The 57671-nt window shown below is 41.9% G+C and carries 55 protein-coding genes and 3 pseudogenes (1 of these 58 running past the window's edge); 22 read left to right on the top strand and 36 right to left on the bottom strand.

Annotation, left to right across the window (positions count from 1 at the left end; genetic code table 11):
* Window positions 1–914: the 3' portion of an RNA-guided endonuclease InsQ/TnpB family protein gene (locus tag V7K36_RS22470; protein WP_335119432.1), read on the top strand. Its footprint begins 211 nt before the window's first position; only the last 914 of its 1125 coding nucleotides appear in the window; the start codon falls outside the window, past its left edge; its stop codon occupies window positions 912–914.
* Window positions 915–969: 55 nt separating this feature from the next.
* On the opposite strand, the gene V7K36_RS22465 is transcribed toward V7K36_RS22470, so the two are convergent.
* On the bottom strand, window positions 970–1734 hold the full coding sequence (locus V7K36_RS22465; RefSeq protein ID WP_335119429.1) for a methyltransferase domain-containing protein: 765 nt from the start codon (window positions 1732–1734) through the stop codon (window positions 970–972).
* Between the two features lie 142 nt (window positions 1735–1876).
* Here V7K36_RS22465 and hisC point away from each other — a divergent pair, with 142 nt between their 5' ends.
* Window positions 1877–2959, top strand: a complete 1083-nt coding sequence (hisC, locus tag V7K36_RS22460) for a histidinol-phosphate transaminase (protein ID WP_335119427.1) — start codon at window positions 1877–1879, stop codon at window positions 2957–2959.
* Between the two features lie 15 nt (window positions 2960–2974).
* Here hisC and V7K36_RS22455 read toward each other — a convergent pair whose 3' ends face one another.
* The 14 genes and pseudogenes from V7K36_RS22455 to V7K36_RS22390 form a co-directional block, all read right to left on the bottom strand.
* Window positions 2975–3526, bottom strand: a complete 552-nt coding sequence (locus V7K36_RS22455) for a GNAT family N-acetyltransferase (protein WP_335119425.1) — start codon at window positions 3524–3526, stop codon at window positions 2975–2977.
* Between the two features lie 245 nt (window positions 3527–3771).
* Window positions 3772–4200, bottom strand: coding sequence for an O-methyltransferase (locus tag V7K36_RS22450; RefSeq protein ID WP_335119423.1), 429 nt, complete (start codon window positions 4198–4200; stop codon window positions 3772–3774).
* A gap of 11 nt (window positions 4201–4211) precedes the next feature.
* Window positions 4212–4598, bottom strand: a complete 387-nt coding sequence (gene hpxZ, locus V7K36_RS22445) for an oxalurate catabolism protein HpxZ (RefSeq protein ID WP_335119421.1) — start codon at window positions 4596–4598, stop codon at window positions 4212–4214.
* Window positions 4599–4666: 68 nt separating this feature from the next.
* Window positions 4667–5920, bottom strand: coding sequence for an MFS transporter (locus V7K36_RS22440; RefSeq protein WP_335119419.1), 1254 nt, complete (start codon window positions 5918–5920; stop codon window positions 4667–4669).
* A gap of 266 nt (window positions 5921–6186) precedes the next feature.
* Window positions 6187–6963 (bottom strand): sulfite exporter TauE/SafE family protein, encoded by a 777-nt coding sequence (locus tag V7K36_RS22435; RefSeq protein ID WP_335119417.1) that lies wholly within the window; start codon window positions 6961–6963, stop codon window positions 6187–6189.
* Window positions 6964–7128: 165 nt separating this feature from the next.
* Window positions 7129–7671 (bottom strand): annotated as a pseudogene (locus V7K36_RS22430) (HAD hydrolase-like protein).
* Window positions 7672–7920: 249 nt separating this feature from the next.
* Window positions 7921–8844, bottom strand: coding sequence for a DMT family transporter (locus V7K36_RS22425; RefSeq protein ID WP_335119415.1), 924 nt, complete (start codon window positions 8842–8844; stop codon window positions 7921–7923).
* 286 nt (window positions 8845–9130) lie between these two features.
* Window positions 9131–10513: an LLM class flavin-dependent oxidoreductase gene (locus V7K36_RS22420; RefSeq protein WP_335119413.1), complete on the bottom strand. Its 1383-nt coding sequence runs from the start codon at window positions 10511–10513 to the stop codon at window positions 9131–9133.
* 68 nt (window positions 10514–10581) lie between these two features.
* Window positions 10582–11175, bottom strand: a complete 594-nt coding sequence (locus V7K36_RS22415; RefSeq protein ID WP_335119411.1) for a glutathione S-transferase family protein — start codon at window positions 11173–11175, stop codon at window positions 10582–10584.
* Between the two features lie 429 nt (window positions 11176–11604).
* Window positions 11605–12519, bottom strand: a complete 915-nt coding sequence (locus tag V7K36_RS22410) for a TauD/TfdA dioxygenase family protein (RefSeq protein WP_335119409.1) — start codon at window positions 12517–12519, stop codon at window positions 11605–11607.
* Between the two features lie 60 nt (window positions 12520–12579).
* Window positions 12580–12708: an SDR family oxidoreductase gene (locus V7K36_RS22405; protein ID WP_335119448.1), complete on the bottom strand. Its 129-nt coding sequence runs from the start codon at window positions 12706–12708 to the stop codon at window positions 12580–12582.
* Between the two features lie 65 nt (window positions 12709–12773).
* The gene (locus tag V7K36_RS22400; protein WP_335119408.1) at window positions 12774–13358 is read right to left on the bottom strand and encodes an SDR family NAD(P)-dependent oxidoreductase; all 585 of its coding nucleotides are present in this window, start codon (window positions 13356–13358) and stop codon (window positions 12774–12776) included.
* 25 nt (window positions 13359–13383) lie between these two features.
* A complete protein-coding gene (locus V7K36_RS22395; RefSeq protein ID WP_335119406.1) occupies window positions 13384–13731 on the bottom strand; it encodes a hypothetical protein in 348 nt (115 codons plus the stop codon).
* 15 nt (window positions 13732–13746) lie between these two features.
* The gene (locus V7K36_RS22390) at window positions 13747–14694 is read right to left on the bottom strand and encodes a zinc-binding dehydrogenase (protein WP_335119404.1); all 948 of its coding nucleotides are present in this window, start codon (window positions 14692–14694) and stop codon (window positions 13747–13749) included.
* 369 nt (window positions 14695–15063) lie between these two features.
* On the opposite strand from V7K36_RS22390, the gene budA reads away from it, so the two are divergent.
* Genes budA through V7K36_RS22375 form a run of 3 tightly spaced genes read left to right on the top strand, consistent with a single transcriptional unit; the run spans window position 15064 to window position 16830 of the window.
* The gene (budA, locus tag V7K36_RS22385) at window positions 15064–15861 is read left to right on the top strand and encodes an acetolactate decarboxylase (RefSeq protein ID WP_335119402.1); all 798 of its coding nucleotides are present in this window, start codon (window positions 15064–15066) and stop codon (window positions 15859–15861) included.
* A 23-nt stretch (window positions 15862–15884) separates the two neighbouring features.
* On the top strand, window positions 15885–16283 hold the full coding sequence (locus V7K36_RS22380; protein WP_335119400.1) for a VOC family protein: 399 nt from the start codon (window positions 15885–15887) through the stop codon (window positions 16281–16283).
* A 28-nt stretch (window positions 16284–16311) separates the two neighbouring features.
* Window positions 16312–16830: a GNAT family N-acetyltransferase gene (locus V7K36_RS22375; RefSeq protein WP_335119398.1), complete on the top strand. Its 519-nt coding sequence runs from the start codon at window positions 16312–16314 to the stop codon at window positions 16828–16830.
* A 476-nt stretch (window positions 16831–17306) separates the two neighbouring features.
* Here V7K36_RS22375 and V7K36_RS22370 read toward each other — a convergent pair whose 3' ends face one another.
* From V7K36_RS22370 to V7K36_RS22355, 4 genes and pseudogenes are all read right to left on the bottom strand, one after another.
* The gene (locus tag V7K36_RS22370) at window positions 17307–18596 is read right to left on the bottom strand and encodes a dihydroorotase (RefSeq protein ID WP_335119396.1); all 1290 of its coding nucleotides are present in this window, start codon (window positions 18594–18596) and stop codon (window positions 17307–17309) included.
* Window positions 18597–18926: 330 nt separating this feature from the next.
* Window positions 18927–20279 carry a histidine phosphatase family protein gene (locus V7K36_RS22365; RefSeq protein WP_335119394.1) on the bottom strand — a complete coding sequence of 451 codons (1353 nt, stop codon included), beginning with the start codon at window positions 20277–20279 and terminating at the stop codon, window positions 18927–18929.
* A 474-nt stretch (window positions 20280–20753) separates the two neighbouring features.
* Entirely contained in the window at window positions 20754–21104 is a 351-nt protein-coding gene (locus V7K36_RS22360; protein ID WP_335119393.1) for a hypothetical protein, read from the bottom strand.
* A gap of 353 nt (window positions 21105–21457) precedes the next feature.
* A pseudogene (locus V7K36_RS22355) lies at window positions 21458–21751 on the bottom strand (IS4 family transposase); the annotation flags it as partial.
* Window positions 21752–21939: 188 nt separating this feature from the next.
* On the opposite strand from V7K36_RS22355, the gene fni reads away from it, so the two are divergent.
* Together fni and sppA are read left to right on the top strand one after the other, a co-directional pair.
* Window positions 21940–22989, top strand: coding sequence for a type 2 isopentenyl-diphosphate Delta-isomerase (gene fni / locus V7K36_RS22350; RefSeq protein ID WP_335119392.1), 1050 nt, complete (start codon window positions 21940–21942; stop codon window positions 22987–22989).
* Window positions 22990–23127: 138 nt separating this feature from the next.
* Complete coding sequence (gene sppA / locus V7K36_RS22345; RefSeq protein ID WP_335119390.1) at window positions 23128–24963, top strand: signal peptide peptidase SppA; 1836 nt, start codon at window positions 23128–23130, stop codon at window positions 24961–24963.
* Window positions 24964–25302: 339 nt separating this feature from the next.
* Here sppA and V7K36_RS22340 read toward each other — a convergent pair whose 3' ends face one another.
* Window positions 25303–25401 (bottom strand): hypothetical protein, encoded by a 99-nt coding sequence (locus V7K36_RS22340; protein WP_335119388.1) that lies wholly within the window; start codon window positions 25399–25401, stop codon window positions 25303–25305.
* 139 nt (window positions 25402–25540) lie between these two features.
* Here V7K36_RS22340 and V7K36_RS22335 point away from each other — a divergent pair, with 139 nt between their 5' ends.
* On the top strand, window positions 25541–25945 hold the full coding sequence (locus V7K36_RS22335; protein ID WP_335119446.1) for a response regulator: 405 nt from the start codon (window positions 25541–25543) through the stop codon (window positions 25943–25945).
* Window positions 25946–25977: 32 nt separating this feature from the next.
* Here V7K36_RS22335 and V7K36_RS22330 read toward each other — a convergent pair whose 3' ends face one another.
* The 5 genes from V7K36_RS22330 to V7K36_RS22310 all read right to left on the bottom strand — a co-directional run bounded on the left by V7K36_RS22330 (window position 25978) and on the right by V7K36_RS22310 (window position 32996).
* Window positions 25978–27309: an ATP-grasp domain-containing protein gene (locus V7K36_RS22330; RefSeq protein ID WP_335119386.1), complete on the bottom strand. Its 1332-nt coding sequence runs from the start codon at window positions 27307–27309 to the stop codon at window positions 25978–25980.
* Window positions 27310–27559: 250 nt separating this feature from the next.
* A complete protein-coding gene (locus V7K36_RS22325; protein ID WP_335119385.1) occupies window positions 27560–28939 on the bottom strand; it encodes an ATP-grasp domain-containing protein in 1380 nt (459 codons plus the stop codon).
* 443 nt (window positions 28940–29382) lie between these two features.
* Complete coding sequence (locus V7K36_RS22320) at window positions 29383–30411, bottom strand: D-alanine--D-alanine ligase family protein (RefSeq protein ID WP_335119383.1); 1029 nt, start codon at window positions 30409–30411, stop codon at window positions 29383–29385.
* Between the two features lie 517 nt (window positions 30412–30928).
* Entirely contained in the window at window positions 30929–31762 is an 834-nt protein-coding gene (locus V7K36_RS22315; protein ID WP_335119381.1) for an O-methyltransferase, read from the bottom strand.
* Window positions 31763–31766: 4 nt separating this feature from the next.
* The gene (locus V7K36_RS22310; protein ID WP_334823306.1) at window positions 31767–32996 is read right to left on the bottom strand and encodes a sedoheptulose 7-phosphate cyclase; all 1230 of its coding nucleotides are present in this window, start codon (window positions 32994–32996) and stop codon (window positions 31767–31769) included.
* Window positions 32997–34587: 1591 nt separating this feature from the next.
* On the opposite strand from V7K36_RS22310, the gene V7K36_RS22305 reads away from it, so the two are divergent.
* On the top strand, window positions 34588–37068 hold the full coding sequence (locus tag V7K36_RS22305; RefSeq protein ID WP_335119379.1) for a dynamin-like GTPase family protein: 2481 nt from the start codon (window positions 34588–34590) through the stop codon (window positions 37066–37068).
* A gap of 401 nt (window positions 37069–37469) precedes the next feature.
* Window positions 37470–38495, top strand: coding sequence for a S66 peptidase family protein (locus V7K36_RS22300; RefSeq protein ID WP_335119378.1), 1026 nt, complete (start codon window positions 37470–37472; stop codon window positions 38493–38495).
* 134 nt (window positions 38496–38629) lie between these two features.
* Here V7K36_RS22300 and V7K36_RS22295 read toward each other — a convergent pair whose 3' ends face one another.
* From V7K36_RS22295 to V7K36_RS22285, 3 genes are all read right to left on the bottom strand, one after another.
* Window positions 38630–39151: a hypothetical protein gene (locus V7K36_RS22295; protein ID WP_335119376.1), complete on the bottom strand. Its 522-nt coding sequence runs from the start codon at window positions 39149–39151 to the stop codon at window positions 38630–38632.
* Window positions 39152–39218: 67 nt separating this feature from the next.
* Entirely contained in the window at window positions 39219–39656 is a 438-nt protein-coding gene (locus tag V7K36_RS22290; RefSeq protein WP_335119374.1) for a hypothetical protein, read from the bottom strand.
* A 128-nt stretch (window positions 39657–39784) separates the two neighbouring features.
* On the bottom strand, window positions 39785–40648 hold the full coding sequence (locus V7K36_RS22285; RefSeq protein ID WP_335119372.1) for a DUF2382 domain-containing protein: 864 nt from the start codon (window positions 40646–40648) through the stop codon (window positions 39785–39787).
* 680 nt (window positions 40649–41328) lie between these two features.
* Between V7K36_RS22285 and V7K36_RS22280 the strand changes: the two genes are divergently transcribed.
* The 4 genes from V7K36_RS22280 to V7K36_RS22265 all read left to right on the top strand — a co-directional run bounded on the left by V7K36_RS22280 (window position 41329) and on the right by V7K36_RS22265 (window position 45994).
* Window positions 41329–41784 carry a CAAD domain-containing protein gene (locus tag V7K36_RS22280; protein ID WP_335119370.1) on the top strand — a complete coding sequence of 152 codons (456 nt, stop codon included), beginning with the start codon at window positions 41329–41331 and terminating at the stop codon, window positions 41782–41784.
* Window positions 41785–41913: 129 nt separating this feature from the next.
* Complete coding sequence (locus V7K36_RS22275; protein ID WP_334823319.1) at window positions 41914–42396, top strand: hypothetical protein; 483 nt, start codon at window positions 41914–41916, stop codon at window positions 42394–42396.
* A 268-nt stretch (window positions 42397–42664) separates the two neighbouring features.
* Window positions 42665–44155, top strand: a complete 1491-nt coding sequence (locus V7K36_RS22270) for a helix-turn-helix domain-containing protein (protein WP_335119368.1) — start codon at window positions 42665–42667, stop codon at window positions 44153–44155.
* A 213-nt stretch (window positions 44156–44368) separates the two neighbouring features.
* The gene (locus V7K36_RS22265) at window positions 44369–45994 is read left to right on the top strand and encodes an NAD(P)/FAD-dependent oxidoreductase (RefSeq protein ID WP_335119366.1); all 1626 of its coding nucleotides are present in this window, start codon (window positions 44369–44371) and stop codon (window positions 45992–45994) included.
* Window positions 45995–46398: 404 nt separating this feature from the next.
* Here V7K36_RS22265 and V7K36_RS22260 read toward each other — a convergent pair whose 3' ends face one another.
* Window positions 46399–46665 (bottom strand): hypothetical protein, encoded by a 267-nt coding sequence (locus V7K36_RS22260; protein ID WP_335119364.1) that lies wholly within the window; start codon window positions 46663–46665, stop codon window positions 46399–46401.
* Between the two features lie 402 nt (window positions 46666–47067).
* Here V7K36_RS22260 and V7K36_RS22255 point away from each other — a divergent pair.
* The 4 genes and pseudogenes from V7K36_RS22255 to V7K36_RS22240 all read left to right on the top strand — a co-directional run.
* A pseudogene (locus V7K36_RS22255) lies at window positions 47068–47208 on the top strand (IS701 family transposase); the annotation flags it as partial.
* A gap of 342 nt (window positions 47209–47550) precedes the next feature.
* On the top strand, window positions 47551–48177 hold the full coding sequence (locus tag V7K36_RS22250; protein WP_335119362.1) for a Uma2 family endonuclease: 627 nt from the start codon (window positions 47551–47553) through the stop codon (window positions 48175–48177).
* A 212-nt stretch (window positions 48178–48389) separates the two neighbouring features.
* Entirely contained in the window at window positions 48390–48689 is a 300-nt protein-coding gene (locus V7K36_RS22245) for a hypothetical protein (protein ID WP_335119360.1), read from the top strand.
* A complete protein-coding gene (locus V7K36_RS22240) occupies window positions 48676–49185 on the top strand; it encodes a hypothetical protein (RefSeq protein WP_335119358.1) in 510 nt (169 codons plus the stop codon). Before V7K36_RS22245 ends, V7K36_RS22240 begins: the two co-directional genes overlap by 14 nt.
* Window positions 49186–49430: 245 nt before the next feature.
* On the opposite strand, the gene V7K36_RS22235 is transcribed toward V7K36_RS22240, so the two are convergent.
* The 3 genes from V7K36_RS22235 to hemW form a co-directional block, all read right to left on the bottom strand.
* The gene (locus V7K36_RS22235) at window positions 49431–50555 is read right to left on the bottom strand and encodes a THUMP domain-containing class I SAM-dependent RNA methyltransferase (protein ID WP_335119356.1); all 1125 of its coding nucleotides are present in this window, start codon (window positions 50553–50555) and stop codon (window positions 49431–49433) included.
* A 402-nt stretch (window positions 50556–50957) separates the two neighbouring features.
* A complete protein-coding gene (locus tag V7K36_RS22230) occupies window positions 50958–51845 on the bottom strand; it encodes a UTP--glucose-1-phosphate uridylyltransferase (protein WP_335119354.1) in 888 nt (295 codons plus the stop codon).
* Window positions 51846–51855: 10 nt separating this feature from the next.
* Entirely contained in the window at window positions 51856–53037 is a 1182-nt protein-coding gene (hemW, locus tag V7K36_RS22225) for a radical SAM family heme chaperone HemW (protein ID WP_335119352.1), read from the bottom strand.
* Between the two features lie 252 nt (window positions 53038–53289).
* Between hemW and V7K36_RS22220 the strand changes: the two genes are divergently transcribed.
* On the top strand, window positions 53290–54366 hold the full coding sequence (locus tag V7K36_RS22220) for a PIN/TRAM domain-containing protein (RefSeq protein WP_334823464.1): 1077 nt from the start codon (window positions 53290–53292) through the stop codon (window positions 54364–54366).
* A gap of 64 nt (window positions 54367–54430) precedes the next feature.
* On the opposite strand, the gene V7K36_RS22215 is transcribed toward V7K36_RS22220, so the two are convergent.
* The 3 genes from V7K36_RS22215 to gloA2 are packed head-to-tail and all read right to left on the bottom strand — an operon-like array spanning window position 54431 to window position 56065.
* Window positions 54431–55213 carry an Rpn family recombination-promoting nuclease/putative transposase gene (locus V7K36_RS22215; RefSeq protein ID WP_335119350.1) on the bottom strand — a complete coding sequence of 261 codons (783 nt, stop codon included), beginning with the start codon at window positions 55211–55213 and terminating at the stop codon, window positions 54431–54433.
* The gene (locus tag V7K36_RS22210; protein WP_335119348.1) at window positions 55210–55623 is read right to left on the bottom strand and encodes a GNAT family N-acetyltransferase; all 414 of its coding nucleotides are present in this window, start codon (window positions 55621–55623) and stop codon (window positions 55210–55212) included. The genes V7K36_RS22215 and V7K36_RS22210 overlap by 4 nt, the downstream gene beginning before the upstream one ends.
* Before the next feature lie 55 nt (window positions 55624–55678).
* Window positions 55679–56065 (bottom strand): SMU1112c/YaeR family gloxylase I-like metalloprotein, encoded by a 387-nt coding sequence (gloA2, locus tag V7K36_RS22205; RefSeq protein ID WP_335119346.1) that lies wholly within the window; start codon window positions 56063–56065, stop codon window positions 55679–55681.
* Between the two features lie 434 nt (window positions 56066–56499).
* On the opposite strand from gloA2, the gene V7K36_RS22200 reads away from it, so the two are divergent.
* Window positions 56500–56616, top strand: coding sequence for a DUF433 domain-containing protein (locus V7K36_RS22200; RefSeq protein ID WP_442948503.1), 117 nt, complete (start codon window positions 56500–56502; stop codon window positions 56614–56616).
* A gap of 186 nt (window positions 56617–56802) precedes the next feature.
* Here the strand turns inward: V7K36_RS22200 and V7K36_RS22195 are convergent, their stop codons facing one another.
* Window positions 56803–56931 (bottom strand): hypothetical protein, encoded by a 129-nt coding sequence (locus tag V7K36_RS22195; protein WP_335119344.1) that lies wholly within the window; start codon window positions 56929–56931, stop codon window positions 56803–56805.
* Between the two features lie 28 nt (window positions 56932–56959).
* On the opposite strand from V7K36_RS22195, the gene V7K36_RS22190 reads away from it, so the two are divergent.
* Both V7K36_RS22190 and V7K36_RS34250 read left to right on the top strand, forming a co-directional pair.
* Window positions 56960–57388, top strand: a complete 429-nt coding sequence (locus tag V7K36_RS22190) for an MAPEG family protein (protein WP_335119342.1) — start codon at window positions 56960–56962, stop codon at window positions 57386–57388.
* Entirely contained in the window at window positions 57381–57551 is a 171-nt protein-coding gene (locus V7K36_RS34250; RefSeq protein ID WP_442948502.1) for a pentapeptide repeat-containing protein, read from the top strand. Before V7K36_RS22190 ends, V7K36_RS34250 begins: the two co-directional genes overlap by 8 nt.
* Window positions 57552–57671 lie beyond the last annotated feature (120 nt).

The following is a 57671-nucleotide window of genomic DNA, read 5'->3' as shown; positions in this document are numbered from 1 at the left end:
AGGCAGTACAGGATATCTGTCAACGCATTGAGAAAGCCTATCAGCTGTTTTTCAAGCACCACAAGAAAAGAGTCAGACCGCCTAATTTTAAGAAGGTTAGACGGTACAAGTCTTTCACGCTAAAGCTTGCTGGCTACAAATTTTTAAGTGATAATCGGATTAAGATTGGGAGCAAGGTCTATCAGTATTGGAAATCACGAGAGATTGAAGGAACAGTCAAAACCTTAACCATTAAACGAACTCCACTCGGAGAACTGTTTATGGTCGTGGTAGTTGACGGTGTGATTGAGCCACAAACCAGAGTCGAGACGGGTAAAATCGCTGGCTTTGATTTTGGCTTAAAGACATTTCTCACTGTCTCTGATGGTTCTCAGATTGAATCACCTCAATTCCTCAACCAGTCTCTCACTACCATAAAGGTTGCGAATCGCCAGCATTCTAAAAAGGTGAAAGGTTCAGCGAACCGAGAACGAGCTAGAAAACACCTCGTTCGCAAGCATGAAGACGTTTCAAGTCGTCGCTCTGATTGGTTCTGGAAACTGGCGCATGACCTGACCGATAAATTCGATGTTTTGTGTTTTGAGACGTTGAATCTCAGGGGAATGCAACGCCTTTGGGGACGTAAAATCTCTGACTTAGCATTCGGAGAATTCCTCAATATTCTTGAATGGGTTGCCCAGAAAAAAAAGAAGCAGGTCGTGTTCATTGACCGTTGGTATCCGTCTAGTAAGACTTGCAACCATTGCGGTCATGTTCTGAAAGAGTTGGATTTATCGGTAAGAGAATGGCGCTGTCCGTCATGCCAGTCTATTAATGGGCGGGATGAAAATGCAGCTAAGAATATTCAAGCGGTTGGGGCATCAACCGTTAAGTTAGGTGATGTTAGACAGGCTTTGCCTGCAATTGCTGTTTGAGCTTAGAATCTCCCGTTTGGAAAACGGGGGAGTATGTCAATTATTACTTTTTACTTCAAATACGTCCCCACATTAAGATGCGTTTATAGGGGAAAAAGAACGGACGCTCATCTTCTAGCAACTTGAACAGTTTCTGCTGATAACATTTTACAAATCGTTCATAGGTTTGGACATCTAGCTGCGATTCATATGCCGTTAGCAGTGTCCCGCGATACCACTCTACTACGGCTTCTCGTGAAGGCAGCACATGTCCATAAATCTGAAGCTTTACTTCCTGCTTCACAAACCCCAATTTATAAAGCAGTTTGGCGTATGTTTCTGGAGAAAGTACCTCTAAACGCCGCACATATCCTCCCAGTTCTTGACTAAATTCTTTTGCAGTCTCAACTGCTATCTTATGCACTGGCTCATTATCCATCGTTGGTATTTGTACAGCAAGCTGTCCACCAGGTTTTAACTTGCCCCGCAATTTCTCAAATAACGCCTCATGTTCCGTCAACCACTGCAATGCCGCATTAGAAAATATCACATCAAACTCTCCATCTCCTGGGTTTTCCTCAATTTTTCCTTGCTCAAACCGTAGTCCGTTACCTTCAAACTGACGAGCCTTTTGCAGCATTTTCTCAGAAGCATCTATCCCTAAAGTCTCCTGTGCTGCTAAGGTGTCGTGCAGATACTTCGTTAACTTTCCGGTTCCGCATCCTAAATCGAGAACTCGTAAGTTTTCTTGCCGATGTATCATATCTACCAAGTCGTAGAACGGGCGACTTCTTTCGGACTCAAATCGTTCATATAGTTCTGGATTCCATTTATCTGGCATCTTTTGATAATTCCTAATTCGTAATTTATAAAGCCGTATTTTTTGATGTAAACGACAAAAAACGATATTGTCAGAAATTGTGGGTTGAAATTTGCTTAAGATACACACCCAATACTTCGACGCCGCTCAGTACAAGTGCCCTATGACTAATTACTTTCGCTCCAACGTTAATGCAATGGCTAGCTATGTCCCAGGTGAGCAGCCCCAACGCGGTACACAGATCATTAAACTCAACAGTAACGAGAACCCTTATCCTCCTTCCCCTGCGGCACTAGCTGTGCTACAGAATATCGATGGCGAGTGGCTGCGGCGATATCCAGAACCATTTGGGGGAGAGTTCCGGCAAGCCGCAAGTAAAGTTTTAGGAGTTCCTAGCGATTGGATAATTGTCGGAAATGGTAGTGACGAATTGTTGAGTGTGGTGATTCGAGCCTGTGCAGAACCTGGGAAGAAGGTAGTCTATCCAATGCCAACTTACGTGCTATATCGCACATTAACAGAAATGCAAGCTGCGGAAATTATTGAGATTCCCTACAGCCAGGACTATAGTTTACCTTTAAAAGAACTGGTTGCTGTCGATGGTTCTGTCACATTCATTGCATCGCCTAATAGTCCATCGGGGCATGTGGTGGCAACAAATGATCTGCGAAAATTAGCCAGCCAATTATCTGGAGTTTTAGTAATTGATGAAGCATATATAGATTTTACCGAAGAAAATGCATTGGCTTTAGTAAAGGATTACGAAAACGTCATCGTAATTCGGACACTATCTAAAGGTTACTCATTGGCGGGATTGCGCCTGGGGTTTGCGGTGGCAAATCCCAAGTTGTTGCAGGGATTGTTTAAGGTGAAAGATAGCTATAACATTGATGCGATCGCTTGTGCAATTGGCACGGCTGCTATTACCGATCAAGCTTATAAAAATGCTTGTGTAGCAAAGATTAAGGCATCACGGACTAAGTTAGCAACAGACTTAAAACAATTAGGTTTTCATATTTGGGATTCTCAAGCTAACTTTTTGCTGGCACAACCTCTACAAATAAACGCAGAATATCTCTATCAAAAACTGAAGGAACGGGGAATTTTAATCCGCTACTTCAAGCAGCCTGGACTAGATGATAAATTACGCATCACTGTTGGCACCGATGAACAAAATCAAGCTTTAGTGGAGGCGTTAATTTATTTATTAGAGACTGGGGACTCTATCCGTAACTATGAATTATGAATTATCAATTATGAATTATTTTGACTTCTCTGCTTCTGAGAAATTGCTTGTTGCAAGAAGTTTACTTTCTGAGCGTTGCACAGCATATATATAGTGCGGGATGTCGCGCCAGAGTATCTCCTGAACGACCTTGAGGCCGTTCTTCTGGGCAACGCGCCGAGAGGGGATGTTCTCTGGACGAATCAAGGAAATGACGCGATTGAGTCCCAGCACGTTAAAGGCGTAGTCTTGGCAAGCAGATGCAGCTTCAGTTGCGTAACCCTGCATTTGTTGGTCACGGCGGACGTGGTATCCAATTTCGAGTTCTTGGCGTCCCTCAACTTCCTGCCAAATTAGTCCGCAGTCGCCGATTACCTCGCCTGTCGTCTTGAGAACCATCGCCCACAAGCCGACGCCGTGCTGTGCGTAGTTGTGGCGATGCCGGTCAATCCACTTTTGTACCATTTCGCGGTCAAATGGCTTTGGATAGTAGCGCATCGACTCTGTATCGCCGAGAACAAGCAGTAGCGCGTCGAGGTCAAAAAGCGTTATTTCCCGCAATAGTAAGCGATCGGTTTCCAATATCATGAGAGTTCAATCCAATCTAAGTACAGCATTTGATTAATTCGTAGCGAATTAAATTTGGCAATACCCTGCAATGCCAATGCATCGGCTTGCATTGTTAATTTGTCGGCTTGCATTATTAATGTGTCGGCTGCATTGTTAATGCATCGGCTTGCATTGTTAATGCATCGGCCGCATTGTTAATGTATCCCGATACAATGCCAATGCATTCCTTTGGAATGTTAATGCGTTCCCCTGCATTCAAAACGCTACGTTTCTATGCAAAAAAGCCTCCTGGTTTGAGAGCATTTATTAATATTTGAGGTTCCCTGAGTTTTGCCTTTCCGCCATCGGCAAATAACAAATACAAAGGGAGCATAGGTGAGCAAGTCGCGCCAGTCGCCTAGAAGTGCGCGGACATTAAACTTATCTGCAAATAGCTGTTGCACAAGTTTGGCAAGCTGGCGATCGCTTTCAATCGTAATGAATGTACTATCTGGGCGTAATGCACTCACAATCCACGCTGCACCAACTCCGCATCCACTACCAATCTCGCCAATTTGACCCTGTGTAATGTGGCTGGTGAGGACGTGCAACAAGCGACCAACTTCCGGGAGCGAAGATTGGGTAAACTCAAGTTGTGCAGCTAAGGATTCTGCTTGTTGCACCACTGGCGCCATTTCGGTAATGCTAGTCATAGTTTTTAAATTTACACTGGCAATAATGAAACATGGGCTGAAACCACTTTCCATCCCTCAGAAAACCTGTACCAAGTCTGGCTTTGTCGCCCGAAACGTTCTATACCATTAATATTGCGGCGAAACTCTAATGTCACTGCTGCTGCATCTTTCCCAAAGGTTACAACCTTGAGATTCAATATTTCTCGCTCTATTTTCGGGTTTGGTCGAGAGGCGCGAAAGTTACGAATTTCATCACCGCCATAGAGGTTTTCTGTGATGCCAAACCGCACTACTTCGGGTGCATCCCAAAATAAGCTATCCATCACCTCCAAATTGTTATTAGAAAGGGCTTCTTCATACTTGAGGTACAAATCAGTTACTTCAGTTACAACAGCAGGATCATTTATAGTAGTCATTGTTGTTACCAATTTCTAGTGTTATGGCTGATTATGCACTCTTTCAAATAGTCAGAGCTATTTTTCTTTTAAGCTCTTTCAGTATGTAGATTCAGACGAACCAGATCACGGAAGGCGGAAATTTGCTGCATAAAGAAAATTGAGCCTGCAATACAAATACTTGCACCGAGGATGACAGTATTGCTACTACCAATTTTGCTTGCTAGTGCGCCAGCTATTAAGTTGCCTATAGGTACTGCGCCTGTAGATGCCATAACGTAAAGACCTGTAATTTGCCCACGATTGCGATCGCTCACCAACAACTGAAGCAGAGTGCGTCCGGCAATTATCTGCAAAATAAAGCCGAAAGCAGCCGCCAACAATGAGAGTAGCGAAAGCCAGAATACACGGGATAGGGCAAAGACAATCAAGCTTATCCCCATAAAGCCTATGCCCAATGCCAGAACTTTACCTGACTCCAATGCATTGCTATGCTTAGTTAAATAAATACCACCAGCTAAGGTTCCCAAACTGGAAGCTGTCATTAAGAAGCCGAAGGTGTTAGAACCACCCTGTAAAATCTCCTTAGCAAAAATCGGCCCCAAAGCTAGGTAAAATCCCCACACGCAGCAGACTAAAGCCGAACCAATTAAGACTGATCGAATTGGCAAAAACCCAAAGGCATAGCTAAAACTAGCTTTCAATTCTTCTAAAGGTTTGTGTGTGAAAATGACGGCTTTGCTGGATGTCAGGCGGATTGATAGGAGGGCAATAATTACAGCAATGTAACTGATGCTATCAATCAGGAAACACAGCCCCGATCCCAACGCCACGATTAACAAACCGGCGATCGCCGGCCCCGCCATACTCGTCACACTCACAAGCGAAGAGTACAAGGCAAAGGCATTACCTAGATTTTCCTTAGCAACTGTTTCTGGAAGAAATGCCTGCCGAGTCGGAATATCGAAGGCGTTGATAATCCCTTGCAGCACACCGAGAAAAGCAATGTACTCGATATTAATTGTACCGCTCAAGGCTAGCCACGTCAGAGCCAAAGACCGAAGCATTCCCAAAATCTGAGCAATAAGCAGGATTTGGTGACGGTTCGTGCGATCGGCAATAATTCCACCCAGAGGAATCAACACAAGCGTGGGAATTTGGCTGGCAAAGCCCACTAGACCGAGTAACCAGGCCGAATCGGTGAGGCGATATACTAACCAACTAGTAGCCACTTGAGTCATTGACGTACCAATTAAAGAAATTGCCTGACCTATGTAGTACAGGCGAAAATTTCTGGAACTAAAAGCACGCAGCATGACTTGTGATTTTCTTGATGCTTCCATACATCACCCCTCAATAGTTCCCAGTCCTTAACCGTGAATAAAAAAGTAGGCAGTCATGCTGAAGGCAACAATCATGACAAATTTCCGAATTAAGTATTGTAGGGTGTGTTAGAACGCAGTTCGTAACGCACCAAACCCTTGATGATGGTGCGTTACGCTGTCGCTAACACAACGCCAGTTGCTACAACGGAGGGAACCTCCGCAACGCACTGGCTCCCCTACGTATCTTTTCAGAAATCAAATACTAGTCCTATAGTTCCCAGTCGTTAACCGTGAATAAAAAAATAGGTAGTCATAGTGAAGGCAACAATCATGACAAATTTCCGAATTAAGTGGGGTTCAAGTTTACGAGCATAGTGAGCACTTAAATAACCACCAAGGGAACCACCCACGGCCATCAAAATAGCTTGATGCCAAGCAATCACACCTGCAAAAATAAATGGAACGATCGCAATACCATTGATACAACTCCCTAAAAATGTCTTAAAAGCATTCATTTTGTGAATACTTTTGATACCTATAAATGTCAGAGTTGCCAGCATTAAAATTCCTAAACCTGCGCCGAAGAAACCACCATAGATTGCGATCGCTAGTTGAGCCAATACCAAATTAAACAAGGGTACAGATTTCGGTGATTTATCCTGGTTTTGGCGCTGCAACCACTTTTTGAACGGTTCCCCAAAGGTAAATACCAGAGTTGCTAGCAGCAATAGATAGGGAATCAGCTTTTTAAAGACATCTGGCGATGTATATAACAAAGCTATGGAGCCAATCATGCCACCAACTAAACTGACACCACATAGAAGTAAAAAATCTCGCCGCTCGATGCCTAAATCTTGACGATATGCTCCAGCACTTGCTAGAGCCGCCACCCACATCGCAGTATTATTCGTGGCATTAGCTGCGATCGGCGGTACACCCGTAAAAATGAGAGTTGGAAATGTAATAAAGCTTCCACCACCCGCTACAGCATTTAACCCGCCTGCAATCAAAGCGGTACTAAAGAGAAGTAAGCTATGAATAAACGTTAATGATGGCGGCATTATTTTAAATTACGAATTACGAATTATTAATCTGTGAATCTCACTTGGCGAATGGGCAATCAAGTCAGCACCATGAGCTTTCAATTCCTCCTCAGTTCCATAGCCATAGGTAACACCAATTGAAGCAATGTGATGGTGCTTGGCTCCAATGATGTCATGTGAGCGTTAGCGTTCGCGGAGCGTCTCGTAGAGAAGCTTAACGAAGTTATCGCCTACCATCACCACAGTAGAGGCTAAAAGTTTTTCTGTTAGTAAAATATGTTGAATTAAGTCCCCTTTTATGCTTCGCGTTCCGTCAAGTTCACTACCATAAACACCATCAAAAAGCAATGATAATCCAAAATATTCAATAATCTGCGTAGCATAAATGTATGATTTAGAAGTCGCAACAAAAGTTTTATAACCAGCAAAACGAATCACTTTTAGGATTTCTGGAATCTGGGGATAAAGAGAGTTTTCAAATAATCCAATCGTGGCAAAGCGACGACGATACAGTGAAATGGCCTGTTCAATTACTTTGCCATCTAAGGTCTTCAGTAACTACGAAAAACTGTCTTTCAGTGGTGGGCCAATACACCAATGCAATTTATCAGCATTCGGTGGTCTGTAACCGAGTTCAGATAGCGCATACTGAATGCAGCGAGTGATGCCAGGCTTAGGATCTGTTAATGTGCCGTCTAGATCAAAAAGGATAGCAGAGGAAAGCATATCTTATATTAATTAGTAATTCGTAATTTAAGAAAGTCAAGTTTAATCTGGGTTTCCAGGTCTACATCTTTAACTTTATTTGGGATAATTGGTATTACATAAAGCGGTTCTCGTTTATATGCAATACACTTTGACCTCTCTCCAACGCTACAAGGGTTGGGGCTGTTCTTGTTAGGTATGTATTGAACTCAACCCAGAAGCGCTCTAAAGTATTCTAAAATTCCCCATGCCCAATGCCCAATGCCCAATTTAACTCCTAATTTTGAGCGATTTCATAAAGCCTTCTGCACTAAGTAACGCGATCCCCAATGTGACAACACCAATCCCCACGCTCTGAATCACGTTTAAAGTTTCGCTAATAGTTATCCATGCAACTAGCGCGGTCAATGCTGGACTGCTAGAACCGATTATGGAAGCGGTAGATGCGCCAACCATCCGAATCCCCACATTGTTTAAAGTGTGTCCGAGAAAGCTAACTAGACCCGAAAATATGCTACCAATCCATAGGGGTGTCCAGTCAAGTTGGGCGATCGCAGGTGGCCAGAATAGTAAGCTAAAACCGGAGAGCAGTAGAGTGCAGGCAAAACTGATCCAGGTAAAGGGAACTGGATGAAATTTTTCTAAACATTTTTGAGCGATGATGCAATAAAAGGCGTAAACGATGCCAGCGCCAAAACTCGCGAAAATCCCGATCGCAATGGTATGACTGCTGTAGGTGGCAGAAGATTGGGGAATGGTGAGAGCGCTTCCCACCAGAATAATAGCCATCACCAGCCAACGGAACAATGTGGGGCGATCGCCAAAAAACCTCCAAGATAGCAGTGCTGTAAATACGGGATAGGTGAAGAAGAGGGTCAAGGCAATGCCTGTGGGAATCAAGCCAATAGCAATGTAGAGTGAGGCAATATACACAAACATCAGTACCCCACAGCCAAGAGCTTGGATTAGAACATCCCTGTGCTTGGAGGTGAACAAACCTTTTAATTCAGTCCAAGCAGATGGATATAGCTTGAATGATAGAGATGCCATGAGTGGAACCACAAGCAGCATTCGCATGAACATCAGCAAGAATGAATTCTGCAAATCCGGTTTAACGTATCCACCGAGTAAAAATAAACCGAGTACAAGATGTTCTGAAAACAAAACTCGGACAGTAACGTTGTGAAACGTCAAAACAAAGGAGGATAGTAGAACCGTTAAGATGCCCAACACGATAAAAAGTTTCCTTAGAGACGACTTGATTGTATTGTTAAAATCACTGGAATAACAAACCAGATGAAGTTTGAGGAAATCAAAGCCGTCGCTTCAAAAACACTGCCAGTTGTTCAATAGACCTCTTGCAAAAGTCTCTAACACCCCACCCCCAACCCCTCCCCGCTCTTCGGGAGGGGAGCGTTTGCGTCAGCAAATGCGGGGTGGGGTTCTTAATTTTTGATTTATGCAAGAAGTCTAATCAAAACTATCCAAAGGAACCGACGCCCACAGGTTCAGGAGCAGGCGCATTTGTGATGAACTGGTTTCCCGGACGGGGTAAACCGAGATTTTCGCGCAAGGTTTGGCCTTCATACTCAGTACGAAATATTCCTCGGCGTTGCAATTCGGGAATTACCAAGTCCACGAATTCATCTAAACCTCCAGGCAACCAGGGCGGCATGATGTTGAATCCATCAGCCCCACCATTGACGAACCAATCTTCTAACTGATCGGCAATGTGTTCTGGTGTTCCGAGAATCGTTCGATGTCCCCGCGCTCCTGCAATCCACAAATACAGTTGCCGGATTGTTAAATTCTCTCTGCGGGCAAGATCGGTGATCAGCTGCAAGCGGCTTTTGCCACCGTTGGTATCTGGCAGATCCGGCAGAGGCCCGTCTATGGGATACTTAGATAAATCATGTCCACCCACTAGCCCAGAGAGTAGCCCTAATCCTACCAGGGGATGGATTAACTCCTGAAGTTGCTCATATTTATCCTTAGCTTCCTGCTCAGTCTTACCAATTACCGGGAATACCCCTGGCATAATCTTGAGATGGTCAGAGGAACGTCCGTATTTAGCCAATCTCCCCTTGACGCTGGCATAGAACGCTTGAGCTTCTGCCAGTGTCTGCTGTGCAGTGAAGATCACCTCTGCTGTTTGGGCAGCCAAATCCTGGCCAGCCTCGGAAGATCCAGCTTGTACGATTACTGGATACCCCTGCGGTGGACGCGCCACATTCAGCGGCCCGCGCACCGAGAAATATTTACCCTTGTGGTGGGGAATATGCAACTTTTCTGGATCGAAGTAAATACCTGATTCCTTATTGTGGAGGAAAGCATCGTCTTCCCAACTGTCCCAAAGTTTGGTAACAACATCCACAAATTCCTTCGCCCGTTCATAGCGTAGCGAGTGTTCTAGGTGGTTTTCTTGGCTAAAATTCTGCGCTGCGGCTTCAGCAGCAGAGGTGACAAGATTCCATCCGGCCCGACCACCGCTCAGATAATCCAGTGATGCAAACTTGCGAGCAAGATGAAAAGGTTCATCGTAGGTCGTTGATGATGTCGCCACCAAGCCGATATGTTCTGTCACCGCAGATAGAGCCGACAACAAAGTTAAAGGTTCAAAGTGGACACTGAATTGTCCCGAACGGCTAAAAGCCTCAGCCCCTTGCCCTCTATCCCAGACGGCCAAACCATCTGCGAGGAAAAGCATGTCAAATTTGCCCCGTTCAGCCGTCTGTGCCACCTGCGTGTAATGTTGGAAGTTCAGACCTCCATCAGCCTGGGCATTGGGATGCCGCCATGCTGCGACGTGATGACCGGAACCGGGTAAAAATGCTCCGAGTTTAAGTTGTTTTTTCGTACTCATATTTCTATCTGCGAGGGCGTACTCTTGCTTTTTTCGTTCTCTTGTTTGCAACAAGAAAGTGTTAGTTATTAGGACTCTGGTATTGTTGCTTGTATGGAGGATCGTTTAGAGAATTCATCGTACCAATAGGCAAGTTTTGGATATTTCTGTCGCCATTGCAAATCAGGAAGACGGATCTCTAGTCCAAGTGCAGAGGCGAGAGTTATATGAGCAAGTTTCGGAGTTTGGTCGAGTTTATCTGATATCTTCTCGAAGTAGTCCAAAATTCTCAACGCCCGCGATCGCTCAAACTCGATCACCCCAAAAGACTGCTCACTCAGGGGACGCCTTAACTCCCGTACCCAGACAGCAATGCCATCTATGAACCCGCCAGTCATACCTTCAAGTTGCTGTAAAAAGCCATTAGAAATGTCAGCAACTAGTTTGATTTCAGGATTTAAGTGATTCAGATAAACGCATATTATGCGTGTTTCACTCAAGATAAATCCGTCGTCAGTCGCTAGCGTTGGAACTTTACCTCTAGGGTTGTAATTCAGTAGGTCGCTGTTTGGATCTCGTACAGTGACTTTTTGCATTTCGATGCGATCGCACAGATTCAGTTCTAGTGTAGCTACCCGTATAATGCGTGCATACGGTGAGTTAAGTGTATAGAAGAGTTTCATAAAAAAGTGCGATCGTTATTAGATACTGGGTTCAAATGTCTATCGTTTTAACATTTGAAAAAATCTGGTAAATAAATTAGGAAATGTCTAAAAGATATTTCAGTCGCATCTACTTTGAGTCTCCATCCAAGCTGAATCACCCCATTAAGCATCGCTCAACTCGGTTAGTAGTTCAGCAGCCCGCTCTACGATGTGATATGCGATCGCCCAATCCGCCTCTGTGTCATAGGGTTCATAAAGAAAAGAGGGGTAGGTTTTTCAGATTAGACCAATTTTTTGGGTTTTAGAACCAAAATGGTTGTCTCAAACCTTAAAAGTACGTTCAATAATTGAGACATTCCCAATTATTTCTTACAAACCTAAATACCTACCCTTGAAAGCAGAGGAGCAGGAAGAAATAACTAATGCCCCATGCCCAATGCCCAAATATTACGCAGTCACCGCCTCACGTCGGTTGTACTGAGAAGCGTCTCCCTTGATGGCCTCACTTTGTTTACCATCGATACCAACTGGGAGGTCGCCGACAATTGTGACTCGTTGAACGTGGCGGGGCTGGTCGCCGTAATCTGCGATCGCATAATGTTGAGTAGCTCGGTTATCCCAAAAGGCGACGTCACCAACTTGCCAACGCCAACGGACTGTGTTTTCAGGACGTGTTACATAAGCTTGTAACAGTCTGAGAATGTCATCTGATTCAGTCGTTGATAAGCCACGGAACTGGCGCACAAATCCGCCGATGAATAGCCCATGTTCGCCGGATTCGGGATGGATGCGTACAACTGGGTGCAGAGTCTCGTATACAGTCGAGGTGAAGACAGCCCGGTAAGCCTTGACATCTTCGGGTAGATCGAATCCAGTTGCATAGTCGTATTTGTTGCTGTGTACTGCCCAAAGTTGATCTGCAAGATTACGCAGATGGGTAGGTAAATCTTGGTATGCAGTCACGGAGTTTGCCCAGATTGTATCGCCACCGGTTGGGGGAATATCAAGCGCTCGTAAGATAGAGCCGAGAGGAGGACGGTCTATGAATGTCACATCGGTATGCCAGCTATTGGCGCGGGAAGTAGTGCGGCCATAGTTCAGGTCTAAGACTTCTGGATTTTCTGGAAGCGATGGTACAGTGGGGTGGGCTGTAGTGACTTCACCAAAACGACGAGCGAAGGCGACTTGTCCATCAGTATCGAGCTGTTGCTGACCACGGAAAAAGATCACTTTATGTTTGACTAGAGTCTTGCGAATATCGCTGATAATGTCATCGCTGAGGTTAGAACTCAGATTAACACCGATGATTTCAGCACCGATACGTCCTGCAACTGGTTTGATGTCAAAGTGTTGAGAACCCATGTTTTTTATCTCCAAGAAGTTTATGTTTTTACAATGTAGAGACGCGATTCATCGCGTCTGCTAAACACCAGGGGTAGAGCCACCATCAACGATAATCTCTGTTCCTGTAATCGATGCAGCAAGATCAGACACCAAAAATAACGCCAGCGCGGCAATTTCTTCTGGCTGGGCGATTCTTTTTAAAGGAATATTTTGGATGTTTTGTGCCTTTACCTGCTCGACAGTGATCCCTTGCGCTTGGGCATTCTGCTGGGCTAAACGTTCAGCACGCTTATGGCATTAATGCGAATCTTGTACTCGGCTAACTCTTTAGAAATGCCCTTTGTAAAGTTCAGCAAAGCCGCATTGCTTGTACCACCAGCTAGGAAGTTAGGGCGAGGTGTACGTCCTGCACCGCCGACTATATTGACAATTCGGCCATCACCGCGACTTTTTTGATGGGGGACGACGGCTCTAACTAGGCGGATATAGCCCAATAATTTTAAGTTCCAAGCATCCAAAAATAAATCATCAGTGGATTCCAGGAAAGACCCAGCACGCGCTGAACCAGCGTTATTAATCAAGATATCAATCTGACCAAACTGGGCCAATGTTGTTGAAACAACTTTCTCAATATCCTCTGCTTTAGTTAAATCAGCACTGATCGCAATCACTTTCGCCCCTGGCGTAGGTAGGGATTGGATGTCAGCTACTGCCTGATCTAAGCGTTCTTGATTGCGGGCTGCGATCGCAACATTCACACCCTCACTATAGAGTGCTTTGGCAGTTGCTAAACCAATTCCCGCACTTCCTCCGGTAACGATCGCTGTTTTACCTGATAGTTTTAGTTCTAAGCTCATACAAAGCTACCCTCAAAAATGTAATTTACTTGCGAACCAATAATATTGCTGATTGAGAGCCTGTATTGTGGATGTCCAAGATGGCTTGATTTTCCCCTGATGTACAACCCAGAAGTATCTTGATTTCTGTATCTCGCTTTTCCAAATCAACACTGAAAATAACGGCAGTTACTGTTTGACTAGACAAGCTACCTATCCAGACATCAATATCGGCTCCATCTCCAGAGCGAGTGTTTTCTAAGTATCCATAGTCCAGTGGATAAACGAAGGATGGATAACGTGGATGTGATGTCCCTTTTGGACGATCTATCTTGAGATTACTAGCAGCTACAAGTTGATCTAGTTTGAACCAGAAGTCAGTACTATCCCCCATGCCATCAGCTAATACTCAATTGGAAATGTGTAACACAGCCTTGCCAGGAAAACGCCTGTCGAGTAGTTGTTGTGCTACATCAGCTATTTGTGTCCAAGAAGCTTCTAAATCAATGTGAGGACGCAAATGACCTGCTTCTACTAAACTCAAAAGCCGTTTTAGACCGACTGCGGCTGATTCAAATCTCAATTCATCGAACAGACGTAAACCATACAGGCTTACGCTACCAGTCCCAAAAAATTGAGCGGCGTTGAATGTTACTTCTGCTCCCCCAGATACTCCATACAGCACAGTTTTTCCATCCTGTGCCAGTAAGCTAAGGGCTACCCCCAAAGTCTTGCCACCGACTGACTCTATAATTAGATCATAGGGGCCATATTCGCTTGCGGGTGAGAGGTCTTCGCCAATCACCACTGATTCTGCCCCTGCTTCTCTAACCAGAGTCTCATAGCCAGCTTGACGAATGTATGCTACGACGTGCGCCCCTGACAGTTGCGCCAATTGGATAGCAAAGTAACCAATACCTCCTGATGCACCTGTAACTAGAACTCGACGACCTAACAGCGAACCACCTTTTAGTACTGCATGATACGCGGTTAAACCCGCCACAGGCAGTGTGGCAGCTTGAGCAAAGGATACCGATGGCGGCACTTCTGCTAAGGCGTTGGTGGGAACAGACACTAATTCTGCCCAAGCACCAGCGCGGCGCAAGCCAACTACACGCGTCCCTTGGGGAGACCCTGAACCATCGGCAGCCGGGGTTTCCACTACACCTGCCAAGTCCCAACGAGGCTGCCAACCAGCCTCAGCAGAAGTTGAACGTTTCACCTCTCCCCGATTGAGAGAAATCGCGGCTACCCGCACTAGAGCTTCATCTGGGGTAGGCTTTGGTGCAGTTACTTCACTCAGCGCCAAACGTCCAACCACATTCGGATCAACAATTACAGCACGTATTTTACTCATAGAGAATGCCCTGGCTTAGAGATGAATTTCTAGATCGGTGGTTCACGATATACTGCCTACAATAATAAACTCGATAGATTTAGCTAGTCCTTCTTAACCCCAAATCCCTACAACTAGGTTAATGATATTTAACAAACTACGGTAACTCGATAGGTTTATAGTAATTTTAGGGCGTAGAAAGAAAGCTATCACAATACAGACAAAATAATCAAGCACCCCGCAAAAAGATTTGTTTCATCAATGCTTACATCTATTGCTACGTAGTAAGCTAGTCGCTGTCAACCTCCTACTCGACGAGAAGCGGCCTTCCAGGCGTCTAGGGATTTTACTACGTAGTACACGAGTATTCAAAAGGAATAATTTTATCTTATGAAACTTAAGCGTTATTTATGGATAACTATTTTAACCATAACTGTATTATTAGGTATCATTCTTCCAGGGAGAACTCAGGAATATACGTTATCCAATACCCTATTTCAAACATCTACAATTAGTGCTTTGTCAATAGGTATCTATGAGGGAAATACTAGTTTTAAGGAATTGAAAAAATCCGGTAATTTTGGTTTGGGTACAGTAAATTATCTTGATGGAGAAATGATTGGATTAGATGGCAAATTTTATCAGGTAAAATCTGATGGAGTTGCCTCTGTTATTCCTGATTCGATGACAAGCCCTTTTGCTACAGTCACCTTTTTTAAACCACAAACATTAATTAATCTAGAAGGGCAGATTAATTATAAACAATTGCAGCAATCATTAGATCAGCGCTTACCGAGTAAAAATTATCCTTATGCTATTCGGATTAAAGGTAATTTCCCTTATCTCAAATTTAGAAGTGTTCCCAAACAAACCCCACCCTATCGCCCTTTAACAGATGTAGTCAAAGAACAATCAATTTTTTTTGAGTTAAGGAACGTCAATGGTACTTTAGTGGGTTTTCGGACACCCGAATATATGCAAGGAGTAAATGTTAATGGCTATCACTTTCATTTCATCACTGCAAATCGAAAAACTGGAGGACATATTTTAGATGGACAATTCAAAAATGCTAAAGTAGAACTTGATAGTTTATCAAACGTTGAGATAAATTTGCCCAAGACTGCGGAATTTAGTAAAGCTGATTTGGCAGATAGCAAACCTGCTGAAGTCAACAGAGTTAAACGGTAACTAAATATTTTTGAATTAAAGCTATGTCACCAGAAACTATTGCAAAAGAAAAGGATACCCGTCCTCCTGTGGCGATTGGTCATGTGAGATTATATGTGAGTAATATATCAGAAGCTAGCGATTTTTTTGTCAAGATAGGGCTACGGCTGATCGCCCAATCAGAACAATTAGCTGTTTTAGAATTACGGGGAGGAACGCACTTAGTTTTGAGAACAAGTTTAGAGGCGATCGCTCCTGGAATCAATGCGCCTTTTGATCTGATGGTAGATGATATTTTTGCCACCAGAGATACTTTTAAGAAGTGGGAACTGACTGTTTCTGAGATCGAACCAGGCAGAATCCACAGTTCATTTACTTTGACTGGGCCAGACGGCTATCTATTAACGTTAACTTCCTCACATACAGGCGGTAGAGAAGTTTAACAATGTTAGTGCAGCGCTAGTTCACAAGATGAAAATGTACTCTCAACGACTGTGTTTAGAACCACTAAAACCGGATCATGCCGAACTGCTTTTTGATGGATTACAGAGTGCGAGTATATACGACTTTATCGAAGATATACCACCACAAAGCGTTGAATCGCTTCGCGATCGCTACATAGTGTTGGCACGTCGCCAATCACCAGATGGAACAGAGATATGGTTAAATTGGGCTGTCTGGTCTTTTGTAGATAAATGCTACATTGGATATGTTCAAGCAACAATTACTGTAGATAATAGTGCAATCCTTGGGTATGTGTTTTTTCCTAATTTATGGGGAAAAGGTTATGCACGCGAAGCGGTGAAGTGTATGATTAATTATTTAGTTGAGACGTACCAAAATCTTGATTTTTGCGCTGACGTTAATGTTCACAATCACCGTTCTATTGCTTTATTGCATAATCTGGGATTTGTCCGCTCGACATTTTTTCAAAATATTCACTCTCACCAAGATGAATTTAACCACGAAGTACAGTATCGAAAACGCTGATAGATAATTAAATTCGGATTCTTGGTTTTACAAATGTAAATTGTTTTATATTCCTCAACAATTTATGGGGGTTTAAGCCCCCCGCTTCTAACAAGCAGCAAGTTTTGTGGCGGGGTCTAAATCCCCTATGCATTACTTAATTATGAATTATATCATGTCCGCTTCATTACTTATTATATCAAGTTCGGGTGATTACTTATAATAAAATCTATCAATGTAGGTTGGGTTGAACCGCAGTGAAACCCAACATGAACAAGGATAAAATGTTGGATTTCGTTCCTCAACCCAACAAAGCAGATATTATAAGTGTTTAACCGAACCTGATCTTAAACCCTAAGAACCCCACCCCGCCAAAGCTATGCTTTGTCTCCCCTCCCCGCTTGCGGGGAGGGGATTAAGGGGTGGGGTGCAATGACTGTGGGAATCACAACTAATTATGCGGATATGATATTACGAATTACGAATTACGAATTATTTCAACACCAGATTTGCACAACATGACCCTTCAACTGTTGTCCTAACCAAGGTGTATTTTGTGAAAGTGTATAAAGACTTTTGCGTTCGACTTTCCAGGTTTGCTGGGGATCAAATAAAGTCAGTTCTGCTGGTTGATGAGGTACGATCGCACTGATTTTTTGCCCCAAACACTGGGCTGGACTGCTACTCAATGCCCGCCATAATTCTAAAGCTGTAAATTCTCCAGTTTCAACGAGATATTGCCACAGCAAAGGTAATGCTAACTCTAAACCAATTGCCCCGGCTGGTGCTTCAGCAAAAGCCTGGACTTTTTCTTCGTAGCTGTAGGGTGTGTGGTCAATAGCGATCGCATCTATCACACCCGCACGCACCCCAGCACGCAACGCTGCCACATCACGGAGATTACCTAAAGGCGGGTCTAAATGCAAGCTGGTGTTATAACTCTTAACTGCTTTTGTATCAAGTAAAAGGTGCATCCAGGTGGTGCTAGCGGTGATAGGTAAGCCAGCAGCCTTGGCTGAAGCGATTAATTCCACGCTGCGAGATGTAGAGACACGCATGATATGGACTGGTGTGCCTATGGTTGCAACCAATTCAAGCATTGCTGCGATCGCAGTAGTTTCAGCGCTGGCGGGGATTGGGGGTAAACCAAAACGCAGAGCATCTGACCCTTCTCTCATTACACCATTTGCGACTAATTGGCGATCGCTAGGCCAAAATGCGACTGGTTTGCCCAACGGCTGGAGATACTCTAAGACTCCCCGCACCAGCGCCAAATTTTCTAAAGGCTTACCATCCGTAAAACCAACAACTCCAGCTGACGCTAAATCTGCCAATTCCGTCATTTGCTTCCCAGCAACATCTAGAGTGATAGCACCCCAGAGATAAAGCAGGGGAGAATAAGAATGCAAACTCTCCTCTGCTCCTCTGCTCCTCTGCCCCTCTGCCCTCCTCTGCTGCAACTGTGCCACAAGTGCAGGGTTATCAATAGCTGGGGATGTATCGGGTAAAATGTTAATTCTGGTAAAGCCGCCAGCAGCAGCAGCTTGTAAAAGAGACAAGAGGGTTTCCCGTTCTTCAAAGCCAGGTTCACCAGAGTGGCTGTACAAATCTACTAACCCAGTACCGAGAACTAATCCCTGACAATCTCTGATTTGAGTATCGGAACTGATATCAGAAATGCGCGAAGCCACTGCTTGGATATAACCATCAGCAATCAGCACATCAAAGAGTCCGTCGATTTCAGAAACTGGGTCAATCACACGTACTTGTTGCAGCAGTTCAGTCATAAAACTTTCTTAGTTAGGAGTTAGGAGTTATAAGTTAGGAGTTATAAGTTATAAGTTATGAGTTATTAGCTATTTGTTTCTTGCTCATCATTAGACCTCTTGCAAAAGTCCCAAACACCCCAGCCTTAATCCCCTCTCGAAGAGCGGGGAGGGGAGACAAAGCGTAGCTTTGGCGGGGTGGGGTTCTTATTTTTGATTTATACAATAAGTCTATTTTTAACTTTATTCATCACTCATAATTTTTTACTCCTAACTTTATTCCTAACTCCTGTACAGACGCGATTAATTGCGTCTCTACTCCTAACTCCTAACTCCTAACTCCTAACTTTATTACAATGCCCCCGCTGCTGTTTTATCTAGTACGCCTCCAGCCAAGTGAGTGGTAATGTTCATCGCTTGCAATACAGGTAAACCATCGATTCCAGAAAGATAGTCAATAACACTGACTGCGCCATTACCCTGGCGAAAATTCCAGAAATTTTCCAGCGATAAACCCAGAATGTGACAAAGTAATGTTTTGTTAGTAGCATCATGAGCTACTACTAATACAGTTTTAAATTGATTAGTTGATGCTGCTTGCACAATTGATTGCCAAGCTGCAACGCTGCGCTCCCACACCTGTTGCAAATTTTCCCCTTCAGGCATTTGCACTTGCGCCGGTACTAACCGCCAGCGCTGCAATTCTCCCGGAAACTCCTGCTCTATCTCTGTTTCTAATTTTCCTTCCCAGAGTCCGTGGCTGATTTCTCTTAAACCGTCTTGCAATTCTAATTTGACATTAGGATGTTGTTTTAGAATAATCTCTGCTGTTTCTTTAGGGCGCAGCATTGTGCTACTTACAGCAAAATCGATCGCTACCTCTTGGAGAAATTCGCCTGCTTTTTGGGACTGTTGTCTACCGTTGTCGTTGAGGGGGACATCAATTTGCCCTTGAAACCTGGTTTGGCGATTCCAGTCAGTTTCACCGTGACGCACCAGCAACAACCTTACTCCTTGATGATCCGGTCGCAATGAGGGTAGACTTTCCCCGGTGTGTTGCGTCTGATTTAAGGATTCTAGCTGGACTGGTTCGCCCAATCCTCCAGCAAAATTTAGTACCGTGATGCCACAGTTAGATTGCTGTATTGAATGGTAGCGACTTGGAGGGATGGATAGTGCTGTGCTAATCAGGGCGCGATTAATTCCGTTATGTCCCACGATGAGAATAGTTTCGCCTTGATGGTAAGACAAAATTTCTTGCCAAAATTGCCGTGCTTGTTTGTATAAAGCCAGAACGGGAAAATGTTCTCTTGTCCCTTGTGCATCATTCAGCAACATCCGCAGTTCGTCGGGGCGTTCGTGCCAAGTGCGGTAGTCTTCGGTGAATTTCTGCTTGACTTGGGCAGTCAGCAGTCCTTCCCATAAAGGCAGATCAATTTCTAACAGCAAATTAGAAACTTGGACTACAGCAGATTGTTCAGGATGAGTAACTAACTCACTATGGATAATATCTGCTGTGTGTTTCGCTCGTTGCAAGGGACTGCTGTAAATTGCATTAAATAAGATATTGCTGAGGGCTTTGCCTACTTTACTAGCATCGTTACGACCTTTTTCGGTTAATGTTGACGCATCAGTGCGTCCTTGGATACGCCGCTCGGTGTTATAACCGCTTTGACCGTGGCGCAGAATGATGACACGAGTCATCTCAAAGCCCTCCTCTATTTAGACGATTAATTTTACTGCAAAATGATTGCAGAATTATCGACTTAGGAAGGCGGATTTAGTCAGGCGTCAAATTTTATTCTCGTAGTAAAGGGAAGATGAGCAGCAAAAACCGCCGTTGTGTTAACGATCTTTTCTAATAAAGCTGTTTTTATTCAAGCAAAAATATTTGCTCTAATAGCATTCAGGACTTACGCAAACAATAGCCGAAATCCTGATTTTCTTCTTAGGGGCAATTCATGAATTGCCCCTACTAGCGTATAGTTTTGCGTAAGTCCTACCATTAACAAAAATCTTTGCAACACATAAATGGGCTGTAGGGGCGTATAGCTTGTAGAAAAGGGCAGTTAGAAACCGGTCTACACAGACAAAAACAAAACCCACGGTGGTGGGTTTTAAACACTCAATTTTTCCTTAGTCTGGCACAGAGAGAGCGTCAACCTTTATACCTGATTATTATCTGTCTATATCTAACTGCACTTCCAATCCATCATTCTCATTCCCCGACTGAGCCGGTGTTAAGAAAACAGAAGTGTCTGGCAGTGATAATGATTCGTTAAAGTGGATTTTGGCTGGAGTTTTATTATTCCTTCTATTATTGTTGGAGATGCTTGCTGGATTAGTTTGCTCAAAAAAGCTTTTAAAGTCATTTTGGGCTGTTCTATGATCAATTCCAACTAGAGAATCACCAGTTAATCTGTATTGTCCTTTATTTAAGCTTGATGCTGGTAACTGAGCGTACACCTGGCTTCCTAAGCTTGCAAAGGCTGCCGTAATTGCCAAGAAAGCAATAATTTTGGTGTTCATTTGTTTTATCCAAATTATCTTTAGTATTGCTTATCTTTATTTTCTAGGCAAATTATTTTAATTAACTCTATCTTAGGTTCGATTACAATAATCGTATTGCGTATATACTTAGCTTTTCAATGATTTACGTTGTTTCAGATGTTACTAAGTTATAACCTGGCATCTCTTTAGACAGTACGGTTATCTGGTTCGGTTTCCAAGCGATCGCGGTTAAGTTCGTTGAGATATGCCAGCATGAAATCAGGGATGTTATTAGGACAACCGACAGAAGATAAAGTTTCAGGGTCAAGTACGTTTGTTAAGTAATAGTACCAAGTTGAACCCCACAAAACAGAAATTAAACGCACTTGGTGCAGGCTTCCACCCATAACAATCCCTCTTGTAGACAATACCCTAGTTACTTCTCTTAAGCCTGGAATTTGGCGATACACTAAACTCACAACGATCGCCATCATCATCGGCAGGGTTAATATTCTGTCTGGGAATTTTTTCTGTTGTTCATCTTCATAAAATCTTAAGGGTTTAAAGCTCTTAGGAGATAGCAATAAAAATATTTCTTTCTCGATTTCCTCTATTGGCGGCGCTGGTATATGCTTTTGCTGCCGCAAATCTAGGTTTCCTGTTCGTGCTGGACGTTTTCTACTCATGATGTATTACTAATCACATCAATTCAGATATTCTTAGATTACATCTTCTGCCTCCTTTTTGCTTAAGTTGACACCAATGAGCATTGCTGTGCCCCTACGACAGATGTGGTTCAAATACTTGAATTGTGCTGTAAAGACAGGTCTAATGTAACAATAGCGATCGCAAATACTTTTAGCCATACCCACCAGTGAACGCCCCCACCAATATCTCTGCACAAACTCAGAATCGCAAAGCCGATCATATTCGGATCTGCTTAGAGGAAGATGTTCAGTGTGATCAAATCACCAATGGACTGGAACGTTATCGCTTCACCCATTGTTGCTTACCTGAACTAAACCACAACGATATTGATATCAGTACAACTTTTCTGGGGAAACACCTTAGCGCACCCTTGTTAATTTCTTCTATGACTGGCGGAACAGAACAAGCCGGAATGATTAACCAACGTTTGGCCCAAGTCGCACAACACTACAAAATTGCAATGGGTGTCGGTTCCCAACGGGTAGCGGTAGAAAAACCCCAGGTGGCTGATACTTTTGCTATCCGCAAGTATGCGCCCGATGTTCTGCTATTTGCGAACTTAGGCGCTGTGCAACTTAACTACAAGTACGGCTTAGATCAATGTCTGCGGGTAGTTGATATCTTAGAAGCTGATGCCCTGATTTTACACATTAACCCTCTACAAGAGTGCATTCAATCCAAAGGTGATACTAATTTTCGGGGCTTGCTTGACAAGATATCTAAATTATGCTTTAAGCTACCAGTGCCAGTGATTGCGAAAGAAGTTGGTAACGGCATTTCAGCAGCGATCGCCGAGAAACTCATTGCTGCTGGGGTAGCAGCAATTGATGTCGCGGGTGCGGGGGGTACTTCTTGGGCAAAAGTAGAAAGTGAACGGGCAGAAAATCCCTTGCAACGTCGCTTAGGGAGGACTTTTGCCGATTGGGGTTTACCGACAGCAGAGTGTATTACAACTATTAGAGCGATCGCAAAAGATGTGCCCTTAATTGCTTCGGGAGGTTTGCGTCATGGATTGGATGTCGCAGCAGCGATCGCCTTGGGAGCTGATATAGCTGGTTTAGCAATGCCTTTCCTGCAAGCAGCAGCAACATCAGAGACAGCAGTTTCCGAACTGGCTGAGGTATTAATCGCTGAAATCACCACAGTTTTATTTTGCACTGGCAACACCACCTTGTATCAGTTAAAGCACTCTGGCAGTTTACAGCGCATAGAATAAATTAAGTAGGTCATAGTCATTAGTCATTAGTCATTAGTCATTTGTCATTAGTCAATGCCCAATGCCCCATGCCCCATGCCCAATTCCCAATGCCCAATGCCCAATGCCCAATGCCCAATTCCCAATACCTAATAACTAATGCGTAATTTTATCAAACAAACTTTTGCTAGTTTAGTTGGCACCTTACTAGGACTAATTATTTTCGGTGGTTTGGGAACCACTGGACTGTTCTTGCTGATATTGGCTGCTACCTCCTCTAAAGATATTGGGCCAAACGTGAAAGATAAGTCAGTGCTGGTTTTTGACTTGTCAACGAAAATTACTGATAGCGAACCTAGTTCCGGCGAACTGTTTCAAAGCACAATCTCAGGTGTGGATGAGGACAGAATGGCACTCCGCAAAATTGTAGAAACTTTGGAAAAGGCGCGGCGCGATCCGCGAATTGTCGGGATCTACCTGGATGCAACCAGCACAAGCCAAGTTAGTAACATCGGTTATGCCTCCCTGAAAGAAATTCGGAAAGCGCTGGAGGAGTTTCGCGCTTCTGGAAAAAAGATTGTGGCCTATGGCAGTGATTGGAGTAAAAAGGAATATTACCTTTGTTCAGTGGCAGATTCCATTAGAGTTAATCCTCTGGGAATGATGGAAGTCAACGGTTTGAGTTCACAACCGATGTTCTTCGCGGGAGCATTGCAGAAATATGGTATTGGTGTTCAAGTCGTGCGAGTAGGGAAATTCAAAGGAGCTGTTGAACCGTTTATCCTCACAAAGTTGAGTCCAGAAAACCGCGAACAAACTCAGAAATTGTTGGATGATGTTTGGGGAGAGTGGCGCACTGCTGTGGGCGCAAGTCGGAAAATTGAACCTGGACAGTTGCAAGCGATCGCCGATAATCAGGCGCTACTAGAAGCCACACAAGCCAAAACTAGCGGTTTAATTGATCAAATAGAATACCCCGATCAAGTGGTAACTGACCTCAAAAAGTTGACAGATAGCGATAAAGACGACAAAACATTCCGACAAATTAGCCTGAATAGTTACGCCCAAGTTTCCGGCAAATCTTTGGGTGTAGAACGTAACTCAAAAAATCAAATTGCCGTTGTTTATGCTGAGGGGGAGATTGTCGATGGTAAAGGTGATGATGGGCAAGTAGGAGGCGATCGCTTTGCAAAAATCTTCAACAAACTGCGACAAGATAAAGATGTCAAGGCTGTTGTATTACGAATTAATAGTCCTGGTGGTAGTGCTACCGCAGCCGAAGTTATGCAGCGAGAAGTGAAATTAACTCGTGAGGCGAAACCAGTTGTGGTGTCTATGGGTGATGTCGCCGCCTCTGGTGGTTATTGGATTGCTAGCGACTCTAACCGCATTTTTGCCGAACCAAATACCATTACAGGTTCCATAGGGGTATTTGGGTTGCTATTTAATGGGCAGAAGCTGGCCAATAATCATGGCATTACTTGGGATTCGGTGAAAACCGCACGCTATGCTGATAATCAAACAGTTTCGCGTCCGAAATCGCCCCAAGAGTTGGTACTTTATCAGCGCAATGTTAACCGCATTTATAATATGTTTCTGAATAAAGTTTCTCAAGGTCGCAAACTCCCAGAACAAAAAGTAGCAGAAATTGCTCAAGGAAGGGTTTGGTCAGGTGTGGCGGCCAAGGAAATTGGTTTGGTGGATGAAATTGGTGGTTTGAATAGTGCGATCGCTTATGCTGCCAACCAAGCGAAACTAGGAGAAGATTGGGAAGTGCAAGAATATCCTCGCACTAGCAGTTTCGGAGAACGCTTTTTTGGACGTGCAACTCAAGAGGCGCAGACTGCTTTAGGAATTGAGAAAACGCAACTCAAATCAGCGAATCCCCTCAGCGATGAATTCCAGAAATTGCAACAGGAAGTAGGGATTCTGCAAAAGATGAACGATCCACAGGGGGTTTACGCCCGCTTGCCATTCAACTTAAAGATTGAGTAGATGGTTTTTCTAAATATTAGTGCGGAGGAATTCAACGACTACGCCGAGGCACAATTACTTGTGATTCCTGCGTGATCTCTCCCCCAGCCCCCAATATGCTTGGGTTAAGGAGAATCGTAGGTTGGGTTGAACATTCGTGTTACCCAACAATTAACGCGGTAGGGGCACAGCATTGCTGTGCCCTGACGACAGATGTGGTTCAAATACTTGAAAACTGCTGTAATGTTGGGTTTCATTCCTCAATCGAACCTACGCAGATTAAGGCTTTTGGCGCTAACCCAAGCGTATTGCCTCAGCCCCTTTCCTTAGTACCGCCATTTTTGCTATTTTTGAGCGCATTTAACGGCTGGCAGTGCCGATATGAGGTGCAATAATCAGATTATCTAGGGTCAACAATGGGCGATCGGTGGAAATCGGTTCTGGTTCTGTAACATACACAGTCGCAGCACCGATTTGACCATTTGCAAGGGCACAATACAGAGAATCTGGGATCTACATAGTTCCTCGTGCTGGATTGAGCTATCTGAGCCGATTGCTTCATCAACTCAAATTGGTGATCGCTAAAATGTCATTTAATATGCAACCTTGTGGAACTCTTGCTGGTTTAGATATCCTGGTAGTTGAGGATGATGATGATACTCGCTTTTTTATCACTAGTGTCTTGGAAATGGATGGAGCAAAAGTTATCGCAGTGATCTCAGCACCAGAGGCACGCAAAGTATTATCCGAATTGCAACCCGATGTTTTAATTTCTGATATCGGGTTGCCTGGGGAGGATGGCTACACTTTTATCTGCAAAATCCGTTCCCTCAACCCAAAGAATGGTGGACGAGTCCCGGCTATTGCTTTAACAGCCTATGCTGATAGTGAGGCTCGTATCCGTGCCTTAACTGCTGGCTTTGACACTCATGTATCTAAACCGATTGCTCCAGAAGAACTAGTTGAGATAGTGGCTAGTTTGGTTGCTTCTTGTAATTGGTAATTATCAAAAACGCTTGAGAATGCGGATTGGTATTACTCTATAAGCTCGCCCATATTAAAATCTATTCTTATCCAACCTTTGAGTCTTCGTAAATTGTCGAGAATGAGTAAGGGAATCTGCCAGTGATGTACCATCAGGAAGGGTAAGGGATCACTGACCTCAAAAATTGCTTCTTTCCCCCGCCTGATGTTTCTTACCCAGGTTTGTAGTTGCTTAAACGATCTAATCTCATTCAGACGCCAAACTTCGTGGTATAGCCAATAGGTTGGCTTACTATCACCAAGAGGCTGCAAAGATTCAGCCAGAGGCTCTTTACCAAGATAGGCATCCGCTACACCTGGATGATTGTAAAACATAGTAATGGCGGAGTGAGTACGGGGGTTACACTCAATTGCGTAAACAGTTCCGTCTTCTGCCTGGATGAAGTCAAAGGAAAGTTGCCCGGTTTTTCCCAATTCTTTGGTAAAATGACTCGCCCATTGCATAATTTCTAACTGATCAACGTTTTCGTAGTTGACTTGAAAGGCGGATGACTCACAGCAGCAGTAAATTCTTGACTCTCCATCTCGTGCGGTAGTGTGAGTGCAGTATTCCTTTCCAGGGATGAATTCCTGCATAATCCAGGGGTTCTGGTCACTGATGGGCAAACTCTTAACAAATGCTGCTGTTTGTAATTGTGTATCGCAAGGTAGTTTGGTGAGATTCAAGCGACGCACTTGATCGTAGGGGATGCTTTTAAGAATGTATTTGCGCTTCTCCTGAGAAAAGTCGAAGTTGAGAACTTGTTCAGGATCGGTAATTTTGAAGGATTTGGGGACAGATAAACCGAATGATCGCGCTGTTTCGGCAAAGGCAAACTTGTCATCCAGGATCTTCGTGATATCAGCATCGAAGTGGAAAAACTCACAAAAGTCTGGTAATGGTGGCTGACCTTGAGAGTCATAGTGGATGACGGAAAAAATCGCTACCGGGATAAAAAAGTCGATCTTTTCTGTTTTGGCGATCGCGTGTAGGGTTTCAATGTAGCCTTCTAAGTCTTTGCTGGGATCGGGAACAGTATAAAAGCCTGCAACAGAGTTGGAATATTTGTTACCACTTAACCAGAATTTCTCAATGTCAATTATAATAACCCGATGCCCAGCAGCATGAAATGAACGCGCTAGCTGAAGGGTTTTAGTCATTCTCGCGCCAGCGATCAAGATATTTTTGGAATTGGGGTTGACAACAATTGACTTACTGAATGGTTGCTTAAGAAAGTTCCACAGTAGGGATGTTAAGACGACGATGCAGTTTAAGGGAAATGCGATCGCCAATAATACAAGAGTGCCCAAGTTTTGGAACACTACAAAAAGATGCTTTCTCATAATTATAATTTTGACATGATAGGGTAATCAGTGGCTGGTGGATAGTCAGAGGTTAAGGCAGCGCAAATTATCGAGTAATAGTAAAGGAATGTGCCAGCAATGTACATTAAGAGCGGTAGTAGGTCGTTAACTTCAAAGATTGCATCTTTTTCTCGCCAAATATTTTTAAGCCAATGATTGCAACTGCTTTAACGATCTAATTTCATTAAGTCTCCAAAGTTTGTAATCAAGCCAATAAGTAGGCTTACTATCACTTAGGGGTTGCAGAGGTAAAGGTTTTATATTTTACGTCTTCTCCAAACTGTATGAGTTTCCCGATGCAAAAATCAATCCTCACCCAACTTTGTAAGGAGCGTAAACTATCGAGTAATAGTAAAGGAATGTGCCAGTGATGTACCATTAAGAACGGTAGTGGGTCGTTAACTTCAAAGATTGCATCTTTTCCTCGCCAAATATTCTTAAGCCACTTTTGCAACTGCTTTAACGATCTAATTTCATTAAGTCTCCAAAGTTCGTGATAAAGCCAATAAGTAGGCTTACTATCACTCAGGGGTTGCACAGGTTCAGCCGGAAGCTCTTGACTGAGATAGGCATCCGCTAAACCTGGATGGTTGTAATACATTGTAATTGCAGAGTGAGTGCGAGCGTTGCACTCGATCGCATAAATTGTCCCATCTTCCGCCTGAATGAAGTCAAAAGAAATTTGTCCAGTCAGTTGTAATTCTTTGACAAAATGACTCACCCACTCCTGAATTTCTGGGCGATCAACGTTTTCGTAATTGACTTGAAAAGCAGATGATTCGCAGCAGCAGTGTACCGTTAATTTCCCATTTCTCACTGTACTGTGAGTACAGTATTCTGTTCCGGGAATAAACTCTTGCAATATCCAAGGGTTATCTTTACTAATTGGCTTACTTTTAACATGAAGCGCCATTTTTTCGTAAGACTCCATTGGTAGCTTGGTCAGATCCAAGCGTAAAACAGAGTCATAGACAATAGTTTTGAGAATATATTTGCGCTTTTCGTTGGCAAAGTCAAATTTAAGAACTTGTTCGGAATCTGTAATTAGAAAGGTTTTCGGGACAGATAGCGAGAGTGAGCGGGCAATTTCTGCAAAGGTAAACTTGTTATCCAGCATCTTCATTGTATCAGCATCGAAGTGGAAATTCTCGCAACAGCCTGATAACACTGGTTTACCTTCGGAGTCAAAGTAGCTGCCAGCGAAAATACCTACCGGAACAAAAAAGTCTATGTTTTCTTTTTTGGCGATCGCACGCACAGCTTGAGTATAGCCTTCTAAGTCTTCTTGCGAGTCAGGAACTGTGTAAAAGCCAGCCACAGAGTTGGAAAATCGATAACCACTGAACCAGTATTTGTCGAGATCAAATAAAATGACTCGATGCCCAGCAGCGTGAAATGATCGCGCCAGCTGAAGGGTTTTGGTCATTCTACCACCACCGATCAAGATATTTTTAGGATTCTCGTTCAAAACCACTTGTTTGGCATACGGTCGGCTGAAAAAATTCCACAGCAGCAATGCAAGTACGAGGGTGCAGTTAAAGGGAAATGCGATCGCCAGTAATGCAAGAGTGCCCAAGTTTTGGAACATTGCAAAAATCTGCTTTTTCATAGTTGCAATTGTGACATGATAGTGGAACCTGTGGCAAGCATCTTTATCAATCAAATACTCAATTACCAGTACCGAAATTGCAAGATTATAGGTACGGTTTTATTGTTGAATTAGTCTGGTATTCATGTAAAGAATACATTGCTCATCGTCTATTTAAATCAGTAGATGAATTTTAATCTTTACTAAATAAGCTATTTAATCAAGGCCGTTCGTGATTAAGTGGCATCGCCAGATAAAAATCAAGAAAATAAGCAATATTTTACAAATTAAATACTGATTAAGTAAGTGGGTCAAATTAAATATAGAACCTCACCCTGCCTCCGGCTTCCCTCTCCTTACTAAGGAGAGGGATTGAGGGTGAGGTTTGATCTTATATTTAATTACGCCTACCTACTTAGCTTATTCCAAGTCAAAATAAACCTAAAAAGGTGATTTGCCGGACATCAGCTCATGGCCAACGCTTCATTGATCGCCGTCATAAATAACTCATTTAAAGGAATTCCCGCAGCGTTCGCCGTATAAGAAATTACACTATTATGGTCAAAAGTACAATACAACCCGGCTTCTAAAAACCAAGGTTCTCCCTTTGGGTCGATCCGGAAGTCAAATAAACTATAATGGCGACAGCCCAAAGCCAAATGACACTTCTTAACCTCTTGCTGAACCTTTTGGGTGATTGGGTCATTAGGAGCTACAATCCAACCCGCAATATATTTCTTAGCGGTTAAACCCAAGTTGCCCTCGATTGGTTTCTTGAATTTGTCAGTATAGCTGCGGATGGGTCTTTCGTCGGGGTCTATCAAATACTCTTCAAGGGGTAAACTGACTAGCTCCCCATCTTTGACAATGATGCCGCATCTGACTTCTCGACCCGGTTCAATAAATTCTTCTACGATGACCTCATCTGCATATTCAAATGCTTTCTTCAGAGCAGCGTCATAGTCAGTAGCCTCTTTGACTAAGGACACCCCTAAAGAGTTGTCAGCATTTGCGGGTTTGATGACTGCTGGAGGTGTAATTGTCGGAACCTCTCCTTGGCGGAGCAGTTCTCCAAAAGGTACTTTCACCCCTGCTGCTGCGACAATTGCTTTGGTTCTGGCTTTGTGAGCCGTTATTGCCATAACATCCGCAGTATTGCCGATGTAAGGGATCTTCATCAGGTCGAATAGTGCGCGGTAGTGAGTCATTCCAGGGATACAAAACATTTGTGGCAACATAAGGTCAATGTTTTGCGCTGTTATAAATTGTATGGCATCTAACAGAGACATCGGTTTGGCGGCAGCAATATCTTCAAGACTGAGAGAGGAAGGAAATCGCCACTGGCGATCGGGTGTGATGTATGCAATCTGAAAGTCATAGAGCGATGGATTTGCCGTAGCTATCAGGCAGCTTTGGGCGTAATTGCGTGACAACTCACAGTAAAAATCATTGTATGGAGACCCAACTAAATGAAGGATACGAAGTACTGGCATGATTAATCTTCCTATGTACTGTTAACAATTGCGATTGTAAAAAATAGCTTGAGGTGAGGAGATTTGGAAAACGGAATTGGAAACTCTAAAAAGAAGGGTGATTGATAAATTGCATCGCTATTTAACTATATAAATATACTTTTAGAATATATTTGCGGGTTTCTTGATTAAAATCGAAATTGATAACTTGTTGAGGATCTGTGATTTTAAAAGACTTGGGGACAGTTAACAATTCAAAATTCAAAATTCAAAATTAAAGACATTTTCAGACAGGGATTTCAACCCCGACTGAAACTGAGACTACCTGTAGAGGTAGAGGTCTTAAACCCTTTAATTTACGATAAACTGAGGCAGAGATAAAGAAATTGATTGTGCCATAAGTCTTTGAAAGTAGGGAAAGATCAGGGAGCAAGGGAGATGAGAAAGCAAGCGAAAAATTATTCCTTCTTATCTTCTTCATCCCTTTGAAGTCTGAGCCTTGGCTCAGACTTCTCTACTCATCTCCCTGATCTCTCGATTACACAACGCGTCTAATCAGGGTGATGCCATCTCGTATGGGTAACAGAACTTGCTCTACACGAGGATCAGCGGCGACAACACGGTTGAACTGAGCGATCGCTTCACCGTTGGCGGTGCGTTGTTCTGGTGGTAGATAAACTTGTCCTTGCAACAAAGTATTATCCACGCAGATTAATCCATCGGGAGTCAGTAAGTCATTATCCAAAATGACCTGGAAGTACTCTACATACTCCTTTTTATCGGCATCTATGAAGATCAGATCAAATACTTCTTTTCTCACAGCCAGCTTGTGGAGTGTCTGTAAAGCAGGTGCTACTTCCACAACGATTTTGTCGCCGTGGAGAGACTCACCAAAGCAAGCTTGAGCAAATTCAGCGACATAGGGATCTACTTCGCAACCGATGAGTTGCCCATCACTTGGTAATGCTTCTGCCATTGCCAAGGCTGAATACCCTGTGAACATTCCTACTTCTAGAATGCGCTTTGCCTTGATGATATGAACAAACATTTTCAATGTCTGTCCTTCAAGATGTCCTGAGAGCATTTCTTGCTCTAGTTGACGCACTGTTTCACCATCGCTGAAACGCTTGCTCCAGTCTTCCTTGCTGGTTTTTTGGGCCAATGCTGTTAATGCGCTCGATTCCGGGGTGGTGTAATCATCCAAGTAGGGATCTAAACCCACTGCTAATTGAACTCCCTGCCGCAAAGAATCTAATATCTCTACGGGAATGTTGTTCTCTTGGGCTAATTTGAGGGTTTGCTGTAATTGGGCTACTAAGATGCTATGTGGCGTTATTGGTCTAGCTGTTTCTCGTCCTAAAACACTCGTCATATCTTCACACCCCCAATAGCTTGGCTTCTTGACTTTCAATGTAGGCATCAACACCTTTTCCGCCACGAGGGTATTTAGCACAAAGACGTTTGTGTTCAGCTAGGGCCGCATCAAGTTCTTCACGAGTCAGATCGTTGACAAAGAAGCACTCACCAATCGGACGAGGCATGGCTGCGCGTTGTTTACCATCTCGCGTCAAGCTTATAGACTGGGTAGCATACCAGAGCAAATCCCCATCTAGTAGAGGATGATCGAGTGATAAACCTATACCACTCATCAAGTCTAGGATGCGATCGCGCTCCTCTGTTGGAATATAGCCCCGTTGTGCTGCAATGGTTGCAGACAAAGCCATATCTATATTGACCGCGTGACCATGATATAGGGGTATCTGAGGTGCTAATTCTAGGGTAGGACTCCAAGTGTGACCATAGGCGATGACGCGATCGAGGTCTATTTCATGCAAGTTAGGAGTTTCTAACTCCAACATGGTTTTGATTGCCTCGTAGTTGACTTTGTGGGCAATCTCTTTAATTTCCGGTGTAGCATTCACATGTCCAAAGTGAGTGGAAAGCAGTTCTTCACCATATTCGTATAGCAGTTCAAAGACTTCAGAGTTAGACACTACCGCAATTTTCACCAACTCTGCCATCCCATTACGAACTTGAGCTGTTGGCAAGGTTTTCAAAAATGAGAAATCGAGGATAACTTTTAAAGGTGCATGATATGCTCCCAAGCGATTTTTTTCCTTACGATGATTAACTGCTACCTTAATCGCTACACCCGCATCAATTAAACCAATCAACGTGGTAGGAATGCGAATGTAGTTACTCTTGCGACGGTAAGAAGCACAAGCAAACCCAGCCACATCAGTTATTAGACCACCACCGACGACTAAGACTGGTTCCTTACGAACTAAGCCAAAGTCGGAAAAAGCATCGACAATTTTTTCAAAAGTTGCAAGGCTTTTCGCTGTTTCAGTAATGATGATGGGAAATACTGTGAGTTGAATGTCATAGTGTCTGAAATATGACCTGATCTGCTCGCCATAAAGTTCATGGACATTGGCATCAATTACAGTCAGACAGCGACCAAATTTCGCATAGCTATCTGCTATTTCTCTGTTTTTAATATCAAATGCACCATTCACATAGACAAGACTAAAATCGATTTTTTCGTAACCTTGTACGTGAAACGCAGCTTCTGTAGCTTCAAACGATGCTTGAACTTTATTCATGTCTATTGCCCTATTCCAAATTAAAAAAGTTGTGAGATTTCGGTAATAATTCCGATTTACTCTAATGTACGCCAGCAAGCTATTCTGCTCTTTATCCTTTCAAATTAAAGACAGAAGAAAATTAGCTCTCAATAAAAAGCTAATGCTTATTGCTGACTGGCAATGTTATTAAACAACACCATTCATTTGAGTAAATTCTGTAGGTGGGTTAACCTTTAATTGGGCGTAACCTCAAACGAGTCAAATAGCCCCATTAGCAAGACATTAGCATAATACTTGCCTGTTTATTGCGTGGATTATTGACTTTAAATTTGGGGAATTCATCTTAATTCAGATTCATTCCACTACGTTTAACTTTAGTGGCTTTCCAACTGTACGATTCCGAAAAAATTCTAGCCTATAAAACTGATCGTATTGTTGATCTGCAAGCTTGAATTTGAGATTAGAACCCTGATTAATCGTTACTTGGCTGTTTTTTTGCATTAGTCTCAAACTCTAAAATGGCTAAAAACAAACATGACTCAGTACATTTTATTCAGAATGACAGTAGAACTCCTGATTCAGTCAACTCACTGCTCAGTATTCAACACACATACCTCGGTAACTTCTGAAAATTCAGATTTTAAATATATCTGAGTTACTGGTAACAAAACTTTAAGTTTATTAAGGAACTGTTGTGTGTTAAAACTTTCTAAATTTGCTTGAATTGCCTTTATACTCCTAAATTAAGCTGTTTTAGCTTAAACCAGCAAAAATTTTACTAGTCGGTAACTTAAAAATACAATACAAATCATAACATCAGAATAATATGAATCATAACATTTGTAAAGATATTGAAGTCAATCCACCATGCGAAGTGTACTGGCTAACAAGACATTTTTAAAAAATTATGTCTAGAGATAGATATTTTATACACCCCGCATATCTAAGGCACGTAGCATAAAATGCGGCATTGCATAATAGCAATATGAATTAAGGTCAATTCTTATGCAGTGTCCTAAATGTGGCTCGACACATAACCGTAAGAACGGGAAAAAACAAGGTAAACAAAATCAGTAAAACAAAAAGTTTTTAAGAGAAGACCGATGCCTACGCTAAAGTTTTGTAGTCTATAATACTATTTAATACCCAATCCTTGAATCAGCAGACAGAGAATAGATAATAATTACTTATAGCTGCTTCTCTTGCGGTTCTAGCAATAGGTGGATCTGCGGCAACATCCATAGTTTACTTCTACTTGTGTGTAGATTGTAGCCTAAAAGGAGAGGGGAGTCTGTAGCTTTAGCGATAGGCGCGGTGAGGTATGGGCAATTCAGCGGATATGATATTTGTGCATTAAGTGATATCCCGTAGTAAAAGTGCATCAAATATCTCAGCTATTATACTGAGCCAGCCAGACAAGAAATTTTCATAATATATATAGGACTCATATTTGATTTTTGAAATACGCGTAGGGTGTGTTAGACGAGAGTACGGCACTGTCCGAAGGCTTTGGTGCGTTAGGACTCCGCCGTAACGCACCCTACATATACTTAGATTTTTCAAACATGAAATCGGATTGCTATAGATAAATGTTGTCAGGATGCTAAATATGTCAGATTTACCGCTTCAGTGCCAAAATTTGAAAGAACAGGTTGAGTCGATATTACAACTTTTACAGCAAGAACCAGCGCTACGTTCCCAAGATATTACATCTATACAAACTTCTTTAAGTAAGGCAATTTCTCCCAAGTTTGAGATTGTGTTTGCGGGTGCGTTTAGTGCCGGCAAATCAATGCTAATCAATGCACTATTGGAGAGAGAATTACTGTACAGTGCAGAAGGACACGCTACAGGTACAGAATGCAAAATTGAGTATGCAGAAGTAGATAAAGAACGTGTTGTTTTGACATTTTTAAGTGAAGCAGAGATTCGGGAACAAGCAGTTTATTTGTGTCAGCAGCTAGGATTTAAGACAGTACCTAATATCAACCAAGCTGATGTAATTAACTTGCTACGTCAAGGTTCTGAAGTTATTATTCAGCAAGAGGGTGGTGAGAGTAAATCAGAACGTGCAAAACAGGCGAAGGCGTTAATCTTTTTGCTAGAGGGATATATAGCAAACTGCGATCGCATCAACACGGTTAATAATGCTACATATTCGATGGAGCAATTTAACTTTTTTAACCTCAAGGAAGCTGCTGGATATGCCCATCGTGGTAGTAATAGTGCAGTATTGAAGCGGATAGAATATTACTGTAATCATCCTCTGCTACAAGATGGAAATGTAATTATTGACACGCCGGGTATAGATGCACCAGTAGAAAAAGATGCACAGCTAACTTATGCCAAAATTCAACATTCTGATACTTCGGCGGTGGTATGTGTGCTAAAACCTGCTTCGGCGGGTGACATGACAAAAGAAGAAACAGAACTTTTGGAATTAATGCGGGAGAATGGGGGAGTACGCGATCGCGTCTTCTATATCTTCAATCGGATCGATGAAACTTGGTATAATACCGAACTACGACAACGATTAGATGATTTAATTAGTGGGCAATTTCGCAATCCAAACAAGGTTTATAAAACGAGTGGATTATTAGGCTTTTACGGTAGTCAGATTAAACAGACAACTCAACGAGATAGATTTGGTTTAGATTCTGTTTTTGCAGAGAATCTTAAAGGTTTAGATGGTAAAGAAGAAACACCACAATTTGTCTATGCGTTTAACAACTACTGTGTAAATTCAGGAAAGCTGTCTTCCACTAAATTCCGTGTCTCTGTTAACGCCTTTGAAACCCCAAATGAAAATTATGTGCGGATTATGGGAGATTGGGGAAATGAACTTATAGAAAAGCTAATTCAAGATAGTGGAACTGAGGAATTTCGCACAGCTATTACTCGCTATCTTGCTGAAGAAAAGCGTCCACAATTGTTTAAAAATCTTGCTGATGACTTGGAAGATGTTTGTATTAAACTGAAGAAACATTATCAGAGTGTACAACGTAATTTAGATAGTCAGCCCCAAGAAATTGAGACTATGAAGGCGCAAGAGTTGCAACGCCTAAATCAGCAACTCCAGCAAATTGGTAGAGAATTTAGTGAGCATATTACAGAAGAAGTTAACCAAATAATTAATAATTCCTGTGATGCTTTTGAATCAGATTTTAAGCAATTGCAATCACGAATGATTCGCCGTCTAGATGAGTTACTAGATAGTTTTTCTGTAGCTGATGCTTATCGACGTGCAACTATCAGCCATCCCCGCAACGCTACCGCGCCTTTAATTGCTATTTTAGTAGAGGCATTTTATTACTTAGCAAATCAATTAGAAGATATTTTGATTGTATCTTCTCAACAAGTAGTTGCGAATTATTTCCAGCGATTGATTGAAAGAATTCGCAAGTCAGAATATTATCGCCAGTTGTATCGTTTATTAGATCATGATGGTGGAATTGAACAACAGATCAGAATTTTAGAAAAAGCAGTTACTCAAGCATTGGTGAGTGCAGCTAGTGTAGAGTGCGATCGCTTTGTGCGAGAAAGTCCGAGATTTTATGATGAAGGCACTTTTTCTATATATCAATTTCGCCAGACTTTGTTACAAACTTCTCAAGGTTACGACGCTGAAAGTATCGTGGAAGCAGAGCCAGCAATTAGGCAGTTATTGAAGTTAGATTTTGAGCCAAAAGTTTCTCAAACTATTCGTAAATCTTTCCGTCAAACCATCAACCAAACCCTGAAAACTCAGTTGTTACCAATGGCAGATCAGCAAGCAGATGAAATTTTGCAGCTATACCCACAGGCGCGTGCTTATTTAGAGAAAACATTGGAACAAGAAGCTGAAGAAAAAATTGCGAATAATCGGCGATTATTGAGTGTTGTTGAAGAAAATATGGAAGCATATAATTCAGCAGCTTCTAGTATCAATAGTTGTTTACAGGCGATGCAATTATATGACCATTTTTTGCCTGTAATTGGTAATGCAGATTTTATCTATGCTATCCCTGGTTTATTAGACGCTGATGGTAAATTTGCTACTAATGGATTTGTGATTTCAGATGGGTTAGTTGATGAAGTAGCAGAGGTTTAGTATTAATGTCAGTTAAACCTGACTTTTCACGGTATCTGGAAAACCTCATTTCTATTTCTCTCTCCTAAAAGGCTACGGTGTACACACAAGTCTTTGATGAGGCAATTTACGGTTAAGTCTCATAGCCCCTGAGATACCTCACCCTGGTTTTACCTAGTAAAACCTGTCCCTCTCCTTACTAAGGAGAGGGATTAAAGATAAGACAGGGTGAGATTTTATCTTTTGTTTTGGGTAATTCGATGACTTGTCTGTATACCGTAGCCTAAAAGGAGAAAAACTTTGAATTTTCCCCCTTAGAGCGTCGGGAATCTTGTTGTTGACGAATGATTTACGCTTGCTATAACTACTCTATACAAAACTGGGTATTAGGAAAACAGTCTCTAGTCCCCAACTCAATGGTTATGACTATCAAGCGTCGGCAATTTCTCGCAATCTCTGGATTAGCTACCTTAGTTACCCAGATACCATCACTTAGCGCCCAAGGTAAGCTATCCCCAAACACCATCCGCAAGCCGCCCCGCCTGCAAGTGTGCGATACTGTAGGATTGATTTCTCCTGCGGGTATCGTTGACGCCAAAGACATCGAAGCAGCGCAGAAATCAATTTCACAGTTAGGTTTAAAAGTCAAGCTGGAGAAGCATATTTTAGATCGTTACGGCTATTTAGCGGGTAAAGATACCGATCGCGCTGATGATCTAAACTTGATGTTTAGCGATCGCACCATAAAAGCAATTATTGCCATGCGTGGTGGTTGGGGTTGTAATCGCATTTTACCTCTACTTAACTACTCGCTGATCCGCTCCAATCCGAAAATTCTCATGGGCTACAGCGATATTACTACGTTGTTGTTAGCAATTAATGCCCGTAGTCGGTTGATTACTTTTCATGGGCCAGTTGCCACGTCTACCTGGAATCAGTTTACAGTCGATTACTTCAAGCGCATCCTATTTAATGGTGAAGCGGTGACGATGCAAAATCTCAACCCTAGCGAAGTGCGAGTGGAGATAATCGCACCGGGAAAGGCGAGGGGTAAACTTGTGGGTGGAAACTTATCAGTGCTATCAGCAATGGTAGGTTCACCTTACCTACCTTCCTGGAACAAAAGCATTCTATTTGTGGAAGAAATTGGCGAGGATGTTTACCGTATAGATAGGATGCTGACGCAGTTAAAAACTGCTGGGATACTTAATCAAATTGCTGGCTTTATCTTTGGGCAATGCACTAAATGTAGCCTTGGGGATGAACCGTCATTTACATTAATGCAAGTATTGCAAGACCATATACTTCCTTTAGGTATTCCTGCTTGGTATGGTTCAATGATTGGTCATATTAAAGATAAATTTACTTTGCCAATCGGTGTGGAAGTGGAAATAAATGCTGAACTTGGGACAATACAAATGTTAGAGGCGGCTGTTAGCCTTGTGTGAAGGAGGCAGGAGGTTAGAATATAAAAATAGTGACTCACATTTTATCTAATATGTAGGGGCAATTCATGAATTGCCCCTACGGTAAATCAAGGCTGCGGCCAGACAAAGGCTATGTGTATCAAGTTTGGAAATGCTTACTTATGATGACCAAACCATTTAGAGGCGATCGTTCCTAAAGCTGCTCCTACCACTGGATTACTGAGAAACTTAAGAATCGCTGGTTGTTCAGCCATCACTTCTTGGAAGATGTCAGGATGGCTATGATATGTGAAAGATGCCAGCTTGCTGAGGTCATCTGCACTTATGCGGCTAGGGTTGTGGGTAGAAAGTCCCAAATCTCGCTCCAGATGGCGATCGTCTAGACCTCTTTGCTTTAAGTGCTTGAAAAATGCCCGTGCAACATCATCCCGTTCGTTAGGCTTAATCTGAGCGATCGCCTTCTGCAATTCTGGCTCCATCTGGCTGGGAGGAATGCTGTTATGGTTGAAAGACCGACCAAATAATTGACGGCGTTCTTCATGCGATGAGCGTTGAGCAAAATCATCAAAATTTTGGTATTCCTTGGTTGGGTCAGATGAAACATCATCTAAAGACTCTGTATTACCGTGAGCCAACTCGTTGAGAATTTCGCGTTTATACTTGTCACTGCTACTCATTTTAAATGTCTCCTTTTCTACTTACAATCAGCTGAATTAATTCAGGTTTTCCCAAAAGTTAGAGTCGTTATTTATACTCAACTTGCTGAGATTGCACATCATACTGAGCCGTCAAAATCAGTTTTTTGTCTGGTGCATACATCAAAACTTTTAAGTCTTGATTCGGGAAATTTTGGTGAAAACCTTGGAGTAAGGATTTTGCTAATGGTCGCACTTCGGTCGGACGAACTTGAGGTGCAATCACGACACCTAACTTATTGTTGTCACGTACATAAGCATCCTGGACAATTCCCTTGGCTGTAGCGACAACCCAGTTACCAAAATCTTTACCCTGTACACTGTTACCGCGTGACAACAAGTCATAGTCAGCGCTGTGACTGATTCCAGGCGTTAATTGAGTTGGTTGTTTAGCTTGAACAGTACCACTACAAGCGGCAGTCGTTGTTAGTACTAATACCAAGACTAAAGCTGTTAAAACCCGACGAAACTTTTGAATTATTTTCAATTTAAGCACCTCATCTAAACTAATGACTCTTTTGCAATATCAATCTTCTGAAAGTAATTTTGAGTATAAGTAGGTAGAAAACCCACTTTTACTAACTCAAATGCAATGACCTTTGTAGTTTAAGTAGGTTAACCCCGGTCAGTTTTATTCTCTATTCGAGTTCCATCAGTGTTAACATCTAATTCTTCGCGTCGAATGGTTTCTTCAGCTTCAACGGTTTCTTTGTCTACAACTTTCTGCACTCTGACTTCTTCTCGCAAAAAAGCTTCCTTATGGATGTCTGCAACTTCTTCATAGAGGTCTATATGCGCTACCTCGCCCTCGCCAAAGTCAGTTGCTTCAGCAGACACAACTTTGCCTGTGTCTTGAGAAGTCACTCGCTCAATCACGACTCGCTCTTTTTCCACCGGAACAGCAACTCTTGCAGTTTCGGTTTCAACATGCTTACTAATCGCAACTTCTCCGCTTTTTCGGCGCTGTTTATTAGCAACTAGCCTTTCTTGGTAAAGTTTGAAAGTTTGGTCTTTGTGAGCGCTGACATCATACAGATCCGCTTCATCTGCGTAGGTGTAGTTGTCAGGACTTGGAGTAGTACGACCAACTGTCGATGCTAGCGCAGCTGAACTTTCTACAGATGGTGTACGATATCCTCTACGCACCTGTTCTTCATAGTCGTAGTCAAGTGTTGTATGCTCTTGATATTCAGGTAAATTTTCCGCTTGCTCTCTTGTTATACCAACGACATATACACGGTTTGCTGTAGAGTCAATACGCGATTTTCCTACTGGTAGTAAGACTTTTTTGCCAAAAATCCAAAAGCCGATGTCAACAATTAAATAGCGGAATGCTCCTTGATCGTCTATTACAGCATCATTTACTGTGCCAATCTTCTCATCAGTTCCTTGAACATACACACCCATTCCTTTGATGTCATTGCCTTCAATAGTATTATGGTAATCTGTATCAAATTCACTTATTTTCTGGAGTGGCATTATTTGATTCCTTAAAATTTTGTTGTGTCTTTTTTATAAATTACACAATTTAGTTTATATAAATCTTCTCTCCGAGGATTGACTTCAATCATCTTGATATTTCATCAATAGGAGTAACTAAATATAGTTTCATAACCAAAAAGTATAAGACAAAATCAGGTTTTTAGTATTAATGTATTACTCACGATTAGATTGATTATAACTAAATTTTTATAACTTTTGTGACTAGTTTCTAGCATTTGTGTGACTAGTTTCTAGCAGTAAATTTTAAGTCTAAATTTAGCTAAGTCGCTACATACCATCAAACCTAGCTAGTTTAATATGTTTATTAATACCTTACACTTAAATCAAATATCCTCACATTCTTAAAGATTTATTGCCTTAAGTTGTAATGCTTGCTCTATCACTCTTGTTGAAGACAGAATTTATTCCAAAAGATTGATGATAAGTAAATCTAAAAATGCCTAAATATTATTAAAGTCCTAATAAATTCGCAAACAAATATTTACCTGTGCTGCTAAGGAGCAATAAGGATAAATAATGGACTTAAGTGTACATCAGCGTGATATAGGCGTATTTACTCATCATCGGGATGCAGAACAAGCGCTGCATAAGTTGATAAATTGTGGCTAAGTGTAAACTTTAAAACCGCTCTCATTGCAGAAAATCAGGAGATAATTATGGATACAGAATTACAGGAACAGCAGTATGTCGATGCTGCCTCCCAAAACCAGATAGAAGCACTTAAAGGTTCAGAGTCTGGAAACCTGGCAATGTTACCACCCGCCTCGGAAAATGAAGAACAATGGCAAAAAATTGGTAGACAGATTTCTATATTTTTGGCAAAACTACCTGAGTACATAGGTAGATTCTACCAAGAATACAAACTACCGATTATCAGCTTTGCTTTGCTTGTGATAACGGTTACGGCACTAAGAATTTTTCTAGCGGTACTCAACGCAATAAATGATATTCCACTAGTTTCTCCATTTCTCCAATTAATTGGACTTGGTTACACAATTTGGTTTACTTCCCGCTATTTGCTCAAAGATTCCACTCGGCAAGAATTAACAGCAGAAACTCGCTTGCTTAAAAAACAAATTCTAGGCAGAGAAGAATCACAGACTTTAAGCTAACTAAAGTATAGTGGCGAATACAGTGTATTTGAACTTTCGGTCAAGTAAAACTTGGCTTTTTACTTGACCATTGTATAGAACTGTAGACTCTTATACCAGGTCAGCTAAATTAGCAGGAAAAGAAAATGTATGATCAAGACAAATAGATTAGCTTCGCTGACAACAACAGTATTTCTTTCAACATTGTTAACAGTCCCGCTGCTTAATAGCTGCGGCGGAGGTTCCCAACATGCTGCGCCACCTCCAATTGACGATAGTGTTGGTAGAAATTTAAATAATCGCGCCCCTGTAAATCAACCCCAAGCTAGGAGGGGATTGAGTACAGGGCAGAAAGTGGCAATCTTGGCAGGAGCCGCTGGACTTTACTACCTCTACAATCAGCGAAAGAATGCCCAAGGAACAGGAGCGCAGGGGAAATACTACCTTTCTAAGAATGGGCGTGTTTACTATCGAGATGCTCAACATCGCCCTATTTGGGTAACAGCCCCACAAGAGGGCATTCGTGTTCCACAGGAGGAGGCACAACAATACCGGGACTTTCAAGGATATAATAACAGTCCCACAGGGCGAGACTTAAGGGGTTTGGGTGAAGGTACTGTTCCAAAAAATTAATTTTTGTACATATTATAAATAGATGGCGTTTAACCGTCATTCTATTTTTTAATAGAAACTTTTTTCCATATTTAAACTTAATAATGTTCCTAATACCAATTCTGTTAGGACTTACGCAAAAAGGCAGTGAAAGCCTTGATTTTCCGTAGGAGCAATTCATGTAGACTCAAAACGGCTGAGAGTTATATTCTAGCAAGGTCAAGTAGAAGAAACTCAGCTTTATTTCATCATTGTAAATTACCTACGTGAGCAGCGGATTTTTAGAAAAATGAAACAGTTAGCAAAAACATTATATAGTAAACTTCTGCATCTATTTCACCAGGTAATGGGAATTACCATTTCCGGTAATCGAAAGTCAAAGGAAACTAATGTTGCTCTTGATGAAGAATCTCTAAAAGATCCAACTACTCAATTATCAAAGCAAATTCCTCTTCAAGACAGAGTTAATAAATCTGAGCAAAACTTACTATTAAATGACCAGTATTCAGCAAGAACTCGGCAATTCAAAAAAGCCTCTTTATTTCCTGATAGTAAGACTAATGTTGCTGCCTTGTCGCTAGTTTTGTATGGAGTTGCTGAAGTCTTATCTCAAAAAATGAATCTGTCATGGAAAAGTCAAGTAAATAATACTTTTAGCTACGAAAAAGAAGCTGAAACTGGAAAAGGAAAAATCTTTTACTATGTAACAGATAATCCCGAAACTCCACAACCAGAAACTCTGGCAGAAGAGGCAGCTTTAGTTGTTATAGACCAATTTGATCCAAGGGCGTGTGCTATTCACCTGATTTACTGTGCCTTAGTAGCTAGTCTAGATAAACCTTGGTCAGGCAATTTTGTAATTGATCATAAGCAACTACTTGAATACACAGGGCTTGTTAAACGCAGGGACTTATGCAAGCATGAAAAATTGAGTATTTTGTACGACTTGTTACGGCAACCTGCCCAGGTACTAGCTTGTATTGCATCTCCTAAACAGGGAAAAGTAGGAGCTTTTACTGTTGCTGATTTAAAGATTTGGGACATCAGCATAATACGAGATTTTGAAACAGATAAAGCTGGCAATAACAAGCTAGTGGGTTTAAAGGTGATAGGTCAAGCTGGAGTATGGACAAAATACTTCCTCAATAAATCTAAATATGACTACCACACTGGAATTATTACCAAGAAAACCGTACAGAAACTATTTAGTATTGGTAAACAAAATGCTGGCGCGGCTAGAATGCTAGTTTGGCTAACCTTCCAAATCCAACCGGAATTCCAGGATTGTGTAATGGGCAAGACTCTGATGGAGATTGCCTACGGTGCAGACAAAGTGTCAACAGCAGAGCAAGACAGACAGCTTAGACGGCAAATGGCTGATGATTTGGAAACTGACTTGAAAGTTGTCAAAGAAGCCGGATGGCAAGCAGAACTGGAAACAGGCCCAGCTTGGTTAACAAGCAGCACAAGCGCTAAAAGACCTATAGGTTACTGGAATCAAATACTCAATTCTACATGGCGTTTTCATTTACCAGCAGAAGTACAGGAACGCTTGACCGTGGACTCGAATCAGCTAAGTGCAAACAATATCCAGCCTCTATCAGGTAATGTCATCAGAGAAGCGAGAAAAGCAAAAGGCTGGTCTAGAGCATTTTTCGCTACAACGATGGGGAAAAGCGTTTCCTGGGTTGATGCAGTCGAGACGGGTACACGTCAGGTTTCTCAAAAGGACTTGCCCAAGTTGCTCAGTACACTGGAACTACACCTTAACAGGTATTGATTTCAAGTAAACTTTTCTTGTTTCTCTGAGGTAATTTTTGCTACGTATTATTACTCATTGTAACTACGTCAGGAGGGGGGTTAGGTTTTTCGTGGGTTTTTCCATGACGTGAAAAGTCAGTGTTCATGTAAGGTTTCGGCAGAAGGCAGTATTCGTCCTGCCTCCTGCCTCTGTTGTTAATATTTTGATAGACAGTATGAATTTCTCCTCGCTATGTTACGACTAACTGAAGTAAAGCTCCCGCTTGATCATCCTGAAGATGAGATAAAGACTGCCATCCTCAAAAAGCTGCAAATCACGGACGAAGATTTGATCAGCTATTCCATCTTCAAGCGTAGCTACGATGCCCGTAAGAAAGGAGAGATAAACCTTGTTTATATTCTGGATGTAGAAACGACTCAGGAGATTCATCTACTCAAGCGCCTAAAAAAAGATCCTCATGTAATTGCCACGCCAGACATGAGTTATCGCCCAGTAGCACAAGCACCCAGCAATTTGGCGATTCGCCCTATCATTATTGGTACAGGTCCTTGTGGCTTGTTTGCGGGTTTGATGCTCGCGCAAATGGGCTTCCGTCCAATCATTTTAGAACGTGGCAAAAAAGTTCGCGATCGCACCGTTGATACCTTTGGCTTTTGGAAGAAAAAATCAGACTTCAACCCAGAATCTAATGCCCAGTTTGGCGAAGGTGGTGCGGGTACATTCTCTGATGGCAAACTCTACAGTCAGGTTAAAGATCCTCAGCATTATGGACGCAAGGTGTTGACAGAATTGGTCAATGCGGGAGCCTCACCGGAAATTCTCTATATCAACAAACCACACATCGGCACCTTCAAACTGGTGGGAATCGTCCAAAGTATCCGCGCTCAAATCGAATCCCTCGGCGGTGAAATTCGCTTTGAAAGTCGGGTGGAAGATATTAACATCGAAAATGGACAGGTGCGGGGAATCACCCTCGCCAGTGGGGAATATATTGCCAGCGATTATGTGGTTTTGGCAGTGGGTCACAGCGCCCGTGATACTTTCCAAATGCTATTTAATCGAGGGGTTTACATCGAGGCTAAACCTTTTTCCATCGGCTTTCGGGTCGAACATCCTCAGTCTCTCATCGACCAATGTCGTTTCGGCGCTCAGGCTGGTCATAAGCTTTTAGGTGCTGCCGATTACAAACTAGTTCACCACTGCCAAAATGGTCGCTCCGTCTATAGTTTTTGTATGTGTCCGGGGGGCTTGGTGGTTGCAGCCGCATCAGAGCCGGGGCGACTTGTCACCAATGGGATGAGCCAATACTCTCGGAATGAGCGCAATGCCAATAGTGCGATCGTTGTGGGCATCACCCCCGAAGATTATCCGGGAAATGCCTTGGCGGGAATTGACTTCCAACGGCGCTTAGAAGAACGGGCTTTTGAGTTGGGCGGTGGGACTTATGAAGCTCCAGGGCAGTTGGTGGGAGACTTTCTCAACCATCGTCCCTCTACAGCGTTAGGCACTGTAAAGCCGTCTTATACACCTGGAGTCCATTTGGGTGATTTGAGCGAGAGTTTACCAGATTATGCGATCGCTGCCATCCGTGAAGCACTTCCCGCTTTTGACAAACAAATTAAAGGATTTGCGATGGAGGATGCTGTGTTGACTGGGGTGGAAACCCGCACTTCATCACCGATTCGGATTAAACGCAATGAGGATTATCAGAGTTTGAATACAGTCGGACTTTATCCAGCTGGTGAAGGCGCGGGATACGCAGGGGGAATTCTCTCAGCTGGTATCGATGGTATTAAGGTAGCGGAGGCGGTGGCTTTAAGTATTTTGAGGAATTGGGATCGCAGTCTCAGCATCTGATTTTACAGCTATTTTCAAGTAAATAGACCACACAGTAGTGGCACAGCAATGCTCATTGGTGTCAACTTAGCGTAAAAACCTGCCTAGAACCAGCTTTTAGATTGTCTCGTTCCCAGTCGGAGACTGGGAATGTCTAATGTGAGGCTCCGCCTCCCTTGCTGGCGGCAGAGCCGCCAAGAGCAGCATTTCCAGCCTCTGGCTGGAAACGAAGTTTTAAAGGGGTTTGCGCTTAAGTTGACACCAATGAGCAATGCTGTGCCCTTACGACAGATGTGGTTCAAATACTTGAATTCTGCTGTAAGTTGAGGGGGTTAGGGGATTAGGTCTATATTGCATACCTGTACCTCAAGTGATTGAAAATGACTATATGCAATCGTGTGTCAAACGCGATCGCAGTGGGGAATTTATCCGATTGTTAAAGCTGGTTCTTTACAGAAGTTAAATAAGGCTGACTCAGTTTCTGATTCATCTTCAAATACAGCAGAGATGTACCATTCACAGGGTGAACCATTCGTATATTCAGCCCAAGCAATTGTTGCTGTTTCACCTGATGGAATCCCTGACTCACCCAAAGTAAATAAAGCCCACTCTTCATCATCGACAGATACCCACAACTCTGTAATTGCCAATTCGGTTTTATTGGTAACGGTAAAGGTGAATAGGTCTGACATAAATAGCCTTTTAGGAATAAATAAATTGCAGATTGTCAGTCAACGATTATACTGGCACTTTTTTAAAGCATTTGTGATCTTAACTGTCAAAATCTATGATCAGAGAAGGGCTTAAGTTTTTTTTAGCTCAAGTTAAATTTATCAAAGAGGATTAAAAATCTCACCGACTCATATGAGTCTATTGAGATAGCCAATGCTACACAACAGCTGATTTAAGTCGCGGCTCTCACAAACCCCGACAATACAGCACATCCCCAATGTCACTAAATTTTGAGGCAATGTATTTTTTACTGAGCAGAAGTAATTGAGAGCGATCGCCTTAACGGGACTTAAACAAAAAAGAAAATAAAAATACGGTACAATGCGTTACTATCATAGCTTTCACGTTCAAGTAACTCCAACATGAAAGAGACAACCCCCGCAGCCATGCCCCCGTGTTTTGAAAAATGGTGTAAACGGTTTGATGACGTGTTGACTCATAAAGCTCAAAAAAGAGAGTTTCGGCATTATTTGGGGGGATTATTGGGAGAAAGTGAAAGAAAAATGAGTTGACACGCCAAAAATCCCAGCCTGTTTGCAAGCTTCTCTCAAAATTCTAATGGCAGAATCAACTCTAAACCCAATTCCCCATTAGTCGCCTTAAAACCCTTATGTTGCCTCAAGCAGCGATCGTGATGGAGAAATTCCATTTCCCGGCATTTACCCCAATTGGCGACAGCATCGCCAAACTTTCCGTAAGATAGACAATTTATACAAGTTTGCTATAATAATGAACTTAACGAGTTAACAGACGGCATTAATAAACCTCTGAAAATTAGTAATATTAAAAAGGTTTTAAAATGAAATTTTACTCGGTGCTAGTACGGAAAATTTCAGGATGAAATAATGATTCAATCACTACAAAAACTATTTACCTTTGATGAATATTTAGAGTTTTTAGAAACACAACCGGAAAACATTCGTTATGAATTACACGATGGAGATATTATTCAAATGCCGCCACCATCAGGCAAACATGAGCAAATTGTAGCATTTTTAACAATGATGTTAGGGTATGAGTGTCTTCGTCTTAAACTTTATTACGGTATACCTAAAACCGCCACAGTGAAGCCAGAAAATAAAATGTCTGGGTACTATCCTGATGTTTTATTAATGAATTTTTCTAATTTGGGTAATGAACCATTATGGGAGAAACAATCTATCCTTAGTAAACCAGATTCAATTCCATTAGTGATTGAAGTCGTCAGTACTAACTGGAGAGATGATTATCATAAAAAGTTTGCTGACTATGAAGAAATGGGTATTCAAGAATATTGGATTGTGGATTATGCTGCTTTGGGTAGCAAGGAATTGATAGGCGACCCCAAACAGCCAACAATCACAATTTACTCTTTAAGTGATGAGGGTGAATATCGTGGTAAACAGTTTAGAGGAGACGACCGTATAGAGTCGCCAACATTTCCAGATTTAAATCTAACTGTTGAACAAATTTTTTCAGTGCGTTATTCATAAAATCACTTTTCCTGACATTTTCTTAACAGATGCCTGTATCGTCAACGTCCTCCTGAGATGATAGTTAAGATTTCATGGTATATACGGTTATTGCAAGATCCTTTCACTGGGAAACAAAACCGTAAAATTCCTGAGTTTTTTTTATCAATGAAAACTTAAAGTAATGAAATCCATTACAAAAATTACCAGTTCTAATTTGAAGGATGTTTTTTATGGCTGACTTAGTAATTTACCAATTACCTGATAAAACTGTGCTGAAAAAATTAAACGTAGACATTAAAAATGTTTCAACAATATGGTCAATAGAAAAATTAGATAACAGTGACGACCGTTTTGTAATCTTAAACATTGAAGGTGAGAGTAAAACTATATACGTTAAGAAATATGATGCTTATCTCTGCGAAGCAATATCTGATTATGATTATTCTGCTACAACTAGTTATGTCACAGTTGAAGTTGATATAGAGTGGCGAGGGATATCCAAATGTTTTAACTCAAATGTGGAATATTAATACGTCTACCTTAGTATTTAGTTTCATATCACGTTCTGCTTATTTAAAAGATTTTATTTTTTATGAAAATGAAAAAATAGTTTTATACTGTAATAATAGTACTGGGATTAATGATGGATATAATGAAACATCAGATGAAAACCCTAAATTGACTATCTGGCAAACAGAAACAGGTCAAATTATAGACAAGCATTGGTTTGATTATGAATCATATTCTGACAAAAAAGAATTAGAAAGCCTAATAAAAAATTATTTAAAATCTCATAAAGAACTGGGAGAATTAATAGATTATCAATACCCATTGTTAGATGATACTGATAACAAAAAAGTAGCTATTGAACCTTATTCAACAAAAATAATCTTCCCATCATGCACTAAATATTATGGTGGTGGTACGTACTATAATTTGGCTAAACTTAAAGAATATGAATTTACGGAAAAAGCAACTTGTATTATAGTAAAAATCCCTCTTAAAGAAATAAAATCAAGAAAATGACAGTGATCATAAAACTTTAAAATAAAGGTAACTTTTTTATCTAAAAACAATTATTCACCTAGAGAACAGTGGAGTGAATTCACGCTCTTAACGGTCAAGCCAGAAAACATACGCCGTCTACGCGAGTTGATGAACAATTCCGAAAGCGATAGCGATGACTAGCCAAAAGCCTTTGTAACCATATCTAAAAATTCCCTGTTGTGCGATCGCCTTCATGTAAATCGCAAAATCTGACCGATTCTGTCTTAATACAGCTCATATTTCATTAACTGACAAGGCAGCGCTCCGTTGTACACCGCAATCCGTTGGGATGATTTCAGTCCAATTGATTGAGACAGTTCCTTGTTACCACTCAGCACAAATGCAGTCCAACCTTTGAAGCGTTGTTTTAATACATCGCCCAAAAGTTTATAAAATGCCCCCAAGTCGCTATCTCGTCCTAGCCGTTCGCCATAGGGAGGATTGCAGAATAAAATCCCACTGTCTGCGGGGGCGACAACATCGGCAAGCTCCATTTGAGAAAACCATACATGGTTATCAACGCCGCAGTTTTCAGCATTGTTAATCGCTTGCTCGATTATATTTTCATCGCGATCGCTTCCCCAAATAGGTGCGCTCAGGGTATCCAGTTGGCTGTCCTTAGCTTCTTGGAGCAGCTTTTCTAAAAGGGACAGGTCAAAATCGAGCCAATTTTCAAATCCAAAGCAATCCCGAAACAGCCCTGGTGCTATATTAAGTGCCTTCAAGCTAGCTTCCAGAGGTAAGGTGCCAGACCCACAAAGAGGATCGTAGAACATCTGGTCTGGCTGCCAGCCCGAAAGCTGAATCAGGGCAGCAGCCAGAGATTCTTTTAGAGGGGCTGCTCCAACCGCAGGGCGGTAGCCTCGGCGGTGTAGACTATTTCCAGAACTGTCAAGTTTGACGGTACAAAAATCGCGCTCAATATGAACATTGATCCGCACATCTGGTTCATGAAGCTCTACATTTGAACGCTCGCCCAGATTTTCTTGCTGCTGGTCAACGATCGCATTTTTGATCTGGAGAGATGTGAAGTGGGTGTGATTGAGGCGATCGTTTTTGCCTGTGGTATTCACCGCCAGCGTCATGTCTGGCGTTAAATAGTTTACCCAATCGATGGTCTGGATACCGCGATAGAGATCCTCAGCATCAAGGCATGGAAAGTCATGGATATTCACCAAGATTCGGAACGGCAGCCTAGCCCAGAGATTGACGCGATAAAGTAGGGTGCGATCGCCCTCAAAGGCTACACCACAAAACCCTGGCTCCACGGAATAAGCGCCCAGTTGCTCTAACTCCTGAGCCGCGAGGGTTTCTAATCCGCGAGCAACCGTTGCAAAATACTGATTCATCCTCTAATCCAAAGCATTGTCTTCACTACTGACCCATTGACGCACTTTAGCTTAACTCATATTTTGTAACATTCTCTCTCATTAAGTCTGCGATCATGACCTTAGCAGAGTACAACCAAATTAAGTAACTCAGCATAATAAGCCCCAGAAAAACGAAATTAAGGCTGAGTCAGGACACAGCAAATATTTTTTGAAAGAGATTAATTTCATCAGTTTAAGTACTATCTTAAATCAATTAATCCTGGTAACATCAAGCTGAAATGTTTTCTTGCACTTTGCAATACAACCCATTAAATAATAGGACTTACCCATCAAGTACCAAATGTAGGGGCAATTCATGAATTGCCCCTACGTTGAAATTTATATTTCTTCATATACATTGAATTTTTCTCGCCGACTTACTTATATTTTTCTAAAATCAATCATTGTCTGACGATAAGCATCTGGCAATCCTGTATCAAAACACTTGCCTTTAACAACATATCCTGTCATTCCCTCTTGCTGATGCAATCTCTCAAGACAGGATGTTAACTGAAATTCACCTCCTTCTCGGAAATTTGTATTGATATGTTCTGCCAGAAAGTCAAAAATTTTCGGCGTAAGTAAATACAACCCAAATATACCTAAAAACTTATTTTCTGCCATTCCCTCTACACACAAATGCTGTTTTGCATACTCAATGGTAGGTTTTTCATAGAGTTGTGTAACTGACAAAATCGAGTTTAAATCTTGCCAAACTCCTGTGACACACCCAGCTTTATGAATAATCTCTGCTGACATTGTAGTTAAGCCGACAACGCTTTGATTAACTTGTTCGTAAACATCTAAAAGTTGACTAGCACAAGATTTTTTAGTGTCAGATGTATAAATGTGGTCGCCCAACAATAGCAAAAACGGCTCATCTTGCACCCAATCCTTGGCACAAAATACCGCATGACCATAGCCTAATTGCTCCTCTTGCAATAAAATGGTAATTCTCTTGCCTAAATCTTCGAGATATCGGCTATATTCTTGATTTTGCGGTGAAAGTTTATCTAAAAGTTCTTTTTTGGGTGGATTTTTCAATAAATCTTCAAATATTTCTTGATCATCTGGTTGCACCACGATCGCCACTTCTGCAATTCCAGCACTGATTGCCTCTTCAATAATTGCGAGAATGACAGGTTTTGCCCTACCATCTTGATCAATAATCGGGAAAAGTTCTTTTTTCACAACTTTAGTAGCCGGAAACAAACGAGTGCCAAAACCAGCTACCGGAATCACAGCTTTTCTAACTTTATTTTTCTGCATAAGCAGTTAATCACCCCAACTTTTCAAACAATTCAGCCAACATCACATTAGAAAACAAAAACCCTTGGGGATCAATCAAATGCAACCTTCCCTCTGCAACTTCTACCCAACCTTTATCAAAATAGGATCGCAAACATCTGCAAATTTCCTCTACCTTTTCTTCCCCAAATGCTTCCGCCAACGCCGCCAAACTCACACCCTCCGCCAAACGCAACCCCAACATTAACGTTTCTAACAATACTTCATTTGGGGGAGTCACTTCACAATCAATCACACCGCCAGCTTGTACCCACTGGTAATACTCCCTAGTTTTACGCAAACGAGTGAACCGCTTTCCCTCAACATAACTCGCCGCACCCATCCCAAAGCCATAATAAGGGCGGTTTTCCCAATAAACTCGATTATGCCGACACTGATGACCAGGTTGGGCATAATTGGAAATTTCATAATGCTCATAACCAGCACTAGTTAAAACTTGCTGCCCCATCTGGTACATTTTGACTGTGGCTTCATCCGTAGGCATTGGAGTATCACCAGGTTTGTAGTAACGACCAAAGGCTGTACCTGGCTCGATGGTAAGATCGTAAATGGAAATGTGAGTAGGTACAAGCGCCACCGCTTTTGTTAGAGAATCCTGCCATTGATCCAAAGACTGATGCGGCAACCCAGAAATTAAGTCTAAACTAAATTCGGGAATCTGGATTTGGTGGATTAGTTCCACAGCTGCAAAGATATCTTCAACTGAGTGCGATCGCCCCGCCGTTTGCAATAATTCTGATTGAAAGGCTTGTACACCTAAACTTACCCGGTTCACGCCTGCACTGCGATAGCCTGCTATGTGGGCTAAATCAAAGGTGCCTGGGTCTACTTCCATAGAAATTTCTGCCCTAGAAGCAATACCAAAATGCTTCTCTAGCTCTCCTACTATCCGTTGTAGCTGCTCTATTGATAGCAACGAAGGAGTACCACCACCGAAGAAAATTGTCTTCAGGGGTTGACCAAAGGCTGGTGTAATGGCAATTTCTTGACATAGCACCTCAACATATTGGGAGATCGTACCAGATGTTTCGCCCCGCAAGCGATCGCCGACAACAGACACCGGGAAATCACAATAAAAGCACCGCCGTCTGCAAAAGGGAATATGCACATAAGCAGAACTCGCAATTTCAGAAATACTAAATTTTTGACTCATTTTGATAAAAGTTTTAAGTTAATCCAACTCCGAATTAGAGACAATGAAAATGAGTAGTTTATTTACAAGTTTTTGTCGTTTTACAACGAAACAATGAAAAATATTAAGATATAAAGCCTTTCGTTATAATAATTGCAGATATTGTCAGCCTAAACCCTTAGTCTAAGTCAATATTGATGAGTTTATCTTACCGATGAAATAAAAAATACTTAACTTTATCGGTTAACACAGTTGCAGGAAAACAAGACAACCATGCTTGACGCCATTATTATTTTCTCATTTATCCTCGCAGCGTCGGGAATAGGGTTCTACAGCATTGAACTACTACCCAATGGGGCACTAGATCAGGTAACAAATCTTGAAGCTTTACGCTTAGTTGTTGCCGTCTTTGGCGCTATTATTGGTGGTGCGATCGGGCTGAGTTTCCAGACGACATATCGTCGCCTAGAATCACAAATCAAAGAAATGCCTCTGGAAGTGATCTTAACTCGTGCCATTGGCTTAGTGATTGGGCTATTGCTAGCTAACCTCATGCTAGCCCCACTATTTTTGCTACCTATACCGGCAGATTTTGGATTTATTAAGCCACTAGTGGCAGTTGTTGGCAGTATTATCCTCTCCGTCACTGGGATGAATTTGGCAGATACCCACGGGCGAGGCTTATTGCGGTTCATTAATCCCAACACCGTTGAATCGATGGTAGCGGAAGGGACGCTAAAACCCGCCAATACCAAAGTTTTAGACACCAGTTGCATTATCGATGGTCGCATTGAAGCCCTACTAGAAACAGGCTTTCTGGAAGGGCAAATTATCGTACCACAGTTTGTTTTGCAAGAACTGCAACAAGTAGCCGATGCTAGCAAAGACCAAAAGCGGGTACGGGGAAGGCGGGGACTAGAAATTCTCAACCGCATTAAAGAAGATTACCCCGATCGTATCTTGATCAATGCACTAGATTACGAAGATATTGCCACAGTGGATGCGAAGTTAGTGCGCTTCGCCCAAGAAATTAGCGGCACACTACTAACCAATGACTACAACTTGTCTAAAGTTGCCAGTGTTCAGAAAGTACCTGTTTTAAATGTGAATGATTTAGTGAATGCCGTCCGTCCCAGTTATTTACCTGGTGACAACCTTGATTTAAAAATTCTCAAGGAAGGCAAAGAACCCAGTCAAGGTATTGGCTACCTAGATGACGGCACAATGGTAGTTGTTGAAGAAGGCAGCAATTATGTGGGTGGTGAACTGCGAGTAGTAGTCACCAGTGCTTTGCAAACCACAGCAGGAAGAATGATTTTTGCCAAACCCCAAGCTTCAGCATTGGCGTGAGGGAAATGTCAGGTGCAATTAAATATAAATTGTGCGATCGGTGCAGGTTGACTGCACCGATTATTTATTTGGATTCACCAGACTCAGTTACCTGCAAATACAGTAACTGCTCAATTGATAACCCTGTCAATCTTGCTATCTGTTCTAATGGCATACCAGTATTAAAAAGATTGCTTGCCACTTCAAGTAAAGCTTCAGCTTTGCCTTCAGCTTTGCCTTCTTCTAAAATATCTTGATAAATCACTGACTCGCGCATAATATCTGACCTCAAAACTCGTCTGATAACCTCTTTGTCCAATACTAAACCAGCTAAAATCGCTGTAGAAGCAGCAATATTACTTTGATTTTTGGATTCTGTCATACTATTAATTTCCCGTGCAACTTGCTTAAGCACGGCTTCTCGATCAATTGTACTACTCAAAACCGCAAAGGGTAACAGTCCAGGTGTTCTCAGAAATAATTCGGTTGCTTGTTCCCAAAGTCTGATAACTGAAAATTCATGGCGTGTCCCAGCAATTGTAAATGTATTTTGTTGCACCAAATCTGAATTTGTCTGCTTGAGGTAAATTACGACTTGATGCATTGCTTTGTGTGGAAAACGGCGATATACTCGCAACCGATAGTCAATCATCCGAAAAGGAATTTCAGCATCAACTTGTGTTTGAAATTCCAAATGTAATATACTTTGCTCCGACTGTAGCAGAATTAGGGCATCAGCACGAATGGGTTCTAGAGATAATTCTTTTGGACTTAATTCAGTTAAAGTAATGGGTTCGCCTAATAACCAAGTTGCGAAGTCGCTGGAGAAGTTTTCAGCTAAGAATTTGCAGATATTATCAAAATTCACAGGTATTTTTCCATTATATAGTTTTGAAACCAAACTCCCCGTAGTTCTACTTGCTGTTGCCTGACCACGCTAAATCCCTTGTTTTCAAAAAATGGCTTTGCAGTAATACTCGCTTCTGTATATAGCCGTTTAATTCCTTGTAATTGTGCAGTATCTTTTATATAACTTAAGAGTTTTGAGCCAATACCCTTTCTTTGATATTTGCTATGGCAATAAAAACAAGCAATGTAACCATCGGGTTCTAATTCTCCAAATCCAACTATCTCACCATTATTTTCTGCGATGTAGGAAAGCTTGGCTTGTAATCTTTTGTGCCAAACTTCATAATCCATAGTTTCCGGTGCCCAAGCATTGACTTGTTCCTGAGTATAATCGCAAATATTGATTTCATGAATTCTATCGTAAAACATTTTCATGATCCCTTAGTATCAAATAGTTTATATTTTCTGATAATTATACTGAAACCTAATTTTCATAAATCTCTAATGGCAAATTATCAGGGTCTTTAAAGAAAGTGAATTTCTTACCTGTAATTTCGTCAATTCTGATATTCTCTGTTTCTACACCTTGTGAGTTTAAGTAAAAAACAGTTTCCTCAATATCATCAACTTTAAAAGCAATATGTCTTAAACCACAAGCCTCTGGACTACTAAATCGTTGCGGAGGATTTGGGAAAGAAAATAACTCTATTTGAGCATTTTCTCCAACTCGTAAATCTAATTTGTAAGAATTTCTCTCGGCGCGAAAAGTCTCTTGGATAATCGGAAAGCCTAAAACTTCTACATAAAATTTTTTAGAGCGATCGTAGTCAGAACTAATAATAGCTACATGATGAATACCAGTGGTTTTCATGTGTACTTCTCAAGCTACCAACCATTTACCTTTAGCACTTTTACCATAACTTTACTAGTACACTGTGGCGGAAATTTGCCTAGCTTCGCTCACCTTTAAATTAAAATTAACCTTGACAAATAACAGCATCATATACTTAATAAGACGTCTGAGGATTTTATATCTTCTGAGTTCATCAAACACCTGTGTTGCAGCCTGAGAGATAAAAATGATGGCGATCACTACGCCCAACCCAGGCATCGCATATTTAACTTAAATTCATATTCAATCAGCAAAAAGGCATATTACCTTACCCATGCGAGAACCGCTATAATACCTAAATAATCTTAATCAGGAATTTGCTTATAAAATTGGGCGCAAGTAAGAAACTAAAATAAGCAATGGCATGAAGCAATATACGATTATAATTTTCGCAAGCAGTTAGGGTTACTTCCATGAAATTAGATCGGATCACCAGTAATCCTAATCGCATGAATGGACAACCCTCTATTCGTAATCTTCGCCTTACCGTTCGTCGAGTGATTGAGTTATTAGCTACCTACCCTAATTGAGAAGAACTGCGCCAGGAGTTTCCCGAATTAGAAGATGAAGATATTCAGCAAGCCTTAGAGCATCTGGCGTGTGGGGTGCAATGACTATGGGAATCACAACTAATTACCCGGACATGGTATTACTCATTTTAGTGTTTTCTGCAAGCAAAATGACATTTGACTTACTAAATTCGCTTGTTTACTTGTTTATTTAAGTAATTCACGCATTGATTTTGATGTATCATTGAGTGGAAAGCTAGCGATCGCATTATTATATAGTGCTAATCTTGAGGCAGCTAGAGCAGCAGGCGCTGACTTATGTAGAGCAATATTCATCACTAATGATCAAGTTTGAGAGGTGGAAATGACGCAAGATGCAATCTTCAGCCCCTTCTTTGCGACAGTGTTTCTAACACTTATTGTCTGGGTGTATATGTACATCCGTCGTATCAGTTTCATCACAAGTAGAAACATCAGCCCGAAAGACCTTGCTGTACCTGGCACACTAGCGCAACTTTCGCCACCAAACGTATCCAATCCATCAGATAACCTAAAGAATCTGTTCGAGATTCCGGTACTTTTCTATGCGCTTGTACTATATCTTTTTATCACGAATCAGGTGGATTCGATGTATGTGAATGCTGCATGGGTCTTTGTTGTGTTTCGCGCATTACATAGCGTTGTCCATTGCACATTCAATCTCATCATGCTTCGGTTCTACCTCTACCTATTTGCCACGCTTGCGGTGTGGTTTATTGCGATCCGCGCAGCCTTTATGCACTTTAGTGCGTAAGTATGCTGATCTGAGAAACGCTAATCTTCAAAGTGCTAATCTTGAAAATGCAAACATTAGACCTCTTGCAAAAGTCCCTTACACCCCACCCCCACCTAGTTATCCGATTACCCAAAAGTCCTCTAAAACCTCACTCTGTCCTATCTTTAATCCCTCTCCTTAATAAGGAGAGGGACAGGTTTTACTACGTAACCCAAGTTGCGGGTTATCGACTGATATGAACTTGTGATACTCAATTAATGCGATCGCGTACAAGAAAGTGAGGTTGGTGCGTAGCGCCAAC

Source organism: Nostoc sp. (genome assembly GCF_036919555.1).
GTDB lineage: Bacteria > Cyanobacteriota > Cyanobacteriia > Cyanobacteriales > Nostocaceae > Nostoc.
Note: the sequence above shows the minus strand (reverse complement) of the source record. Positions and strands in the feature narration are given on the sequence as shown.

Coding starts and splice junctions, on each gene's coding strand:
- V7K36_RS22280 (WP_335119370.1), top strand. CDS start 41,329: ATGGATACAGAATTACAGGAACAGCAGTATGTCGATGCTGCCTCCCAA.
- hemW (WP_335119352.1), bottom strand. CDS start 53,037: ATGAGTCAAAAATTTAGTATTTCTGAAATTGCGAGTTCTGCTTATGTG.
- V7K36_RS22310 (WP_334823306.1), bottom strand. CDS start 32,996: ATGAATAAAGTTCAAGCATCGTTTGAAGCTACAGAAGCTGCGTTTCAC.
- V7K36_RS22320 (WP_335119383.1), bottom strand. CDS start 30,411: ATGCCAGTACTTCGTATCCTTCATTTAGTTGGGTCTCCATACAATGAT.
- V7K36_RS22250 (WP_335119362.1), top strand. CDS start 47,551: ATGATTCAATCACTACAAAAACTATTTACCTTTGATGAATATTTAGAG.
- V7K36_RS22295 (WP_335119376.1), bottom strand. CDS start 39,151: ATGAGTAGCAGTGACAAGTATAAACGCGAAATTCTCAACGAGTTGGCT.
- V7K36_RS22380 (WP_335119400.1), top strand. CDS start 15,885: ATGTCACCAGAAACTATTGCAAAAGAAAAGGATACCCGTCCTCCTGTG.
- V7K36_RS22235 (WP_335119356.1), bottom strand. CDS start 50,555: ATGAATCAGTATTTTGCAACGGTTGCTCGCGGATTAGAAACCCTCGCG.
- V7K36_RS22210 (WP_335119348.1), bottom strand. CDS start 55,623: ATGTTTTACGATAGAATTCATGAAATCAATATTTGCGATTATACTCAG.
- V7K36_RS22325 (WP_335119385.1), bottom strand. CDS start 28,939: ATGAAAAAGCAGATTTTTGCAATGTTCCAAAACTTGGGCACTCTTGCA.
- sppA (WP_335119390.1), top strand. CDS start 23,128: ATGCGTAATTTTATCAAACAAACTTTTGCTAGTTTAGTTGGCACCTTA.
- V7K36_RS22285 (WP_335119372.1), bottom strand. CDS start 40,648: ATGCCACTCCAGAAAATAAGTGAATTTGATACAGATTACCATAATACT.
- V7K36_RS22275 (WP_334823319.1), top strand. CDS start 41,914: ATGATCAAGACAAATAGATTAGCTTCGCTGACAACAACAGTATTTCTT.
- V7K36_RS22370 (WP_335119396.1), bottom strand. CDS start 18,596: ATGACTGAACTGCTGCAACAAGTACGTGTGATTGACCCAGTTTCTGAA.
- V7K36_RS22300 (WP_335119378.1), top strand. CDS start 37,470: ATGACTATCAAGCGTCGGCAATTTCTCGCAATCTCTGGATTAGCTACC.
- V7K36_RS22190 (WP_335119342.1), top strand. CDS start 56,960: ATGACGCAAGATGCAATCTTCAGCCCCTTCTTTGCGACAGTGTTTCTA.
- V7K36_RS22420 (WP_335119413.1), bottom strand. CDS start 10,513: ATGAGTACGAAAAAACAACTTAAACTCGGAGCATTTTTACCCGGTTCC.
- V7K36_RS22455 (WP_335119425.1), bottom strand. CDS start 3,526: ATGATATTGGAAACCGATCGCTTACTATTGCGGGAAATAACGCTTTTT.
- V7K36_RS22400 (WP_335119408.1), bottom strand. CDS start 13,358: ATGAGCTTAGAACTAAAACTATCAGGTAAAACAGCGATCGTTACCGGA.
- hpxZ (WP_335119421.1), bottom strand. CDS start 4,598: ATGACTACTATAAATGATCCTGCTGTTGTAACTGAAGTAACTGATTTG.
- V7K36_RS22230 (WP_335119354.1), bottom strand. CDS start 51,845: ATGCAGAAAAATAAAGTTAGAAAAGCTGTGATTCCGGTAGCTGGTTTT.
- V7K36_RS22330 (WP_335119386.1), bottom strand. CDS start 27,309: ATGAGAAAGCATCTTTTTGTAGTGTTCCAAAACTTGGGCACTCTTGTA.
- V7K36_RS22315 (WP_335119381.1), bottom strand. CDS start 31,762: ATGACGAGTGTTTTAGGACGAGAAACAGCTAGACCAATAACGCCACAT.
- V7K36_RS22245 (WP_335119360.1), top strand. CDS start 48,390: ATGGCTGACTTAGTAATTTACCAATTACCTGATAAAACTGTGCTGAAA.
- V7K36_RS22200 (WP_442948503.1), top strand. CDS start 56,500: ATGAAATTAGATCGGATCACCAGTAATCCTAATCGCATGAATGGACAA.
- hisC (WP_335119427.1), top strand. CDS start 1,877: ATGACTAATTACTTTCGCTCCAACGTTAATGCAATGGCTAGCTATGTC.
- V7K36_RS22365 (WP_335119394.1), bottom strand. CDS start 20,279: ATGACTCGTGTCATCATTCTGCGCCACGGTCAAAGCGGTTATAACACC.
- V7K36_RS22435 (WP_335119417.1), bottom strand. CDS start 6,963: ATGCCGCCATCATTAACGTTTATTCATAGCTTACTTCTCTTTAGTACC.
- V7K36_RS22240 (WP_335119358.1), top strand. CDS start 48,676: ATGTGGAATATTAATACGTCTACCTTAGTATTTAGTTTCATATCACGT.
- V7K36_RS22410 (WP_335119409.1), bottom strand. CDS start 12,519: ATGGGTTCTCAACACTTTGACATCAAACCAGTTGCAGGACGTATCGGT.
- V7K36_RS22450 (WP_335119423.1), bottom strand. CDS start 4,200: ATGACTAGCATTACCGAAATGGCGCCAGTGGTGCAACAAGCAGAATCC.
- V7K36_RS22440 (WP_335119419.1), bottom strand. CDS start 5,920: ATGGAAGCATCAAGAAAATCACAAGTCATGCTGCGTGCTTTTAGTTCC.
- V7K36_RS22265 (WP_335119366.1), top strand. CDS start 44,369: ATGTTACGACTAACTGAAGTAAAGCTCCCGCTTGATCATCCTGAAGAT.
- V7K36_RS22415 (WP_335119411.1), bottom strand. CDS start 11,175: ATGAAACTCTTCTATACACTTAACTCACCGTATGCACGCATTATACGG.
- V7K36_RS22305 (WP_335119379.1), top strand. CDS start 34,588: ATGTCAGATTTACCGCTTCAGTGCCAAAATTTGAAAGAACAGGTTGAG.
- V7K36_RS22220 (WP_334823464.1), top strand. CDS start 53,290: ATGCTTGACGCCATTATTATTTTCTCATTTATCCTCGCAGCGTCGGGA.
- budA (WP_335119402.1), top strand. CDS start 15,064: ATGAAACTTAAGCGTTATTTATGGATAACTATTTTAACCATAACTGTA.
- V7K36_RS22395 (WP_335119406.1), bottom strand. CDS start 13,731: ATGGGGGATAGTACTGACTTCTGGTTCAAACTAGATCAACTTGTAGCT.
- V7K36_RS22195 (WP_335119344.1), bottom strand. CDS start 56,931: ATGAATATTGCTCTACATAAGTCAGCGCCTGCTGCTCTAGCTGCCTCA.
- V7K36_RS22260 (WP_335119364.1), bottom strand. CDS start 46,665: ATGTCAGACCTATTCACCTTTACCGTTACCAATAAAACCGAATTGGCA.
- gloA2 (WP_335119346.1), bottom strand. CDS start 56,065: ATGAAAACCACTGGTATTCATCATGTAGCTATTATTAGTTCTGACTAC.
- V7K36_RS22465 (WP_335119429.1), bottom strand. CDS start 1,734: ATGCCAGATAAATGGAATCCAGAACTATATGAACGATTTGAGTCCGAA.
- V7K36_RS22270 (WP_335119368.1), top strand. CDS start 42,665: ATGAAACAGTTAGCAAAAACATTATATAGTAAACTTCTGCATCTATTT.
- V7K36_RS22375 (WP_335119398.1), top strand. CDS start 16,312: ATGAAAATGTACTCTCAACGACTGTGTTTAGAACCACTAAAACCGGAT.
- V7K36_RS22360 (WP_335119393.1), bottom strand. CDS start 21,104: ATGAACACCAAAATTATTGCTTTCTTGGCAATTACGGCAGCCTTTGCA.
- V7K36_RS22390 (WP_335119404.1), bottom strand. CDS start 14,694: ATGAGTAAAATACGTGCTGTAATTGTTGATCCGAATGTGGTTGGACGT.
- V7K36_RS22335 (WP_335119446.1), top strand. CDS start 25,541: ATGCAACCTTGTGGAACTCTTGCTGGTTTAGATATCCTGGTAGTTGAG.